This is a genomic window from Nocardia sp. XZ_19_369 (assembly GCF_015355715.1).
GTDB lineage: Bacteria > Actinomycetota > Actinomycetes > Mycobacteriales > Mycobacteriaceae > Nocardia.
The window spans coordinates 393275-450945 of sequence record NZ_JACVED010000001.1 but is presented as its reverse complement, the minus strand read 5'-3'; the positions used below and the strand labels follow the sequence as shown (position 1 = coordinate 450945).

General features: G+C 68.2%; 52 protein-coding genes (1 of these 52 cut by a window edge). 30 read left to right on the top strand and 22 right to left on the bottom strand.

Annotation, left to right across the window (positions count from 1 at the left end):
• Positions 1–645: 645 nt before the first annotated feature.
• From IBX18_RS02100 to IBX18_RS02075, 6 genes are all read right to left on the bottom strand, one after another.
• Positions 646–960 (bottom strand): DUF3349 domain-containing protein, encoded by a 315-nt coding sequence (locus tag IBX18_RS02100; RefSeq protein ID WP_194832072.1) that lies wholly within the window; start codon positions 958–960, stop codon positions 646–648.
• Positions 961–977: 17 nt separating this feature from the next.
• Entirely contained in the window at positions 978–1313 is a 336-nt protein-coding gene (locus IBX18_RS02095; protein WP_147140920.1) for a DUF3349 domain-containing protein, read from the bottom strand.
• A gap of 10 nt (positions 1314–1323) precedes the next feature.
• Positions 1324–1608: a hypothetical protein gene (locus IBX18_RS02090; protein WP_107659662.1), complete on the bottom strand. Its 285-nt coding sequence runs from the start codon at positions 1606–1608 to the stop codon at positions 1324–1326.
• 13 nt (positions 1609–1621) lie between these two features.
• Positions 1622–2911 carry an anion permease gene (locus IBX18_RS02085; RefSeq protein ID WP_306796097.1) on the bottom strand — a complete coding sequence of 430 codons (1290 nt, stop codon included), beginning with the start codon at positions 2909–2911 and terminating at the stop codon, positions 1622–1624.
• A gap of 92 nt (positions 2912–3003) precedes the next feature.
• Positions 3004–4239: a lipase family protein gene (locus tag IBX18_RS02080; RefSeq protein ID WP_194832071.1), complete on the bottom strand. Its 1236-nt coding sequence runs from the start codon at positions 4237–4239 to the stop codon at positions 3004–3006.
• 393 nt (positions 4240–4632) lie between these two features.
• Positions 4633–6144: an ATP-dependent DNA ligase gene (locus IBX18_RS02075; RefSeq protein ID WP_147140924.1), complete on the bottom strand. Its 1512-nt coding sequence runs from the start codon at positions 6142–6144 to the stop codon at positions 4633–4635.
• Positions 6145–6237: 93 nt separating this feature from the next.
• Here IBX18_RS02075 and ramB point away from each other — a divergent pair, with 93 nt between their 5' ends.
• Positions 6238–7644 (top strand): acetate metabolism transcriptional regulator RamB, encoded by a 1407-nt coding sequence (gene ramB, locus IBX18_RS02070; protein ID WP_135233721.1) that lies wholly within the window; start codon positions 6238–6240, stop codon positions 7642–7644.
• Between the two features lie 374 nt (positions 7645–8018).
• On the opposite strand, the gene IBX18_RS02065 is transcribed toward ramB, so the two are convergent.
• The 7 genes from IBX18_RS02065 to IBX18_RS02035 all read right to left on the bottom strand — a co-directional run bounded on the left by IBX18_RS02065 (position 8019) and on the right by IBX18_RS02035 (position 15246).
• Positions 8019–8906: a DUF559 domain-containing protein gene (locus IBX18_RS02065; protein ID WP_194832070.1), complete on the bottom strand. Its 888-nt coding sequence runs from the start codon at positions 8904–8906 to the stop codon at positions 8019–8021.
• Between the two features lie 138 nt (positions 8907–9044).
• Positions 9045–9245 carry a hypothetical protein gene (locus tag IBX18_RS02060; RefSeq protein ID WP_194832069.1) on the bottom strand — a complete coding sequence of 67 codons (201 nt, stop codon included), beginning with the start codon at positions 9243–9245 and terminating at the stop codon, positions 9045–9047.
• Between the two features lie 747 nt (positions 9246–9992).
• On the bottom strand, positions 9993–10820 hold the full coding sequence (locus IBX18_RS02055; RefSeq protein ID WP_194832068.1) for a class II fructose-bisphosphate aldolase: 828 nt from the start codon (positions 10818–10820) through the stop codon (positions 9993–9995).
• Positions 10821–10859: 39 nt separating this feature from the next.
• The gene (locus tag IBX18_RS02050; RefSeq protein WP_147142694.1) at positions 10860–11813 is read right to left on the bottom strand and encodes a hexose kinase; all 954 of its coding nucleotides are present in this window, start codon (positions 11811–11813) and stop codon (positions 10860–10862) included.
• A complete protein-coding gene (locus tag IBX18_RS02045; RefSeq protein WP_306796096.1) occupies positions 11810–12970 on the bottom strand; it encodes an N-acetylglucosamine-6-phosphate deacetylase in 1161 nt (386 codons plus the stop codon). The genes IBX18_RS02050 and IBX18_RS02045 overlap by 4 nt, the downstream gene beginning before the upstream one ends.
• A gap of 175 nt (positions 12971–13145) precedes the next feature.
• Entirely contained in the window at positions 13146–14228 is a 1083-nt protein-coding gene (locus IBX18_RS02040; RefSeq protein WP_194832067.1) for an ROK family protein, read from the bottom strand.
• Between the two features lie 73 nt (positions 14229–14301).
• The gene (locus IBX18_RS02035) at positions 14302–15246 is read right to left on the bottom strand and encodes an SIS domain-containing protein (RefSeq protein ID WP_194832066.1); all 945 of its coding nucleotides are present in this window, start codon (positions 15244–15246) and stop codon (positions 14302–14304) included.
• Positions 15247–15374: 128 nt separating this feature from the next.
• On the opposite strand from IBX18_RS02035, the gene IBX18_RS02030 reads away from it, so the two are divergent.
• The 11 genes from IBX18_RS02030 to IBX18_RS01980 all read left to right on the top strand — a co-directional run bounded on the left by IBX18_RS02030 (position 15375) and on the right by IBX18_RS01980 (position 28215).
• Entirely contained in the window at positions 15375–16625 is a 1251-nt protein-coding gene (locus IBX18_RS02030) for an extracellular solute-binding protein (protein WP_306796095.1), read from the top strand.
• 1 nt (position 16626) lies between these two features.
• The gene (locus tag IBX18_RS02025; RefSeq protein WP_194832065.1) at positions 16627–17508 is read left to right on the top strand and encodes a carbohydrate ABC transporter permease; all 882 of its coding nucleotides are present in this window, start codon (positions 16627–16629) and stop codon (positions 17506–17508) included.
• A gap of 61 nt (positions 17509–17569) precedes the next feature.
• The gene (locus tag IBX18_RS02020; RefSeq protein WP_194832064.1) at positions 17570–18478 is read left to right on the top strand and encodes a carbohydrate ABC transporter permease; all 909 of its coding nucleotides are present in this window, start codon (positions 17570–17572) and stop codon (positions 18476–18478) included.
• Between the two features lie 144 nt (positions 18479–18622).
• A complete protein-coding gene (locus IBX18_RS02015; protein WP_194832063.1) occupies positions 18623–20020 on the top strand; it encodes a lipase family protein in 1398 nt (465 codons plus the stop codon).
• A 70-nt stretch (positions 20021–20090) separates the two neighbouring features.
• Entirely contained in the window at positions 20091–20744 is a 654-nt protein-coding gene (locus tag IBX18_RS02010; RefSeq protein ID WP_194832062.1) for a TetR/AcrR family transcriptional regulator, read from the top strand.
• Positions 20745–20883: 139 nt separating this feature from the next.
• Positions 20884–22503, top strand: coding sequence for an AMP-binding protein (locus IBX18_RS02005; protein ID WP_228540257.1), 1620 nt, complete (start codon positions 20884–20886; stop codon positions 22501–22503).
• A 14-nt stretch (positions 22504–22517) separates the two neighbouring features.
• Entirely contained in the window at positions 22518–24635 is a 2118-nt protein-coding gene (locus tag IBX18_RS02000; protein ID WP_194832060.1) for a CocE/NonD family hydrolase, read from the top strand.
• A gap of 126 nt (positions 24636–24761) precedes the next feature.
• The gene (locus tag IBX18_RS01995; protein ID WP_194832059.1) at positions 24762–25553 is read left to right on the top strand and encodes a DeoR/GlpR family DNA-binding transcription regulator; all 792 of its coding nucleotides are present in this window, start codon (positions 24762–24764) and stop codon (positions 25551–25553) included.
• 47 nt (positions 25554–25600) lie between these two features.
• On the top strand, positions 25601–25747 hold the full coding sequence (locus IBX18_RS01990; RefSeq protein ID WP_194832058.1) for a hypothetical protein: 147 nt from the start codon (positions 25601–25603) through the stop codon (positions 25745–25747).
• 173 nt (positions 25748–25920) lie between these two features.
• The gene (locus IBX18_RS01985; protein ID WP_194832057.1) at positions 25921–27462 is read left to right on the top strand and encodes a cytochrome P450; all 1542 of its coding nucleotides are present in this window, start codon (positions 25921–25923) and stop codon (positions 27460–27462) included.
• 9 nt (positions 27463–27471) lie between these two features.
• Positions 27472–28215 (top strand): TetR/AcrR family transcriptional regulator, encoded by a 744-nt coding sequence (locus IBX18_RS01980; RefSeq protein WP_194832056.1) that lies wholly within the window; start codon positions 27472–27474, stop codon positions 28213–28215.
• Positions 28216–28236: 21 nt separating this feature from the next.
• Here the strand turns inward: IBX18_RS01980 and IBX18_RS01975 are convergent, their stop codons facing one another.
• The 3 genes from IBX18_RS01975 to pnuC all read right to left on the bottom strand — a co-directional run bounded on the left by IBX18_RS01975 (position 28237) and on the right by pnuC (position 31471).
• Positions 28237–29202: a sigma-70 family RNA polymerase sigma factor gene (locus IBX18_RS01975; RefSeq protein ID WP_194832055.1), complete on the bottom strand. Its 966-nt coding sequence runs from the start codon at positions 29200–29202 to the stop codon at positions 28237–28239.
• Positions 29203–29243: 41 nt separating this feature from the next.
• A complete protein-coding gene (locus IBX18_RS01970; protein ID WP_228540256.1) occupies positions 29244–30671 on the bottom strand; it encodes a DHA2 family efflux MFS transporter permease subunit in 1428 nt (475 codons plus the stop codon).
• A gap of 83 nt (positions 30672–30754) precedes the next feature.
• Complete coding sequence (gene pnuC, locus IBX18_RS01965) at positions 30755–31471, bottom strand: nicotinamide riboside transporter PnuC (RefSeq protein ID WP_228540255.1); 717 nt, start codon at positions 31469–31471, stop codon at positions 30755–30757.
• Between the two features lie 116 nt (positions 31472–31587).
• Between pnuC and IBX18_RS01960 the strand changes: the two genes are divergently transcribed.
• The 4 genes from IBX18_RS01960 (at position 31588) to IBX18_RS01945 (ending at position 35242) form a co-directional block, all read left to right on the top strand.
• Positions 31588–32430 carry an ABC transporter ATP-binding protein gene (locus IBX18_RS01960; protein ID WP_194832054.1) on the top strand — a complete coding sequence of 281 codons (843 nt, stop codon included), beginning with the start codon at positions 31588–31590 and terminating at the stop codon, positions 32428–32430.
• Positions 32427–33173, top strand: coding sequence for an ABC transporter permease (locus IBX18_RS01955; protein ID WP_194832053.1), 747 nt, complete (start codon positions 32427–32429; stop codon positions 33171–33173). The genes IBX18_RS01960 and IBX18_RS01955 overlap by 4 nt, the downstream gene beginning before the upstream one ends.
• Positions 33174–33273: 100 nt before the next feature.
• Entirely contained in the window at positions 33274–34071 is a 798-nt protein-coding gene (locus IBX18_RS01950) for an ABC transporter permease (RefSeq protein ID WP_194832052.1), read from the top strand.
• Between the two features lie 76 nt (positions 34072–34147).
• Positions 34148–35242: an ABC transporter substrate-binding protein gene (locus tag IBX18_RS01945; RefSeq protein ID WP_194832051.1), complete on the top strand. Its 1095-nt coding sequence runs from the start codon at positions 34148–34150 to the stop codon at positions 35240–35242.
• On the opposite strand, the gene IBX18_RS01940 is transcribed toward IBX18_RS01945, so the two are convergent.
• Positions 35239–36270: an XdhC family protein gene (locus IBX18_RS01940; protein ID WP_194832050.1), complete on the bottom strand. Its 1032-nt coding sequence runs from the start codon at positions 36268–36270 to the stop codon at positions 35239–35241. The two genes, IBX18_RS01945 and IBX18_RS01940, sit on opposite strands and share 4 nt — an antisense overlap.
• Before the next feature lie 13 nt (positions 36271–36283).
• Positions 36284–36883, bottom strand: coding sequence for an NTP transferase domain-containing protein (locus IBX18_RS01935; RefSeq protein ID WP_107659642.1), 600 nt, complete (start codon positions 36881–36883; stop codon positions 36284–36286).
• Between the two features lie 150 nt (positions 36884–37033).
• Here IBX18_RS01935 and uraD point away from each other — a divergent pair, with 150 nt between their 5' ends.
• Genes uraD through IBX18_RS01915 form a run of 4 tightly spaced genes read left to right on the top strand, consistent with a single transcriptional unit; the run spans position 37034 to position 40112 of the window.
• Complete coding sequence (gene uraD, locus IBX18_RS01930) at positions 37034–37537, top strand: 2-oxo-4-hydroxy-4-carboxy-5-ureidoimidazoline decarboxylase (RefSeq protein ID WP_194832049.1); 504 nt, start codon at positions 37034–37036, stop codon at positions 37535–37537.
• Complete coding sequence (uraH, locus tag IBX18_RS01925; protein ID WP_194832048.1) at positions 37534–37851, top strand: hydroxyisourate hydrolase; 318 nt, start codon at positions 37534–37536, stop codon at positions 37849–37851. The genes uraD and uraH overlap by 4 nt, the downstream gene beginning before the upstream one ends.
• A gap of 6 nt (positions 37852–37857) precedes the next feature.
• Positions 37858–38763 carry a factor-independent urate hydroxylase gene (pucL, locus tag IBX18_RS01920; protein WP_194832047.1) on the top strand — a complete coding sequence of 302 codons (906 nt, stop codon included), beginning with the start codon at positions 37858–37860 and terminating at the stop codon, positions 38761–38763.
• Positions 38751–40112, top strand: a complete 1362-nt coding sequence (locus tag IBX18_RS01915; RefSeq protein ID WP_194832046.1) for an 8-oxoguanine deaminase — start codon at positions 38751–38753, stop codon at positions 40110–40112. The genes pucL and IBX18_RS01915 overlap by 13 nt, the downstream gene beginning before the upstream one ends.
• Before the next feature lie 14 nt (positions 40113–40126).
• Here the strand turns inward: IBX18_RS01915 and IBX18_RS01910 are convergent, their stop codons facing one another.
• On the bottom strand, positions 40127–40513 hold the full coding sequence (locus tag IBX18_RS01910; protein WP_194832045.1) for a hypothetical protein: 387 nt from the start codon (positions 40511–40513) through the stop codon (positions 40127–40129).
• Positions 40514–40749: 236 nt separating this feature from the next.
• Between IBX18_RS01910 and IBX18_RS01905 the strand changes: the two genes are divergently transcribed.
• On the top strand, positions 40750–43635 hold the full coding sequence (locus IBX18_RS01905; protein WP_194832044.1) for a tetratricopeptide repeat protein: 2886 nt from the start codon (positions 40750–40752) through the stop codon (positions 43633–43635).
• A gap of 5 nt (positions 43636–43640) precedes the next feature.
• Here the strand turns inward: IBX18_RS01905 and IBX18_RS01900 are convergent, their stop codons facing one another.
• Complete coding sequence (locus IBX18_RS01900; RefSeq protein ID WP_194832043.1) at positions 43641–44873, bottom strand: M20 family metallopeptidase; 1233 nt, start codon at positions 44871–44873, stop codon at positions 43641–43643.
• Positions 44866–45552 (bottom strand): 2OG-Fe dioxygenase family protein, encoded by a 687-nt coding sequence (locus IBX18_RS01895; protein ID WP_194832042.1) that lies wholly within the window; start codon positions 45550–45552, stop codon positions 44866–44868. Before IBX18_RS01895 ends, IBX18_RS01900 begins: the two co-directional genes overlap by 8 nt.
• Positions 45553–46146: 594 nt before the next feature.
• Here IBX18_RS01895 and IBX18_RS01890 point away from each other — a divergent pair.
• From IBX18_RS01890 to IBX18_RS01860, 7 genes are all read left to right on the top strand, one after another.
• Positions 46147–46998: a xanthine dehydrogenase family protein subunit M gene (locus tag IBX18_RS01890; protein ID WP_194832041.1), complete on the top strand. Its 852-nt coding sequence runs from the start codon at positions 46147–46149 to the stop codon at positions 46996–46998.
• A complete protein-coding gene (locus IBX18_RS01885) occupies positions 46995–49826 on the top strand; it encodes a molybdopterin-dependent oxidoreductase (protein WP_194832040.1) in 2832 nt (943 codons plus the stop codon). The genes IBX18_RS01890 and IBX18_RS01885 overlap by 4 nt, the downstream gene beginning before the upstream one ends.
• Before the next feature lie 113 nt (positions 49827–49939).
• Positions 49940–51130: an aldolase/citrate lyase family protein gene (locus tag IBX18_RS01880; protein ID WP_194832699.1), complete on the top strand. Its 1191-nt coding sequence runs from the start codon at positions 49940–49942 to the stop codon at positions 51128–51130.
• Complete coding sequence (alc, locus tag IBX18_RS01875; RefSeq protein ID WP_228540254.1) at positions 51127–52164, top strand: allantoicase; 1038 nt, start codon at positions 51127–51129, stop codon at positions 52162–52164. Before IBX18_RS01880 ends, alc begins: the two co-directional genes overlap by 4 nt.
• Complete coding sequence (puuE, locus tag IBX18_RS01870) at positions 52161–53081, top strand: allantoinase PuuE (RefSeq protein WP_194832039.1); 921 nt, start codon at positions 52161–52163, stop codon at positions 53079–53081. Before alc ends, puuE begins: the two co-directional genes overlap by 4 nt.
• A gap of 99 nt (positions 53082–53180) precedes the next feature.
• Positions 53181–53378 (top strand): hypothetical protein, encoded by a 198-nt coding sequence (locus IBX18_RS01865; RefSeq protein ID WP_194832038.1) that lies wholly within the window; start codon positions 53181–53183, stop codon positions 53376–53378.
• A 110-nt stretch (positions 53379–53488) separates the two neighbouring features.
• Positions 53489–53680 (top strand): hypothetical protein, encoded by a 192-nt coding sequence (locus IBX18_RS01860; protein WP_107659630.1) that lies wholly within the window; start codon positions 53489–53491, stop codon positions 53678–53680.
• 49 nt (positions 53681–53729) lie between these two features.
• Here the strand turns inward: IBX18_RS01860 and IBX18_RS01855 are convergent, their stop codons facing one another.
• The gene (locus tag IBX18_RS01855; RefSeq protein ID WP_194832037.1) at positions 53730–54863 is read right to left on the bottom strand and encodes a S9 family peptidase; all 1134 of its coding nucleotides are present in this window, start codon (positions 54861–54863) and stop codon (positions 53730–53732) included.
• Between the two features lie 519 nt (positions 54864–55382).
• Between IBX18_RS01855 and aceA the strand changes: the two genes are divergently transcribed.
• Positions 55383–56672 (top strand): isocitrate lyase, encoded by a 1290-nt coding sequence (gene aceA, locus IBX18_RS01850; protein ID WP_107659628.1) that lies wholly within the window; start codon positions 55383–55385, stop codon positions 56670–56672.
• A gap of 196 nt (positions 56673–56868) precedes the next feature.
• Positions 56869–57671, top strand: partial view of a 3-hydroxybutyryl-CoA dehydrogenase gene (locus tag IBX18_RS01845; protein WP_107659627.1) — the 5' portion only. Its footprint extends 70 nt past the window's final position; the window shows 803 of its 873 coding nt (coding positions 1–803); the start codon lies at positions 56869–56871; its stop codon lies off the right edge, out of view.

Below are 57671 nucleotides of genomic sequence, written 5' to 3'. Positions count from 1 at the left end.
TGGCCCGTCCGCAGGTCTCCGCCACCATGTCCCGTTGACCATCCGGCTCTCCGCCGAGCGGGACATGAAGGCAGGCCTACCTGCTGGTTCACGCCACCATGTCCCGTTCACCGTCTGGCTCTCCGTCGAGCGGGACGTGAGGGCTGGCCCGTCCGCAGGTCTCCGCCACCATGTCCCGTTGACCATCCGGCTCTCCGCCGAGCGGGACATGAAGGCAGGCCTACCTGCTGGTTCACGCCACCATGTCCCGTACGCCATTCGGCTCTCCGCCGAGCGGGACATGGTGGCGGGCCCAACTGCAGGTCTACGCCATCACGCCCCTTTTGGTTCGGGGGTGGGCGGCCGGCGGCGCGGGCGAGGGGCGGGCGCCGCCGGCCGGGGGGTGGTGGGCCGGGCAGTGGCCCACCGGGTGAGTTGTCGGGGTAGTCAGGCGATTCCGACTAGGTCCAGCTTTCCCGGTGTACCTCAACGGTCGCCCCAGCTCTGCTGGGAGTCCGCTGGGAGCGGTGGTGAATTCGTGAGTGGCGCACCATGGAGGAGGCTTCTCGCGTTTCGCCGCAGCCATGTGCCACTGAACGTGGAGCGCCCGGACATCGGACGGTACTTGCCAATGGTTCGATGTAGCCAGGCATCGCGGATCGACGACTAGGACGCCGGGTCGGGGTCCTCGGGAGTGGTGCCGTTCTGGGGCCAGGCGTGGGCTTCCAATCGCGTCTGCACGCGCGAAACGTCTGCCTCCGAGGGCATTTCGTTGGTGACCTTGGTGATCATCACCTGGATGTCGGTTTTGTCGGCGGGGAAATCGCCGGAACCGGCTAGTTCGGCGGCGATTTGGCGGACCTCGTCGTCGGAGAGGCGGCGGCGGAGCAGGGCGAGCAGCGGGATGTAGTCGGCTTCCGGGACACCGTCCGGATAGCCGGCCCGCAGCCAGTCGATGATGGCGTTCAGGAAGGGTGGCATCGGTGAACGCTGCTTGCTCAGTCGAGGTCGGCGGGTGGGTCGGCGAGCGGCCAACCGCCCGCCGCGAGATGCGAGGCCACCCGGGCGACGTCCACCTCGTCCGGCTGTTCCTTCGCGACCCGCGCGATGGCGTCCTCGATCTCGGCGCGGGTGATCTCGCTGTTCGGGTTCTCCGCCGCCAGTTCCTCGGCGATCGCGACCACCTCGAAATCGGTGATATGCCGGTGCAGCACCGCGAACAAGGCGACATAGTCGGAGTGCGGGATGCCCTGCGGGTAGCCGGCCCGCAGCCAGCCGACGATGCGGCCGAGTACCTTCGGCCTGAGCTCTGCGGGTTTCGCTTGATCGGTCACATTGCGCCCTTCAGGACTGTCCGAACAGGTGAATGCCGAACCTCGCGGCGATGAAAGCCTTTGCCGTATAGAGGATCCCGGTGATGATCGCCGCGATGATCAGTCCGAAGCAGAGTAGCGCGACCGTCAGCGCGGGGTAGTTGCGTTGCGTCACCCGGCCGTCCGGGGTCACCGTCTCCGCCATCGACCAGAACCGGACGCCGACCGCGAAGACCATCGGCAACCCCGCGCCGAGGATCAGCCCGGCCAGCGCGACCTTCCACAGGGAGTTCAGATTGGTGATGAGCGTATGCACGTCCTACTCCTCTCTAAACCTGCGCCGACCGCGGCGACTTACCGGGTTCCGCGGTCGCGTCCCCGCCGGTCGGGGCCGAGTCGCTGGGACCGCCCGATTCGTCCTGCTCGGCGTCCTGCTCGTCGCGTGCCGCCTCGGCCTTCGCAACACTGGTCGACGCGCCCGGCGTGTCACCCGGCCATTCGTTGACGTTGGTGGTGTCGACCGGATCCTTGCGGGAGCGCAGATAGATCAGACCCGACAGCGCCAGCAGAATCGCGAATACCACCAGCACACCGGCCAACCCGCCGATGAAGTGCGCGATCGCCCAGCACACCGCACCGGCCAGCCCGGCCAGCGGCAGCGTGAACAGCCACGCGACCACCATGCGACCCATCACGCCCCAGCGCACCTCGGCGCCCTTGCCGAGTCCGGTGCCCAGGATCGAGCCGGTCGCGGTCTGCGTGGTCGACAGCGGCAGCCCGAAGTGGGCCGAGGTGAGAATGATCGCCGCCGACGCGGATTCGGCGGCCAGACCCTGCGGCGACTCGATCTCGACGAGCCCCTTGCCGAGGGTGCGGATGATCCGCCAGCCGCCGAGGTAGGTACCGGCCGCGATGGCGACGGCACAGGCGGCCATCACCCACAGCGGCATCTCATCGTTCTTGGTGAGCGAGCCGTGCGCGACCAGCGCGAGGAAGATGACGCCCATCGTCTTCTGTGCGTCATTGGTGCCGTGCGCCAGCGAGACCAGCGACGCCGAACCGATCTGGCCCCAGCGGAAACCCGTCTCCACCTTCGCCGGATCGGACTTCTTGGTGATCCGATAGACCAGCCAGGTGCCGATGGCCGACACCATCGCCGCGATGATCGGCGCGAGCACGGCGGGCAAAATGATCTTGGTGAGCACGCCGTCCGAGCCGGCCGCCCAGATCACGCCGCTGAAACCGAGCGCGGCCAGGGTGGCACCGATCAGGCCGCCGAACAGTGCGTGCGAGGAACTGGACGGCAGGCCGAACAGCCAGGTGAGCAAGTTCCAGAGAATGCCGCCGACCAGTCCGGCGAAGACGATGATCAGCAGATCATGACCCTGCACGGCATCGAGGCGCACGATGCCCTTGGCCACGGTGGCGGCGACGGCGACCGAGAGAAAGGCGCCGATCAGATTGAGCACCGCGGACAACGCGACCGCGACGCGCGGCCGGAGCGCGCCGGTGGCGATCGAGGTCGCCATGGCGTTGGCGGTGTCATGGAAGCCGTTGGTGAAATCGAATGCGAGTGCCGTGACGATGACGATCAGGAGAACCAGTAATTCGACGGTCACGTGTCCAGTGTGCGGCACAGGTCAATATGATTGCCGGGTGGTTGCGGTTAACCGCGCGTCGCCGGTGCGATAAAGTTGGATCCTGTCCTCTATCAGCCGAATCGGGTGCAGCCGGGGGTCACCGGCTTACCGGCGAAGCGGTCGTCTATCCAGGCATGGGTGCCGGGGATTCCGCTGGTACTGACGATGAAGTGTTCCCCGGGATATATCTGGAAATTCACCTGGGTACCGCCGCGGCACCAGTCGGTGTAGAGGTTCTCGGCCCCCGCCAGCGGCACCCAGAACTCGTTCAGACCGTGATACATGAACACCGGGACGGTCGGCGGCATGGCACCGAGCCGATTCTGCGCCAGGATCTCCCGAATGAACGGCAGTTCGGTCGGCGCCGCCACATCGGTGAGCGCCTGCACCGGAATGGGCGCCACGATGCCGACGAACTCCTCGGCCGCCATGCAGAAATCCTTGCCGATGCGCGCCATGCGCCAGCCGTTGTCGTTCATCAGGTCGAGCATCTCCGGGTACTCCCGCGCCAGCCCCAAGGTCGCGGCGAGAAACACGCCGGATGCGGCGTCCCGGCCGTTCATGGTGTCGAGCAGCAGGGTGAAATCGGCGGGCACGCCACCGAACGCGGCGCCCACGAGATTGATCTCCGGGGCATACGCGGGCGCCAACTGCGCCGCCCAACCCGACGCGATAGCGCCGCCGGAATAGCCGGTGACCACGGTCGGCGCGTCCGGTGCGAGGCCGAGTTCCGGCGTCTGGACCGCGGCGCGAATCGCATCGAGCACCGCGTGCCCGGCCATCAGGCCCGCCGCGTACGCCTGACGCGGACCCTGATGATCGGGCACCAGCACCGCGTACCCCTTCGACAGCGGGATCTGCGCCTGCCACAGCTTGCTCGACACCATCCGCAGCTCATAGGACGGCGCGCACCGGTGCCCGAGTGAATCGATCGCCGGGTTCAAGCTCACCAGCGGACGAGGGCCGGGGCCGGTCCACGCGGCCGTCGGCATCAGCAGGGTGGCCACCACCGGGACCGGATTGCCCGTCGCGTCGGTGGAGCGGACCAGCAGCTCTGTCGAGGTCAGCGGGACCATCGTCACCCCGGTACCGCCCGGACGCGACGTGAGTACCGTTCCGGGGTTGCGACTTTCGAAGCCGACCGGCGGCACATAGAACGGATCGCCCAGCGGCGTCGGCATGATTCCGGCGACTTCGCGGGACGGGAACAGCAATTCATCGAGCGGACTGGCATGCGAATTGACGCCGAGCACCGCGCCGAACGCCACCAGTACCGCAAGGGCAACGGCACAGAGCCGCCCCGTCATCGAACCCACTTGACCCCGCTCCCGAAGCAGAAACCTGCCGAACCCCTGCAGTCTGACGTGGACCTACACCCCTGAGGAGCCCACACTTGCAGTGGCAGAGCAATCTTCGCACCGGCCATTGCGAACCGCCCGACATCGGCCGGACTCCCGCGAGTCGGCGACGAACGGGCGTGCTGCGATCGCCCCGACGTGCCCACCGCGCGACAGCGCACGGGACGTGGCTGCGGCGAAGTTCGAGTGGGTGCTCCGCCACGTCCCGATCGACGGGCACGTTGTGCGCGCAGCGCGAGCGGACACTCCGCCATGCCCCCGCTGTGCGACCGGGTTCTGCGTGGAGGGCGCGGAACGCTCCCCTCAGCGGTGGCGCACGGTGACGTCCCGTTCGACGGCGGGCTACGGAAGAAGCGTGCGGACCGCGTCGATGGTGTCGGCTTCGGCGGGATCCTTGTCGGGGCGGTAGCGGACCACGCGGGCGAAGCGCAGGGCCACGCCGCCGGGGTAGCGCGGGCTGACCTGGACTCCGTCGAGGGCGATCTCGACGACGAGTTCGGGCCACAGGTAGACGGTCTGCTCATCGCGGGCGCGTTCGTGCCGGGGGAATTCGGCGGTCTGCCATTGCAGCAGCGCGTCGGTCAGACCCTTGAAAGTCTTGCCGACCATGACGGGCTCGCCGGTTTCCGGATCACGAGCACCGAGGTGCAGGTTCGACAGATAGCCCGTGCGGCGCCCGTAGCCCCATTCCGCACCGAGGACCAGCAGGTCGAGGGTGTGCGTCGGCTTGATCTTCTGCCAGGACCGCCCGCGCCTGCCCGCCGCATAAGGTGCCGACAGCGATTTGATCATCACGCCCTCGTGGCCCGCCGCGAGCGCACCGTCGAAGTACTCCGCGGCGGCTTCTTCGTCGGGCCGGATCAGCGCGGGAATGCTCTGTGCGGCCGCTACTTTGGTGAGCGCGGCGCGACGCTCGGACAGCGGTGCGTCGAGCAGGTCGGCACCATCCAGGTGCAGGCAGTCGAAGAAGTACGGGTGCAGCAGCAGTTCCCGGGTGGAACTCACCTCGGCGAACCGGCTCATCGTTTCTTGGAAGGGCCGCGGCCGTCCGGCGTCGGTGAGCGCGAGGGTTTCGCCGTCCAGCACAACGCTGGTGCAGTCGAGCCCGGCGACCAGCTCCACCAGTTCCGGCACGCCCGCGGTGATGTCGCGCAGCGTCCTGGTGAACACCCACACCCGCGAACCGTCGCGATGCACCTGGATCCGGGCGCCGTCCATCTTGATCTCGACGCTCACGTCGCCGTCGAATTCGGTCAACGCCTCGTCCAGCGAGGCGCCGGGCGAGGCGAGCATCGGCTGGATCGGCCGGCCCACCTCGAGCCGGAATTCGCTGAGTGCCTCGACGCCGCCGGTCAGCGCGGCGATCGCGGTCACCGGCAGCCGACCGGACAGCATGTATGCCCGGCGCACCAGTTCGACCGGCACGCCCGCGGCCACGGCGACGGCCTCACTGACGATCGCGGTGAGCGCTCCTTGGCGCAGCTCACCGGTGAGCAGACGCAGCAGGAACGCCTGCTCGTCTGCGGTCGCGGCGGTCCAGAGGGCGGAGAGCAGGGCTTTGCGCCGGGCCGCCGAGCCGGCGCCTGAGGTCTCGGCCAGATCGGACAGTGCGGCATCGACCGCCGAAACCGTCAGCGTGGCAACGAGTGCCGGAGTAGTGTCCACCGCGGTGAGGGTGCGCCAGCCGGTGCCGATCCGTCCCTGCCGTAGCTCGCCGGATGCCCACGCCACCACCGGCGCGAGTTCGTCCGGCGCGGCGGCGGTCAACAACTCGGCGAAGGTGGCGATCTTCGTCTTGCGTGACCTGGTCGCGCGGACCGTCTCCGAAGCCTGGACGACATGCGAGAACAACACGAGTCGACGGTAACGCCTCCCTGTGACATATCGCTCAGCACTGCTGCTAATTCCCCATTGGCAGGCTTGCGAAACCGCCCATAAACTGGACGCATGGCCAAGACTTACGTCGGGGCGCGGCTTCGTCAGCTGCGGACCGAACGGGGGCTGAGCCAGGTCTCACTCGCCCAGAAGCTGGAGATCTCGGCGAGCTACCTCAATCAGATCGAACACGACGTGCGTCCGCTCACCGTTCCGGTGCTGTTGCGGATCAGCGAGGTGTTCGGCGTCGACGCGACCTTCTTCTCGTCCCAGGACGACACCCGGCTCATCGCCGAGCTGCAAGAGGTCGTGATGGACCAGGAGCTGGGCATCGAGGCCGACACCCAGGAGATCGCGGACATGGTGTCCGCGCATCCGAGTATGGCCCGCGCGCTGGTCAACATGCACAACCGCTACCGCAACACCTCCGCCCAGCTGGCCGCCGCCACCGAGGACCGGTTCTCCGACGGTTCGGGCAGCGCGGCGATCAGCAAGCCGCACGAGGAGGTGCGTGACTTCTTCTATCAGCGGCAGAACTACATCCACGAATTGGACACCGCCGCAGAGGAACTCACCGCGCGCATCCGTTTCCACGGCGGCGATGTGAACAGTGAGGTGGCGCGGATCCTGCGCTCGCACGATGTGCGGATCGTGGAGCGCATCGACCTCGGCGAGGGCGTGCTGCATCGGTACGACGAGCAGACCCAGCGGCTGGAGATCGCGCCGCATCTGTCCGGTGGTCAGCGCACGTTCAAGCTCGCCGCCGAGCTCGCCTATTTCGAATGCGGCGGACTGCTCGAAAAGCTCGTCGAGGAGGGCAATTTCGCCTCCGAGGACACCCGCAAGCTGGCGATGCTCGGGCTGGCCAACTACTTCGCGGCGGCAACCGTGCTGCCCTACACGCACTTTCACGAGGTCGCCGAGGACTTCCGCTACGACATCGAACGGCTCTCCGCGTTCTTCACCCAGAGCTACGAGACCATCTGCCACCGGCTTTCGACCTTGCAGCGGCCGAAACTGCGCGGCGTCCCGTTCTCCTTCGTGCGGGTGGACCGGGCGGGCAATATGTCGAAGCGGCAGTCCGCCACCGGGTTCCACTTCTCCGCCAGCGGCGGCACCTGCCCGCTCTGGAACGTCTACGAGACCTTCGCCTACCCCGGCAAGATCATGACGCAGATCGCGCAGATGCCCGACGGCCGCAAATACCTGTGGGTCGCCCGCACGGTGGAGCGCCGGGCCACCCGCTACGGCCAGCCGAGCAAGACCTTCGCCATCGGCCTCGGCTGCGAGCTGCGCCACGCGGGCCGGGTGATCTACGCCGACGGCATCGATCTCGACGAAGTCCAGGCCACCCCCATCGGCGCGGGCTGCCGGGTCTGCGAGCGGCTCAACTGCCCGCAGCGGGCGTTCCCGCCGCTCGGCAAGGTCCTCGACATCAGCGAACACCGCAGCTCGGTGTCCCCGTACGTGCTGAAGTAGACGTCGGAACCGAGCGAGTCGTCCCGGACAACGAGCCAGGCGGCGAACGGGACGTGGTGGCGGGTAAGTGCGAGTGGGGGGTGCCGTCATGTCCCGCTCGGCGGGGAGCTGGATGGCGGTCGGGACGTGGTGGCGGGTATGTGCGAGTGGGGGGCGCCGTCATGTCCCGCTCGGCGGGGAGCTGGATGGCGGTCGGGACGTGGTGGCGGGTATGTGCGAGTGGGGGGCGCCGTCATGTCCCGCTCGGCGGGGAGCCGGGCGGCGAACGGGACGTGGTGGCGGGGAAGTGCGGGTGGGGGCGCCGTCATGTCCCGTTCGGCGGCAAGTTGGATGGTGGTTGGGGCGTGGTGGCGGAGAGGTGCGGTGGGGCGCCGTTATGTCCCGTTGGGCGAAGGCCAGATTGGGGCGCCGTTGGCGTGGAGGGCTAGGCGGGTTCGGGTGAGGAATTTGGTGGGGTCGGTGGTGAGGAGGGTGGAGTTGACTCGGATGAGGGTCCAGCCGAGGGCTTCCAGGGTGGCGGTGCGGTCGATGTCTTTGGTGCGCTGGTGGGGGTCGGTCCAGTGTTGCTCGCCGTCGTATTCGACGGCGACTTGCCAACGGCGCCAACCCAGGTCGAGGCGCGCGAGGCACCGGCCGAAGCGGTCGCAGACGCGGATTTGGGTCTCCGGTGTCGGCAGCCCGGCCCGGCATAACAGGAGGCGGGTGCGGGATTCTTGGATGGATTCGGAGCCGCCGTCGATGTAGGGCAACACCTTTCGGAGCTTGCGACATCCTCGGATACCGGGATGGCGGTCGACGAGCTGCTCGATGGCCGCCGACTCCAGACCTGTCGCCTGGCAGAGTGCGTCCAGTACTTCGACCGCCTCGGCGAACCCGAGGTGGCGCCCCAGGTCGAGGGCAGTGCGAGCCGGTGTGGTGCAACGAAATCCGTCGATCGAGCACACCTCGTCATCCGGGATGGCATCGCGATACACCCGGACACCCCGAGGCGAGCGCACATGCTCGGACAACGTGATCTCCGCAGGTTTGCTGTCGAGCCATCGAGTGCCATGCATTGCCGCCGCCGAAAACCCACTCAGAACGGCCTTCCCCTTCGCCCAATACCCGGCCGCCAGCGCACGCCCGCGCGCATCCAACGCAACCCCCTTGCGCAGGTACACATCCTGATGGATCCGCTCGTACTCGGTACGCAGTTGCCACCGCCGCACCAGCCCGGCCCGCAACGCCCAACTACCAGGAAACGGCTCATCGGTTACCCCCATGCCCCAATCCTGCTCCACCCCACCGACCCCCACCCCCGCCGATAGCCCCGCTGACCGCCACTTATCCCCAACCCCGAACCTATCCCCAGCTGTCGGCGCACCCCCCGAATAGCCCGCCGCCATGTCCCCTTCGGCGCGCTACCGGCCGGTGAGCGGGACATCGTGGCGCAGATCTTCAAGTAGCTCGGCCGTCATGTCCCGCTCGGCGCGGAGCCGGATGGCGACCGGTACGTGGTGGCGTGAAGCTGCGAGTAGGTCCGCCGCGGTGTCCCGTTCGGCGCGCTGCCGGATGGTGACCGGGACTTGATGGTGCGAGCCTGCAGGTAAACCCGAGGTCATGTCCCGTTCCATCCGAGGCCGGATGGCGGACGGGACGTGGTGGATTGAACCTGCGAGTAGCTCCGCCGTGATGTCCCGCTCGGCGCGGAGCTGGACGGCGGATGGGACCGGGTGGCAAAGCTTCGAGTAGCGCTGCCGCCACGTCCCGCTCGGTGCTCTGCCGGATGGTGAATGGGACGTGGTGGCGGGGATCTGCAGGTAGGCCAGCCGTCATGTCCCGTTCGGCGCGGATTCGGACGGTGGATGAGACGTGGTGGCGTGAAGCTTCGAGTTGTTCCGCCGCGATACCCGCTCTGCAGGGAGCCTGATGACGGACAGGACGCGGTGGCGCGGATCTTCGAGTAGGTCCGCCGTCGTGTCCCGCTCGGCGGAAAGCGCCCCGGCGGTCGGGGCGTGGTGGCGTGAAGCCGCAGTTAGGCGCCGTCATGGCTCGCTTGGCGCGGAGTGGGGCGGCTGTCGGGGACGTGGGGCGGGGAAGCGGGAGTGGCTCCGCCGCGACGTGCCGGTCGGCGTGAAGCTGGGCGGCGGTCGGGGCATAGTGGCGTGAAGCTGCCAGTAGCTGCGCCGTCTCGTCATGTCCCGCTCGGCGGAGAGCCGTACGGCGTACGGGACATGGTGGCGCAGACCTGCAGGTGGGCCCGCCAGCATGTCCCCTTCGACGGAAGGCGGGCGGCGGATGGGACGTGGAGGCGTGAAGCTTCGAGTAGCTCCGCCGCTATGTCCCGTTGGAGGGGACGGCCGACCGGTTCAGCCGGCGAGGAGGTGGAGGAAGTGGGTTACTTCGGATTGGATGGCGGTGCGGGCGGGCGTGAGGTATTTGCGGGGGTCGGAGAGGGTGGGGGTGGTGGTGAGGGTGGTGCGGATGGCTTCGGTCATCAGGACGTTGAGGCGGGTGGCGATGTTGACCTTGGTGATGCCGTGTTGGACGGCGGCGCGCAGGCCTTCGTCGGGGACGCCGGAGGAGCCGTGCAGGACGAGGGGGACGGGGACCTTGGCGGCCAGGTGGGCGATGAGGTCGTTGTCGAGGGTGGCGGTGCGGGTGTGCATGGCGTGCGAGGAGCCGACGGCTACGGCGAGGGCGTCTACGCCGGTGGCGGCGACGAATTCGACGGCTTCGTCGGGGTCGGTGCGGACGCCGGGGGCGTGTGCGCCGTCCTTGCCGCCGACTTCGCCGAGTTCGGCTTCGACGTGCACGTCGCGGTCGTGGCACCAGCGGGTGATGTCGGCGGTGGCGGCGAGGTTGGCGGCGTAGTCGAGGGTGGAGCCGTCGTACATGACCGAGCGGATGCCGAGATCTACTGCGGTGCGGATCAAGTCGGCGGAGGTGGCGTGGTCGAGGTGGACGGCGATGTCGGCGGTGCTGTCCGCGGCGATGCGCAGGCAGGCCAGGCCCAGCGGGGCCAGGCTGCCGTGGTAGTTCGCGGTGTTCTCCGAAAGTTGCAGCACGACAGGTCGTTTCGCCGACTCGGCGGCGGCGGCGATGGCTTCGGCGTGCTCGAGGGTGATCACGTTGAACGCACCGAGCCCACCGGGTGCGGCGGCGGCGATCAACGCGGAAACGGGTGTCAGCGGCATAGCGAAATCTCCTGAAAGCTCACCACACCCGGCATCGGCTCAGGGGGTGGTTTCTTGGCGGGTGGGTAGGTCCAGCTGGGTGACCCGGACGGTGGGCGCGATCCGGGTGCGCAGGCAACGGTCGATCTCCCCGGCGACGGGAATCACGACCGCAGCGGCGGAGGTGGCGACGGCATCGGTGAGGATGGCGGGCCAGGCGGGGACGGTGTCGGCGGTGAGGGCGGCGATCACCGCGGCGGTGGCGGAATCGCCTGCGCCGGTGGGGTTTCCGGCCAGTGGCTCGGGCAGGGTGGCGAACCAGGCGCCCTCGGCGGTGACGGCGACCATGCCGTCGGCGCCCCGGGTGGCGATGACGGCACGGACGCCGGCCTCGATCAGCGGGAACGCCGCGGTGACGACTTCGTCGGCGGTGGCGGACTTGATACCGGTGAGCCGGTACAGCTCGTCGCCGTTGGGCATCAGGATGACGCCGGGGATCTGGGCGGCCAGGCGCAGCGCCTCGCCGTCGACATCGCAGATGGTGGGCACGTCGGCCGCGATGGCGGTGCGGGCGATCTCCGCGGGCAAGGTGTCGGCGATGCCGCCGGGCAGCGATCCGGAGATGACCAGGCCGTCGATGTCGGGCAGCATGCCCGCGACGCGGACCGCGAGCTGTTCGGCGGCGTGCGGGTTGGACACCCGGGCGCCGGGTTCCCACAGCGCGGTCGCCGTGCCGTCCTCGGACTCGCTGATCACCACCGTGCGACGCACCCAGGGCAGGGCGTGCACGAAGTCGACGGGCATCTCCAGCTCGGCGGCGGCGGCGAACGCGTGATCGGCGAAACCCGTTGCCCTGGCGTATTTTCCGAGCTGATTCAACACCCGGGTGACGTTGATACCTTTGCCGCCGATGCGTTGTTCGACCGAGCGGACCCGATGCGCCTGCCCGCGCTCGAAGTGCTCGACACGGTAGGTCATGTCGTAGGCCGGGTTCATTGTCACGGTGAGGATCACGACAACCACTGTCCTCGCCTGAGCACCCGGCGCAACCGGAGCGTCTCATCTACTACCAACATGTCGGCAAAATAGCCCGTACGGAGGTCGCCGACATCGGGTAGCCGGAGGGCGGCCGCCGGGGTCGAGGTGGCCGCGAGCACCGCGTCGGCCAGTGACACGCCGGAGTCGCGCACCGCGCGCGCCACGCAGTCGAGCAGCGTGCTGATGCCGCCCGCGATCGAACCGTTCGCGATCCGGGCGACCCCTTGGCGCACCGTCACGGACTGCGGACCGAGTTGATACTCACCGTCGGACAACCCGGCCGCCTGCATGGCATCGGTGATCAGCGCGACCCGTCCCGGCGCGGTGGCGAAAACCAGCGCGGCGAAACCGGGGTCGACGTGCACACCGTCCCCGATCAACTCGACTGTCGCATGCCCGGCAGCGGCGGCGACCATCGATGCGCCGACCGGACCGGGATCGCGGTGGTGCAGCGGCGGCATGCCGTTCGCCAAATGAGTGGCCACGGTGCCGAACCCGGTGGGCCGCAAGGCTTTCAGGAACGAGGTGTAGTCGGCATTGCTGTGCCCCAGCGCAACGACCACGTCATGATCGGTAAGCCGTTGTGCGACAGCGTCATAGCCGGAACGCTCCGGCGCCAGCGTCATCATCCGAAGCTGCCCACCGCCTGCGGCGAGCAGCTGATCGGTCAGCTCGAGATCCGGATCGCGCAGGAACCGGGGATCCTGCGCCCCGCAGCGCGCCTCCGAGAGGAACGGGCCCTCGGCATGAATTCCACCGAGCAACCCGTCTTCCGCCAGTTCCCGCAGCACAGCGGTCTGCGCGATCATGTCGGCGGCGGCCGCCGTGACCACGCTGGCCACCACGGTCGTCGACCCGCTCGCATGATGGAACTCCGCCGCCGCCCGCGCTTCCGCCGCATTCACGGTGTCGAACCGATGCCCGAATCCGCCGTGGTTGTGCATGTCCACCAGTCCGGGCAATACCGTGCCGGAGAAGGCGGGCGCAGCCGAATCCGGATGCGCCGCAACCCATTCCGTGAACGGCAACACGCCACTGATCCGGTCGTCGACCACAGTGACCACGCCGTCGTCTAGCTGAGCGCTCGCGGAAACGACGCGTCCACGGATGGTCGACTCGGCACCGCTCAGCACGCAACCACCTCAATACTTTCGGGATCCTCGTGGCGCGCCTCGGCCGCCGAAAGCACTGGCCAATGCAGGGGCACCTCAGCCCTGGAACGTGAGGGCATGGCCTCGGGGCGGAGTAGCGCGGCCCCGAGACACAAATACCTGGCCCGGAGAGCTGAAAGCCCAGCTGAACACCCGATCATTCGAGCGCCCCCTGCCTGGCGAACAGCGCAGCACCCATCAACCCGGCCCGAGCCCCGAACTCCCCGAGCACAACATGCGGAGCGGGAACCAGCCGAAGCCGATCGTCGATGGCCTGATGCAGCGGATCGGTCAGCGCGGCCCCCGCCCCCGCCAGTCCGCCACCGAGGATGATCAGTTCGGGGCAGGCGGCGTGCACGATCCCGATCAGACCGTCGGCGAGCGCGTCGACGGCGTCCCCGAGCACCGCCTTGGCATCGGTGTCGGTATCGACCAGCGCGAATACCTCTGCGGCACCGCTGATCTCACGACCGGTGCGGCGGGTGTAAGCGCGGGCGATCGCCGCTCCCGAAGCCACGGTCTCGACGCAACCGGTGTTGCCGCACAAGCATGGCAGGCCGTCGGCGCGCACCGGGATATGCCCGTATTCGCCGACCTGCCCGTACGAACTGCGCAGCAGGTGCCCGCCGACGGACAGCGTGCCGGAGATGCCGGTACCGAGGATGACCACGCACACGTTGTCGTAACCGCGCCCGGCCCCGAAGCGCCATTCGGCCCAACCCGCAACGGCCACATCGTGTTCGATGAGCACCGGAATGCCCCAGCGGGTGACGAACCGGTCACCGACCTGCACGTCTCGCCACCCGACATTGCTGCTGAACACGGCGATCGACCGAACGGTGTCCACGATGCCGGGCAGCACGACGGCGGCCCGGCCGACCCGATCGCGAAGTTCGGGGGCCAGCTCGGCGAGCAACTGATCGCCGAGCGCCCCCATCGCGTCGAAGGCCGCTTCGCCCTGCGGGGTCGCGACGGTGCCGACGGCAAGCACCTGGCCCCCGGCATCGGTGATCTCACCCTTGATAGTGGTGCCGCCGACATCGAGCCCGAGCACCAGCGCGTCCTCGGCCAACGCGCCCGGCTGCGGGGTCGCCGCAACCGGACGCGTCACTGTGCCGCCGCGGTGCGCCGCCGCGGTCGACCCGGCAGTCCCGGCCGCGGCACCGGCGGCACTGGTCGAGGACGCCGTGCTCTCGGCGACGGCCGCTCGCCCTGCTCCCGGGTCCCGCGCGACTCCCATGCTTGGCACAGTAGTTCCCGGTTCGTGCTGCGGCGTGTGGCCGGCTGGTTCGAGTTTCACCGGGTCGGTCCGATCACTGGTCGAGGACGACCGAGCGATTGAGCCCACGCGGGTGGTCGGGGTCGAGGCCGAGGTCGGCCGCGCGCAGCACGCAGAGCTGATGGACGCGCAGCAGATCGGCCATCGGGTCGATGTCGCGGTGCTCGAAGTGCGCACCGGTACTGGCGATATCCGTCGCGAAGTTCGGCACCAGCGGGCCGAAGGCCCAGACCGCGCGGCCCGGCGCGGAGATGGCGATCGGGCCGTGCCGGTACTCGGTGGCCAGGTAGGACTCGGTCCAGGACTGGCAGGATTCGCGCAGCTTCAGCCCGGACTCCTCGGCGATGGCGGCGGCGAAGCCCATGCCGACGAAGCTGATCTCCTCGGCGTGCCGGACGTCGGCGAGCGAGACGGCCGGGTCCTCGGCGAGCACCGCGCGGGCCTGCTCGATCACCGGGGCGAGGTCTTCGCCGAGGTGCCAGCGCAGGATCGCCAGTGCGGTGGTGGCGAAGCGGGTCTGCACCACCGATTCCTCGTCGACCTCGTCGATCAGGATCGGATCGCCCAGCTCGAGCACCGGGGTGCCTGGGCTGGAGCAGATGACGGTGCGGGGAATGTGTGCTGGGATGTCCCGCATGGCGTTGACCACCTCGGTGGTCGTGCCGGAGCGGCAGATCACCAGGTAGCGGTCGTAGTCGCGGCCGTAGCGGACCTCGCTGGCGGGCCAGGCGTCGGTCAGACCGTGGCCTGCGCCCTCGCGCAGCGCCGCGATCGCTTTGGACATGAACAGGGAAGTGCCGCAACCGATCACGGCGACTCGCTCGCCCTTGTGGGGGAGGATGTCGCGATGGTCGGCAGCGATCGTTTCGGCGCGCGCCCAGTCGTCAGGCTGGGTGGCGACCTCGTTGGCCAGGTGGGTCACGGGCGTGGTTTCGGCGGAGATCGGCACAACAACAGAATCCGCCCGGTGATCGTTCATGTCAAATTTACGAGCGAATCGGTCACATATGATCAAGCTTGGGTCTATGTTGATAGTCGGTCGATCAGTTCGATCCCATCATCGGCTGTCCAGTGGCGCCCGGTGTGCAAATTTGAAAGGTTCTACTCGTGAAAAGACCACTCCACGGCGTGCTTGCGGGGGTCGCGATGGTCACCGGCCTCGCGCTGGCGATCTCGTCCTGTGGGTTCGGCTCGAAAGATAACGCCGACTCCGACACCACGATCAACTTCTTAGCCCCGGCCTACAGTGACGGGGCCACCGGTACGAAGGCGCTGTGGGACGGCATCATCGCGGATTTCCAGCAGAAGAACCCTGATATCAAGGTGAACCTGCAGATGGAGTCCTGGAACTCGATCAACGATGTGGTGCGCACCAAGCTCCAGTCGACGTCTACCACCCCGGACATCCTCAACATCGACGCCTACGCGAGCTTCGCCAGCGACGGGATGCTGTATTCCGCCAACGAAGTCGTCTCGCCGTCGGTGCTCTCCGACATCCAGCCCGGCTTCGCGAAGAACGCCTCGCTCAACGGCACCCAGTACGCGCTGCCGCTGTTCGCCTCCACCCGCACCCTGTTCTACAACACCGAACTGTTCGAGAAGGCAGGCATCACCTCGCCGCCGAAGACCTGGAGCGAGCTCACCGACGCGGCCAAGAAGATCCAGGCGCTCGGCGGCGGCGTCTCCGGCTACGGCCTGCCGCTCGGCAGCGAGGAAGCCCAGGGCGAGACCTCGATCTGGACCTTCGGCGCGGGCGGCCAGTGGGCCGATGGTGACAAGATCACCGTCGACACCCCGCAGAACCTGGAGGGCGTGCGCGCCATGCGCGAGCTCGCCGATGCCGGTGTCACCCAGCCGAACCCGGGCGCGACCGACCGCAAGGACGTCATCAACGCGTTCATCCAGGGCAAGATCGGCATGATCGAGGGCCTGCCCCCGACCATCGGTCAGATCGCCGCGAAGAACCCCGCGCTGAAGTACTCGACCGCGCCGACGCCGACCAAGTCCGGCACCCCGGTGACGCTCGGCGTCGCCGATCACCTGATGGCGTTCAAGAAGGACGGCAAGAAGACCGAGACGATCAAGAAGTTCCTCGACTTCTTCTACAGCGCCGACGTCTACGCGAACTTCGTGTCCAAAGAGGGCTTCATCCCGATCACCAACAGCGCGGCAGGCAAGCTGGCCGCGGACCCGGTGACCAAGGCGTTCGGTTCGACCCTCGCGGTGGCCCAGTTCTACCCGAGCAACAACCCGAAATGGGCTGCGGCGCAAGGCGCTATCCGGCAGCAGATGGGCACCATCGCGCAGGGCACCGACCCGGCCCAGGTGTTGGCTCGTGTTCAGGAAGCCGCGAAATAGCGTGCGACGGAAGGGAACTCTGGCGGCGATACCGTGGATCGGGCCCGCACTGGTCTTGATCGCGGCTATCGTCGCCTTTCCGGCCGGCTACATGGTGTGGACCAGTACCCGGGATTTGAGCCAATACGGCCAGGACCGCGGTCCGGCCGGGCTGGCGAACTTTCGCGATCTCTTCGCGATCTCGGAGCTGGGCTCGGTACTGGCGCACACGGTGATCTGGGTGGTCGCCGTCGTGCTGATCACCCTGGTGCTCTCGGCGGGGCTTGCCCAGTTCCTGGCCAAGGATTTCCCCGGCCGCACGGCGGTGCGGATGGCGGTTCTTGTGCCGTGGGCGGCCTCGGTCGTGATGACGACGACGATCTTCTACTACATGCTCGATCCCGACGTCGGCATCGCCAACCGCTTCCTGGTCGATATCGGCCTGCTGGACCGGGGTTTCGGCTTCACCAAGCAACCGACGCCCGCGTTCCTGGTTGCGATCGGGGTCGCGGTGTTCGTCTCGATCCCGTTCACCACTTACACGATTCTGGCCGGGCTGCAGTCGATTCCGGCCGAGATCGGCGAGGCGGGCCGGGTCGACGGCGCGAGTGCGTGGCAGCGCTACCGCTTTCTCACGCTGCCGCAGCTGCGCCCGGCCATCGCGGTGGCGACGATCATCAACATCATCAACTCGTTCAACTCGTTGCCGATTCTGCAGGTGATCACCGGCAGTATCGCGGGTTTCGAGGCCGACACCACCACCACGTTGATGTTCAAGCTGATTCGGCAGAACCAGGCGATCGACACGGCCGCGGCGATGAGCGTGCTGAACTTCGTGCTGATCATCGCCATCATCGCGATCTACGTGAAGGTGATCCGGCCGACGCAGGAGGTCGACGGGTGACGAGACCGCAGCCGCACCCGCCGATCGACCGGGTGTCCCGCACGGCACAGGAGGTCGACCGATGACCACGGCGGACGTGGCGCACCTCGAAAAGGTAACGGGTGCGGTAGAAGTGGCCGAATCGGCCGAGCGTCGCGGGGCGAAACCGAAACGGCGCCGCTGGGAACTGACCGCGGTCGGGGTCGTTCTCGCCGCGGTCTTCCTGGTGCCGTTCATCGTGATGGTGCTCGGCTCGCTGAAGAGCAGGCCCGAAATCCTGCGCATCCCACCGACTTACTTCCCCGAGTCGTGGCATCCGGACAACTACGCCACCATGTGGGACACGCCGGAGACGCCGCTGGCCTTCAATATGGCCAGCACCGTGATCATTTCGGTGGTCGCCACGGTGCTCGTATTGCTCGTCGCCATTCCGGCCGCGTATTACACCGCGCGGCACAAGTTTCCGGGTCGCGCGGTGTTCCTCGGCCTGGTGCTCGTCACTCAGATGTTGCAGCCGACGGTGCTGGTGACCGGTCTCATCCGGGAGTTCTTCGCGATCGGCATCAACGACACCTGGCTGGCGATGATCCTGGTGAACGCGGCGTTCAACCTGTCGTTCGCGGTGTGGATCCTGCACAGCTTCTTCGCCTCCATCCCGGTGGAGATCGAGGAGGCCGCGATGCTGGATGGGCTGAGCCGCTGGCAGACCCTGGTCCGGGTGAGCCTGCCGCTGGTCTGGCCCGGCATCGTCACCGCCACGATCTTCGTGGTGGTCTCCTGCTGGAACGAGTTCGCCGCCAGCCTGGTGGTGCTGACCACCGCGGAGAACCAGCCGCTGTCGGTGGCGCTGACGAAGTTCATCGGTCAGTACGACACGTCGTGGCAATACGTCTTCGCTATCTCCACGGTCGGTATCATCCCGGTCGTGATTCTGTTCGCGTTCATCGAGAAGCGCCTCGTCGCAGGTCTGACGGCGGGCAGCGTCAAGTAGTCGGGTACGGCGGGTGGTGTGCTACACCACCCGCCGTTTTCCTGTTCATGAACCACGTCACTGTCTGAGTCTGGACTTCTGGCCCGTTATCTGAAAATATCTCTTACCAATATCGGTAACGAGCGGTTACGGGAAGGCACTTCGATGAGCGTGCGCAATGGTGGGCGCGTCGTCGTCCTCGGCGTCATCGCGCTGATGGCGGCGTGGACGGCCCTCGGTTCGGGACAGGCGGAGCCGGGCGAGCAGAGCAGTGTCCGGGTCGAGCCCGCACCCGCGCTGACCCTGCCACCCGAACTCGACGACTTCTACCGGCCCGCCGCGGGCGCGGTCGCCGCGGCGCAACCGGGTGAGATTCTGCGCGCGCGGGCGATCTACCCGGCGTTCATGGGCATCGTGCAGCTGAATGTCGATGCGTGGCAGTTGCTGTATCGCACCACCAACAGTCATGGCGAGCCGATCTCGACGGTCACCACGATCCTGAAGCCGCGCGGGCCCGCGCCCGCCGGCGGATCGAAGCTGCTGTCCTATCAGATCGCCGAGGACAGCGTCGCGCAGTACTGTGCCCCGTCCTATGTCGCCCAATCCGGTGCCATCCCGGTCGATTACGTGAACGCGGCGGAGACGCTCATCCCGATCGCCGCGGGTCTCGGACAGGGCTGGACCGTCGCGATGCCCGACTACCAAGGTCCGAATTCGGCGTACGGCGCCTCGCGCATGAACGCGCAAGCAACGCTCGACGGTATTCGGGCCGCCGAGAATTTCGCCCCGGCGCAGTTGAACGGGCCGCAGACACCGACGGCGCTGTGGGGTTACTCCGGCGGCACGATTCCGTCGGCCTTCGTGCCGGAGATCAAGCAGAGTTACGCGCCCGAACTCAATATTGTCGGTGTCGCGGCAGGCGGTGTCGCGGCGGGCGACTATGCCGAGGTGGTGCGGCACAACAACGGTGGCGTCTATGCGGGCCTCATCTCGGCCGCCATCGTGGGTATTGCCACCGAATATCCGGAGATGCAGCGGGTAATGCGCGAAAAGGTCGATCTGCTCGGGCAATTCGTCATGGCCTCGAAGAAGGTGCTGTGCCATCCGCAAGGCGCGACCCTGTTTCCCGGATTCAATTACTTCGGCAGTTTTCAGGGCGGTGATCCATTGAACCTGCCGGAGATCCGGGAGGCGATCGCGGACAACTCACTCGGACAGCAGCAGCCGACCGTGCCGATCTACTTCTATCACGCACAGCACGACGAGCTCATTCCGATCGCGGGCACCGACGCCATCGTCGATAAATACTGCGCCGGGGGTGCGCCGAGCGTGACATACGTCCGGGAATTCCTCGCCGAACATATCTCCGGCGTTCCCGCGCATCTGCCCGGCGCGTTCTTCTGGCTGAAGGACCGGCTCAACGGTGTCGCCGCACCGGCGGGCTGCTCGATCACCAGTCCGGTGAGCGCCTTCACGGAACCGCAATTCGGGCAGGCACTGTCGGAGATACTGCCGCCGCTGGCCCAAGCCCTCGTCGGATACGCGATCGGCCAGCAGAAGTAGCCGCGGTGCCCCCGGCGCGGACAGATGTCCGTGCCGGGGTGGTGCCGGGGGTGCGGGGTAGCATCGAACGGTGGCACGGCGGGAAGCGGAAGCAAAGGACGGTCGCAGCTACGGCGGGCTGTCTCGGGAGCAGCGGGTCGCCCAGCGGCAGACGCGATTGATCGACGCCGCGCTCGAATTGTTCGGAACCCAGGGTTACGCAGCCACTTCCATCGAGCGTCTGTGCGCGGAAGCCAATGTGTCCACGCGCAGTTTCTATGAAGATATGGGCAGCCGTGAGGCTTTGCTCATCGCGTTGGTCAATCGGATCACCTCGCACGCGGTCGAGCGGGCGCTGGAGGCGCTGGCCGAAACCGTCGGCGAGCCGCTGTCGACCAGGGTGGTGCAGGGTTTCGGCGCTTATCTCGCGGTGACCTGTCAGGATCATCGCTCCGCGCGGGTCTGTTATGTCGAAGTGGTCGGCGTGAGTGCGGCCGTGGAGGAATGGCGCAGGGAGCAGCGGCGCCTGCTTTCCGCGCTCATTATCAGCGAGGCCGAGCGGGCGGTCGAGCGCGGCGAGACCAAACCGAGGCGCTTCGACCTATTCGCGCTCGCGGTGATCGGCGCGGTGAACTCGCTCGCTCAGGAATTGGTCCAGAGCACTCTGCCGGGCGCGGTGATCGGTCTCGACGAAATATGCGAGGAGATCGCGTATTTCGTGAACTCCGGACTCGCTCTCACCTGATCTGAAATCAAGCGGAATCGTCGGGCGATCACACTGGGTGATCATCTGAAAAGATATCTTGCCCAATTGCGGATAATCTCCTACAGTCGAGTCGACCCCCTTACTCGAGGCGGTCGACGATTCTCTGGACGGAGTGTTCATGTCCTCCATCGGAAGTGCCGTTCGGGCGCTGATGGTCAATCTGCATTCGGTGGGCGTGCTGCAACGCGCCGGTGTGCTCGACCTGCTCGCGCCCGCCGACCTGGTGCGCGCCTCCCGCGCCGTCCGGCAGTTCGGCGGCATCGCCGGGCCGGTGCGGATGTCGGCCCGGCGGGAACCCGACCGGGTGGCGGTGATCGACGAACTCGGCTCGCTCACCTACCGGGAATTGGAGGCCCGCGGCAACGCACTGGCCCGCGGCTTCATCTCGCTCGGCCTCGGGCCGGGTGACACCGTCGCCGCGCTCGTCCGGGACCGGCGCGAGTTGGTGGACACCATGCTCGGCGCCGCCAAGATCGGCGCGCGACTGGTATTGCTCAATACCGGATTCGCCGGGCCGCAACTGGCCGATGTCGCGGCACGCGAGAGTGTCGATATCGTGGTGTACGACCAGGAATTCAGTGAGCTGTTGCAGGTGTTGCCGCCGCGGGTCCGGCGAGTGCTCGCGATGCACGACGGCGTCGACGCGGGCGGCGTTGCCACGGTCGACCAATTGATCGCAGGCAACGACCCCGCCGAGCTGGCTCCGCCGCCGCGACAGGGCGGGTTCGTGCTGCTGACCGGCGGGACGACCGGAACACCGAAGGGTGTGCCGCGCGAGATCAAGTCGCCGCTGGCGGCTGCCGCACTACTGGAGCGGATTCCGTTGCGGCGCAACCAAACTCTGGTGCTGGCCGCGCCACTGTTCCACGGCACGGCGCTGAACCAGTTCATCTTGGCACTGTCGCTGGCCTCGACGGTGGTGCTGCGCAGCCGATTCGACGCCGAGGCGACGCTGGCCGCCGTGGCGGATCATCGGGCGCAGGTGCTCGTCCTCGTGCCGACCATGCTGCGCCGGATACTCGACCTAGGCCCGGAAGCCTTGGCCAAGTACCAGACCGACAGTCTGCGTATCGTTTTCAGCGCCGGATCGGCTTTGCCCGCCGCGCTGGGTGACGCCGCCACCCAGGCGTTCGGTGATGTGCTCTACAACTTCTACGGCTCCACCGAGGTCGGCGTCGCCGCCATTGCCACGCCCGAGGATTGGCGTGCGGCGTCCGGGACAGTGGGCCGGCCACCCACGGTGTGCACCGTCCGGCTCTACGACAACGGCGAGCTGGTCACCGAATCGGGCAGGCGCGGCACCATTTACGTGCGCAGCCTGCTGTCGTTCGCGGGGTACTCCGGCGGTGGCAACAAGGACAGCATCGACGGGCTGCTGTCCACCGGCGATGTGGGGCACTGGGATTCGGGCGGGCGGCTGTTCATCGACGGACGCGACGACGACATGATCGTCTCCGGCGGCGAGAATGTTTTTCCCGGCGAGGTCGAGGAGTTGCTGTACGCCCACCCGGCCATTGCGGAGGCGGCCATCGTCGCGGTGCCCGACGAGGAGTTCGGGCAGCGGCTCGCGGCCTTCGTGGTGCGGCAGGCCGGTCACGAGTTGGACGCCGAGGGTGTTCGGGCGCATGTGAAGGCGAATCTGGCCCGGTTCAAGGTGCCGCGGGATGTCACCTTCCTCGATGAACTGCCGCGCACCAGCACTGGAAAACTGCTGCGCCGCGACCTTACGGTCCACTGAGCGATGGGTGATCAATGACGATGACCGTTTATCCGCTGAATCGCGGCGGCACGCGTCGCGGCCGATTCGCCAGGGCCACCTCGATGACGGCCCGGACACTGGTCGTCATCGGTGTACTCACCGTTTCCTCGGTGCTGCCGTTCGCCGGCGCGGAACCGGTGGGCTGGGATGCCCTGCCGACGGCCGACTCCCGTACCGGATTGCCCGAGGGGTGGAATCCGGGTCCGGAGCTGTACGGCGTCGGCGAACAGAAGAACGTCGAGCTGCCGATGGCGGACGGCGTGGTGCTGCGCGCGGACATTCGGTATCCGACGGACGCGTCCGGCGCACCGGCGGTAGGCCCGTTCCCGATCGTGCTGACCCAGACCTCGTACGGCAAGGACAGCGGCGGCTTCCTGCGCCTACTGTCCTACGACGGTCTCGGGCCGCTCCTGCAAAACGCATTGCCGACCGTCATCGACGTGGCCGAACAGGTCAGCGATGCGGCGGGTTACGGCGACTACTTCGTCAAGCGCGGCTATATCAGCGTGATCGTGGACATCCGCGGCACCGGCTCTTCCGGCGGGCAGTGGAGCATCTTGCAGCCACAGGAACGCGAGGACGCCAAGCGGGTGATCCGCTGGGCTGCCGAGTTGCCCAACTCGACCGGTGAGATCGGGCTGTGGGGCCTGTCCTATCTCGGGATGACCGAACTCTTCACCGCCGGTGTGCTGGAACCGGATTCGCCGGTGCGCGCGCTGTTCCCGCTGATGCCGGGCAACCACGCATTCCAGGATCTGCTGAACCACGACGGCTTCTACAACCTCGCCTTCCTGGCCTCCATGCTGCAATTCCCGATCACCGTGCTGCCGCAGCTCGCGCCGATCCTCGGGCTGTATCGGGAGCCGGACAAGCTGACCAGCGTCTTCGTGGATCATCTGCTCGCACACTTCCGGGCGGACGGCACCTGGCATTCGGTGTTCAACGCGCTGCTCGACGGCGACAAGGCTTACAACAGTCCGTACTGGGAGTCGCGCGCGATCGACAATGTGGTGGCGCAGATCGCCGCGAACGACATTCCGACGTACCTGGTCAGCGGCCAGTACGACCTGCTGCAGGACGGTACGCCGCGTACTTTCGCCGGATTGCAGAACGCCTACGCCGGACGCTCGCACCACGGGCCGATGCCCGCGGCCGCACCATCCAGCGGCCGCTTCCAAATGCTCACCGGCCCTTGGTTTCACGTGCAGCCCGGCGTGCAGCGCAATACCGATCTCGATATGCACGCCATCCAACTGGCATGGTTCGACCGGTGGCTGAAGAACGATCGCAACGGCATCGACGAGACGAAGACGCCGCTGCACGCGATCGACGTCAACGGCAAGGTAATCGAGAGCGCAACGTATCCGATGCGTGAAACGCCAACGCAGAACCTCTATTTGGCGGAAGGCGGCCGACTGACGCCGGAACGTCCTGCGGCTGCGGCGGGTTCGGACCGGGTGACGTTCACTCCGGCCAACGGCGGCACCCTCTGCAACTCCTCGTTCTCCCGCAACTTCTCCGGCGTCTACCAGCTGCTCGCCACCATGGCCGGCGTCGACGACCCCTGCGGACAATTCCCGGCGCATCCGGATGTTCCTGGGCTGCTGGACAATCCGCACTACAGCACCGAGCCGTTCGCCGAGCCGACCGTGCTCGGCGGGCCGATCGGCGCCACCCTCTTCGCCAGTTCGAGCACCCCGGCCTCGGCCTTCAGCGTGACCGTGCAGGACATCGCGCCGGACGGCACCGCCATCGCCCTGACCGACGGGCAACTCGCCGGGAACTTCCGCGCGCTGGACGAGGATCGGACGTGGCGGGCGGTGGACGGGAGCGTGCTCGGCGCGTTCCATCCCGGCACCCGCGAATCCATGCTGCCGGTGGTCCCGGGACAGGTGACCGAGTATCACGTGAAGATCCGCCCGGCCTTCCACGTCTTCCAGGCCGGGCACCGGTTGCAGGTGACGATCGGCTCCGGTGACGCGCCGACCCATATCCTCAACCCGAAGGACTATCCGGCGCTGCTGGGTGGCGTATACGACATCCAGCGCACCGAAGGATCGGCCTCGTTCCTCACGATTCCGCTGGCCACGGCCGCCGCCGGGCACCGCTGAGACGGCACCCGGCTTGGCATTGCGGTACCGGAATCTCTACGTTCGGCGGCGTGCCTGTGATCAGATTGTTCGCGTGCCACGAAAAACAGCAGGTCGGTGTGTTCGAATGCCGCAGGGCGGTATGAGATGACCGGACCGACCGACCGACCACAGCGCTGGAACCGGCTGCTCGAACTGCTCGCCGACTCCGGCAGGCTCTCGGTGGAGGAAGCCGCCGAACGCCTCGGCGTCTCCTCGGCGACCGTGCGGCGCGACTTCACCGCGCTCGCCGAACAGCAGCTGGCGACCAGAACGCACGGCGGTGTCGTCGCGACCTCGGTCGCCTACGACCTGCCCGCCCGCTACCGCCAGACCGGCGGCGAGGCCAAGCAGCGGATCGCGGAACACGCTGCGTCACTGGTGGATCCGCGCGCGGTCATCGCGATGAACGGCGGCACCACGACCACCGCGGTGGCCAGGGCCCTGGCCGGGCGCACCGACCTGGGCATGACCGGCGACGAGCAACTGACCCTGGTCACCAATGCGCTGAATATCGCGGGTGAGATGGTGCTGCGCCCGCACATGCGCACCGTCGTGCTCGGCGGCGTGGCCCGGCGCGAGTCCTACGAACTGCACGGCCCGCTGGCCGAACGTGCCCTCGCCGAGCTGCGCTTGGACGAGCTGATCCTCGGCGTGAACGCCATCTCCGCCGAGGGCGGCGCACAGTGCAGGCACATCGATGAGGCCGGTGTCACTACCGAGATGGTGCGCCGCTCCCGACACGTCATGGTGGTGGCCACCGCCGACAAGCTGGAGCGCACCGCCCTGGCCCGTATCTGCAGCATCGAGCAGGTGCACGCGCTGGTCACCGACACCGACGCGGACCCGTCGGCGGTAGCGGCGATCCGCGCGACCGGGGTGCGGGTCGACGTGGTGTAGCCGCGCCGCCGTGTTTGAACGCGGTGGCGCCGGGCATGCACGAGGCCATGACCACTGAACCCGGTACCAACCGTCCCGACGACACCGAGGTGGACCGCGACGACGTCGACCAGCCGGATGCGACCGACGACGCCGCCGCTACCAGGGAAGACCAGGCCGCGAACATGGACTACGAGGGTGACACGCCCAACTAGTAGTTGCTGACTTCCAGGTCGAACAGCCCGGCAAGCCATGGATGGCTTGCCGGGCTGTGCTGCTTTCAACCAGGTTCAGCAACCACGTCCACCCATTGACTGGGTCATGGCGTCTCATTAACCTGAGTGGGACAGCACGTCCCATATGAACGTTCAGGCAAGGTGAGCCCGCTATGGCCGATGTCGATTCCACTGCTGCCGAAGTCGATTCCACGTTGCACCCGCCCCGCTGGGCGCCGACCTTCATTCGATGGCACAGCACGCCGGTGAGCTGGTGGGAGTCGGTGCGGTTGTCGCTGGGGATCCTGCCCCGGGTGCGCGATCACACGGTGCTGGACTATGTGACCAATTTCCCCGGGCAGGACGACGTGATCGTGGCCAGGGTGCCGTTCGCGAAGTTCGTCATCGTGCGCAGTCCCGAGTTGGCGCGGCATGTGCTGGTGACCAATCAGAACAACTACACCAAGAGCCCCGACTACGACATGCTCGCGGTCGCGTTCGGGCGCGGACTGGTGACCGATCTGAACGACGAACTGTGGCAGCGCAATCGGCGGCTGGTGCAGCCGATCTTCGCCAAGCGCAACGTCGATGGGTTCGCCCCGATCATGGTCGAGGCGGCCAGGGACGCGGTGGCGCGGATCCGACAGCTGTCCGCGAGCGACGGTGTGATCGACGTCAACGCCGAAATGAACCGGCTCACTTTGGATGTCACGTCGCGCACGATGTTCGGCACCGACATCACCGGCCCGATGTCGGAGGTGGTGCTCTATCGGCTGCTGCGGTTCTTCGGCCGTGGCTTCATGACGAATCTGAGTCATCCCCTGCACCACGTCGCGACCTGGCTGCACCGGCATTCCCGCCATCGGGACGACGCCGGGAACTCGCGGCTGCCGATGCGGATCATGCGGGCGGCGGGCTGGGTGGTCGAGCCGCGCACCATGCGCGACCTGCGCCACGCCGAGCGCGTGGTGGACGGCTTGATCGCCGACCATCGCGCAGGCCGGATCACCCGCAAGGACAACCTGCTCGCCGCGCTGATCGACGCCTCGGATCCGGAGACCGGGTACCAGTACACCGATCAGGAGATCCACGACGAGCTGATGACCTTCGTCGGCGCGGGCATGGAAACCACCGCGACCGCGCTGACCTGGGTGTGGCAGCTGCTGTCCGAGCACCCCGAGGCCCGTGAGCGACTACGCGAGGAGGTGCGTTCGGTGCTCGGCTCGCGCCCGGCCACTGCCGCCGACCTCGATCGGCTGCCGTGGACGCAGGCCGTGGTCGCCGAGACCATGCGGGTGTTGCCGCCGGTGGTCGGGCTGGCCAGAACGGCGAAAGAGCCGGACGCACTGGGTGGTTACCTGATCGAACCGGGCACCACGGTGATCACCTTGATCCACGGGTCGCACCACAATCAGCGCGTGTGGGAGCGTCCGGAGGAGTTCGATCCGAGCCGGTATCTGCCGGAAAACGTAGCGCGCGAACACAAACGGGCCACCATGCCGTTCGGTGCGGGCAAAAGAATGTGTGTCGCTTCGGGATTCGCGAACATGGAGGCCGCGCTGGTCGTCGCCACCTTCGCTCAGCAGCTGCAGTTCGACGCGGTGTCGGATCAGCGCGTGCGGCGGCAGATCTCGTTCACCGGTGGTCCGGACGGACCGCTGCTGATGCGGCCCCGGTTCCTGCCGGAACTGGAGCGCGCGGACACCGCCGTATAGTCGATAACCGTGAAACCCGCCCACATGCGTAGCCATCGCAGGCGCTCGGGCGGACAGCGCTGGGACGAACACAACTCGACCAGGCAGGCGCAGATCCTGGCGGCGGCCGTCGCGTTGATCGAGGAGCACGGCCCCACCGCCGAGGTATCCATCCAGCAGATCGCCGAGCGGGCCGGACTGGCGCGCTCGGTGGTCTACCGGCAGTTCGACAATCGGGAAGACCTGGACGCCCGGGTGCGCGAATACATCCTGGACCACTACGTGGCCGAGGTGGAGGCGCTGTTCGTGCTCGACCCGACCAAGACCGCGGAGGAGCTGTTCCACGAGATCATGCGCCGGGTGGTGAGCTGGGCGGCCGAACATCCCAATCTGTATCAGTTCGGCCAGAACGGTCCGGTGCACGGGCATGCGGCGGGGGAGACCAGCCTGACCATCGGCAGGCACCGGGTGGCCGAGTCACTGTGGCAACAGTTCTCGTCGTGGACGACCATGCTCGCCATCGACGTGGCGCCGTACCGCCCGCTCGTCTACGGGCTGGTCGGCCTGGTGGAGGGCATCGTCACGCAGTACATCGGCACCCCGCCCGGCGCCGAGCGCCCCGACCAGGAAACCATCGCCCGCATGCTCACCTCCTCCGCCTGGCACCTCTTCGCGGGCCACGCCGCCGACCGCGGCTACCACTTCGACCGGTCCGCCAATATCGCGGAAACCCTCGCCGAGCTCTTCGCCGACGCTGCGACACAAAAAGACTGAAGTCACCCGGCGCTCAGGAGCTCACTGGGTAAGCGGTAATCCGAAGAGCGGGAACAGGTCCCGGTTGAGGAAGACGGTGATGCGCTCGATCGACGAGTCTTTCGTGCCCAGCACGTGAATGGAATGTGCTTGGTAGACGCCGGTTTCGTCGATCAGGTAGTAGGCGACGGCCGGCTGGGTATTGGCGGCCGTGGGAATCGCCCGCCAAGCCTGCTTGCCCCGGCCCACCTTGTCCGCGAAGAACTCCAGCACCTGGGCCCGTCCCGCGAACCACACCAGGGCGGGCGGCATTTCGAAGACGACGTCGTCGAGCAGCAGCTTACTGAGCCCCGCCATATCGCTGTCGCCGAACGCGGCGACATAGCGGTCGATCACCGCTCGTTCGGCGGGGCTGAGGGATTCGGACATCTGATCGATCATCGGCGCGACCTTGTCGAGCTGGGTGCGCGCGCGTTGCAGCGCGCTGTTGACGGCGGCAGGGGAGGTGTCGAGCAGATCGGCGACCTCGGCGGCGGACCAGGCCAGCACATCGCGCAGGATCAGCACGGCCCGCTGCCTTGCGGGCAGATATTGCAGTGCGGCGACGAAAGCCAGCCGGATACCGCTGCGGGCCGCGACCACCGTGGCCGGGTCATCGGCCGAATTGCCGAGCAGCCCATCGGGAATCGGCTCCAGCCAGGGCAGTTCCGGGTGTCGTTCCGGGCGCATCCGCACGGTCTCAGCGGGACCACCGAGATCGACCGGTAAGGCTCGTCGGCCGCGCTGCTCCAGCGCGGTCAGACAGGCGTTGGTCGCGATGCGATACAGCCAGGTGCGCAGCGAGGCGCGCTCGGGGTCGAACCGGTCGGCCGCGCGCCAGGCCCGCAGCATCGTCTCCTGCACCAGATCCTCGGCGTCGTGGATCGAGCCGAGCATGCGGTAGCAGTGCGCGAGCAGCTCGGGGCGGTGCACCATCGCTCTGGCGGTGAAATCCGCGCTGACCGTCATGGGTGGACAACCTACTGCGCCGGAGCGGGTTCGGCTGCTGGTCATGCGCTGGTTCCCGACATGTCCGCGGACCTCGGCGCGGATCCGGTCACCTCCGTAGTGACCGGGGTACCTGCGGGAATGAGCGCACCGACCGCCGCCCCCACGAGTGCCAGCAGGGCCGCCGTCCCCATGGCGGCGGCGAATCCCGCACTGAACGCCCCGGCCGAGTCGAGTCCGCCGACCGCCGCGAACACCGCGGTGGGCAGCGCGACGCCGAACGCGAAACCGAGTTGGCGCATCGTATTGAAGGTGCCCGACGCGGCACCGACCGCCGCCATCGGCACCGCACGCAGCACCGCGCTCTGTGCGGCGGGAATCGTCATCGAGACGCCGATCCCCGACAGCACGAACGGCGCGACCAGGGCGGCATAGGGCAGCGCGGGATCGGCGATCAGCGTGATCCAGCAGTAGCCTGCCGCCTGCATCGACAGCCCGAGCACGATCAGCGGCCGCTCACCGAATCGGTTGACCTGGCGTCCGGCGATCGGCGCCACCACGAACAGCGTCACCGTCCACGGCGCCAAGCGCAGACCGGCGCCGAGCGGATCGGCGCGCAGCACGATCTGCAGGAACTGCGCGAAGAAGAACGCGCCGGTCGCGATCGAGGCGGAAAGCAGGAATCCCACCACGTTTCCGGCGGCGAAGGCCCGCGACGCGAAGAAGCGCATCGGCATCATCGGGGCGTCGGTGCGCAGCTCCCACCGGACGAAGCCGACGGTCGCCAGCGCGCCCACACCGAACGCCAGCACCATTTCGGCACTCGCCCAACCGGTTTCGTTGCCGCGCAGCAGTCCCCACACCAAGCCGAACGCGCCGGCGCTGACGAGCAGAATGCCCAGCAGGTCCACTTTTCGCGCCTGGCCGAAGCTCTCCTCGAGCCTGGTGCACAGCAACGGAATCAGCACGACGGCGATCGGAATGTTGAGCCAGAAGATCCACTGCCACGCCAATCCCTGCACCACCGCGCCACCCACGAGCGGGCCGCCCGCGGTCGCCAATCCCGTGACGGCAGCGAACAATCCGAGCGCCTTGCTCCGCTGCTCCGGCGGGAAGGCGGCCGACAGCAGCGCGGTCGCCGTCGGCATGACCGCCGCGGCGCCGACACCCTGCACCGCCCGCGCGGCGATCAACCACTCCAGACTCGGCGCCAGCGCACACGCCGCCGACGCCAGCCCGAACAGGCCTAGTCCGATGGCGAGCACCCGTCTGCGGCCGTATCGGTCACCGAGCGCCGCGCCCGCCATCAGCAGCACCGCGAAACTCAGCATGTACGCGTTGATCGTCCATTCCAGCTCGGCGATCGACGCGTGCAGCTCCCGCTGGAGGGCGGGCAGGGCGGTGGTGACCACCAGCGCGTCCAGCACCGTCATCAGCGCGGCCACCGAGGTCACCGCGAGCACCCAGCGCTGTCGAACAGTCATCGTCATGGCGAAAAGTCCTCCTCCGAAGGTTTCGCCAGTACCTACCGGTGCGGGGCCGCCGATTCATCGGAGGAAGTCGAACTTTTTTTCTAGGGGGTCGTGGCCAGCGGCACCGCGGCGGGCGGGAGCACCGGGCGGATGCTGCGCATCCAGACGACGAAACCCCAGGCCACGAAGCCCGCATAGACGAAATAGAGGGTGGCCGAGGGGTAATACCCCGCCTTCACCAGCAGGGGGATGCCGACGATGTCGACGGCGATCCAGATGAGCCAGAACTCGGCCAGCCCGCGGGCCATGCCGTAGGTGGCCAGCACCGAGCCGGTGAAGATCCAGGCCTCGGCCCACGGACCGTATGAGCCGATGACGGCGAAGAGCTGAGCGAACGCGGCGGTGCCGAGCAGCATGGCGGCGACCAGGACGAGACGTTCGCGGTTGCTCGCCCAGCGCGGCTCGACGCCGCGGTGTTCGAGACCGGTCTCGTTGGCGTGCCGGTGCCAGCTCCACCAGCCGTAGACGCTGACCGCGATGAACATCAGCTGCCGCCCGGCCTGGCCCGCCATGTTCAACTGCTGCGGAGTGTTGAAGACGCCGCCGACGAAAACGGTGAACAACAGCGCGTTCCCGCCGATACCGATCGGCCAGGCCCAGACGCGACGGCGCATGCCACCGATGGCGGAGGCGAGGCCGAAACCGTTACCGATCACCTCGCGCCAAAGGATCTCCGAGCCTGCGATGTGCAGCTTGGCGTCGAGCAGCGTGATGATCGGGTTCACCTGTGGTGCAACCAGCGCACGGACCGATGTCATCCATCGGCGCGATATCGGCTCGCGGCGATCGAAAACGCGTCGGCGCGTAACGACGGCGAAATCTGGGGTGCCGATTCGCAATATCGGCGCAATGGCTCGCTTCTAGGGTGACGGTCATGCGTGGCGAGAGCAGTACCGGGGGGACCGGAATCCAGATCAGCGGCTTGACCAAAACCTTCCGGGTAGGCAGGAAAACGGTGCCTGCGCTGGACTCCGTCGACCTGCACACCGCGCAGGGCACGTTCCTGTCGCTGCTCGGCCCGTCCGGCTGCGGCAAGTCGACCGTGCTGCGCATCCTGGCCGGACTGGAAACACCGACCGCCGGCACGTCCCTCATCGACGGTCAGACCCCCGCCGAGCTGGTGCGCCGCCACGAACTCGGCATCGCCTTCCAGGATTCGGCGCTACTCCCGTGGCGCTCGGTGGAGTCGAATATCAAGTTGCCCCTGCAGGTGGCGGGCCGGACGGCGGACCCGGCACTGATCGCGGACCTGATTCGGCTGGTCGGGTTGGAGGGTTTCGAGAAGGCCAAGCCCGCCCAGCTGTCGGGCGGCATGCGGCAGCGCGTCTCGATCGCCAGGGCGCTGGTGGTGCAGCCCACCGTGCTGCTGCTCGACGAACCGTTCGGCGCGCTGGACGACATGACCAGACAGCGCCTCAACCTGGAGTTGCTGCGGATCTGGACGGAGCAGCCCGCGACCACGCTGATGGTCACCCACGGCATCGCCGAGGCGGTGTTCCTCTCCGATGTGGTCGCGGTGATGAGCCCGCGTCCGGGCCGGGTGCTGGAACTGGTGCAGATCGATCTGCCACGCCCGCGCACCCCGGAGATGATGCGGACACCCGAATTCCACCGCCTGCACGACTACCTGTCGGAACTGCTGTTCGGGAAGTCCGGCACCGGCGGTGCGCTGGGCACCGCCGCCGGGAAGTCGAGTACCGGCGCGGTGCCGGCATGAAGCGGATCGGCGGAGTAATCGGCGTCGCCGGGCTGGTCGGGGTGTGGTGGCTGCTCGCCGCGCTCGGTGTCGCGGGTGGCACCGTGCCGAGCCCGTGGACGGTGTTGCACACCATGTACACCGACGGATGGGGTTTGTACGGCCCGAATTTCCGGATCACCGCGCTCGGCGCGCTCCAGGGATTCCTGTGGGGCAACGGGCTGGCGATCGCGCTGGCGATGCTCATCATGGTGATCCCGCAGATCGAGTCGCTGGCCACGCAGCTGGCGATTCTGAGTTACTGCACGCCGCTGCTCGCGCTCGGTCCGATCATCCTGGTGGTGTTCGGCGGCCGCACCCCGACGGTGTTTCTGGCCGCGATGTACTGCTTCTTCACCACCATGGTCGGCACGGTGACCGGACTGCGCTCGGCCGATCGGACCAGCCTGGACCTGGTGCGGGCCTACGGCGGCGGGCGCTGGCAGCAGCTGTACCGGGTGCGGTTGATCTCGGCGTTGCCGAATACGTTCGCGGCGTTGAAGATCGCGGCACCCTCGGCCGTGCTCGGCGCGATCATCGGCGAGTACCTCGGCGGTGTCGACAGCGGTATCGGTGTCGCGCTCACCGCCGCGCAGACGGCCTACAACGTGCCACGCACCTGGGGTATGGCGCTGGCCGCAGCCGTGCTGGCCGGGCTCGGTTACGCGGTCATCGCGCTGGCCGCCCGCGTCGTCGCACCGTGGACCACCCAGGCGGCGCGATGAGCACCGTCGAACTGTGGCATCCACGAATTCTGTTGGCGCGCATCGAATTGCCGGCGAGCACGGCGGGACATGATGTGCGCGTCAGCGCGGAGGAGGGGCGATGAAAGTGGTCGGGCGAATCGGGAAGTTCTTGTTCCCACTGTTCACCTCGCTGTTGTTGATGCTGGTGATCTGGTACGTCTTCCTGAAGGCGTTTCCGCAGGTCGGCCCGCGAGTGGGCAAGTCGCCGGAGGACATCTGGCGCTACCTGGTGACCTCCCCCGGCGCGGGTGCCGCGCGTGCGGTGCTCCTCGACGACTTGCAGATCACGTTGCGGGACGCGGCAATCGGGTTCGGCTGCGGCATGCTCGCCGCGCTGGTGGTGGCCGCGCTGTTCGTATCGTTCGCCGCGGTCGAGCAGACCTTCCTGCCGGTGGCGATGCTGCTGCGCTCGGTGCCGCTGGTGGTGCTCGCCCCGATCATCGTGCTGGTGTTCGGCCGCGGGGTCGGCGGGGTCGCCGTGCTGGCCGCGATCGTGGTGTTCTTCCCGGCGCTGGTGATGATCATGGCCGGGTTGCGCAACGCGCCGCAGCAGGCGATGGATCTGATCGCCGCCTACGGCGGGTCCAGGTGGACGGGTTTGCGGATGGTCGCGGTGCCCGCCGCGCTGCCCTCGGTCTTCGCCGCGGCGCGAATCTCGGTGCCCGGCGCGCTGATCGGTGCGCTGCTCGGCGAATGGCTCGGCAGCGGAACGGGATTGGGCGCCAGCCTGATCCGGGCCATCCCGACCTTCCAATACAACCAGCTGTGGTCGTCGATCGTCCTGATCACGATCGTGTCGGTGCTGCTCTACGCGATCGTCGGCGTGCTGGAGAACCTGGTGCTGGCCCGGTTCGGCGCCGACGCGAACAGCTCCTAGCGGTGAAATTCGAGTAAATCGTCGCTCGGAACGTCGAAGTAAAGAAAATGAAACGCAATCCACCTAGATTCTGGCCATGACACCCGTACATCGCTTTTCGTCCGGGCCGACACTGAACCGACGGTCTCTTCTTCGTTACTCCGCGCTGGCAGGCGCCGCGCTCGGCGGCACCGGTCTGCTCGCCGCGTGCGGCGGCGACGCCACCGACTCGTCGGGCGGTTCCACCCCGGACGGCTCCAAGTACGGAACCGTCGCGATCCAGCTGTCCTGGCTGAAGAACATCGAATTCGCCGGTGAGTATTTCGCCGACAGCAGGGGCTATTTCAAGGAGGCGGGCTTCGGCTCGGTCGACCTGATCGCCGGCGGCGCGGCGAGCACCTCGGTGGAGGCCGGGCTGGACACCGGAAAGATCTGGCTCGGCCTGTCCGCGCCGCAGACCACGGCCCGAGCGGTGCTGGAGGGCCTGCCCGCCAAGATCGTTGCCACCACCTATCAGAAGAATCCCTTCGCGATCGTCAGCTCGGCCGCGAAGCCGATCAAGACGCCCGAGGACATGAAGGGCCGCAAGATCGGGGTGCAGGACACCAATCAGCTGATCTTCCACGCCCTGCTCGCCGCCAACGGCATGAAGCCGGGCGATGTCACCATCGTGCCCGCGCAGTTCGATCCGTCCCCGCTGGCCAACGGCGAGGTCGACGGCTGGGTCAGTTACGTGACCAACGAGCCGATCACCCTGACGGCCAAGGGATTCGCGAACACGCACTTCCTGTTCGCCGACTACAACTTGCCGCTGGTGGCCGAGACACTCACCGTGAAACAGGCCACCATCGACAAGGAGCGGGAGATGCTGAAGGCCTTCCTCGTCGCCGAGATCAAGGGGTGGAAGGACGCGGTGGCCGACCCGGCGGAATCCGCGCGACTCGCGGTCGAGGTGTACGGCAAGGATCAGAAGCTCGACCTGGCCGAGCAGACGAAAGAGGCGGTGGCGCAGAACGATCTGGTCATCTCACCGGATACCGCCGCCAACGGCCTGCTGACGATGACCGACAGTCTGATCGAGCAGAACATCACCGCATTGCGGTCGGCCGAGCTGGCGATCACGGCCGATCAGCTGTTCGACCTGTCCGTGCTGCGCGAGGTCTATGCGGAAAATCCGGGCCTGAAGGCTTAGCTACTCAGTCCGACAACAGTTTTCAGCGGTTGCGGGTTGGTGCTGGGTTGTGCGTGCCGTCCGGCCTGCTCGGTCCTGGCGGCGATCAGCTCGGCGGCGATCGCGACGGCCATCTCGGCGGCGGTGCGCGCGCCCACGTCCAGCCCCGCGGGGGAATGCAACCGAGACAGCGTCGCCTCGGAGAAGCCGCCGGCCCGCAGGTCTTCCATGCGCTGGGTGTGCACGGTGCGCGCACCCATGGCGCCGAGGTAGCCGAGCTCGGGTAGTCGGAGCGCGACGGTGAGCAGCGGAATCTCGAACTTCGGGTCGTGCGAGGTGACGACGATGCCGGTGCTGCTGTCGATTTCGCCGGCCGAGGACAGCGTGTTCAGGTACCGGTGCGGCCAGTCGACGACCACCTCGGCGCCGGGGAACTTCTCGGGTTTGGCGAAGTTCTCCCGCGAGTCGCAGATGGTGACCCGGTAGCCGAGCAGCTTGGCCTGCACGGTCAGCGCGGCGGCAAAAGAGTTGGCGCCGAAGATGATCAGCCGCGGCGGCGGGGCGAACGACGCGACGAACACATCGGAATCCGGTAGCGCGAGCAGCTCGGTGCCGTGGCGTTTGTCGGTGATCAGGTGCTGGCCGATCAGGTCCGCATCGGAGTTCCACACCACGGTGAACACGGTGATCCGGCGGTGCGCCGCGATCTCCGCGGCGACGAGGGGAAACTCGGGAAAGTGCCTGCGCGAGAACGGTTCGACGAACACATCCATCATGCCGTCGCGGTCCGCGCTGCCCTCCATGCCGGTAGCCACGCCGTAGCGGTGCATCGTGCGCTGACCGGTTCGCGCGGCATGCAGCACGGCCTCGTAGGCGATCTCCTCGAGCCCGCCGTCGGTGACCGCGCCGTAGACGCCACCGTCCGGATCGACGAGCATGGCCGAGCCGACCGGTAAGGGTGCCGAGCCCATCGTGCGCACTATGGTGGCCAGCCCGCCGGTGCGCCCGGAATGCCATACCCGCAATAGGTCGTCGACGATGTCCCGCATCTGCCCGCTCCGATCACCGTGCGGACGAGGCCGGGTAGTCACGATCGACGCCCGTCGCCAAATCGTCGCACGTGACGCACACCATATCGTTCTTGCGCGACAAATAGGTGCGCGCACCCGAATCTCCTACGGCCTCCTGACATATCGAGGTCCAGTGCTTGTGGGCGAGCACAACGGGGTGCCCCGGTGTGTTGTGGAACACGGCACGGGCCAGGCCGCTCGGCGCGGTGAACGCGGCCGCGGTGACCCGGGCGACCACATCGGCGCCGACGTCCGGGGTGTCCACCGGCATGATCGCGGCGAAGCGGGCGGGGGTGCGCGCGGCGGCGATCAGCCCGGCCCGGACCGACGCACCGAGCCCGGTAGCCCAGTCCGCGGCCCAGACGGACTGAACGTCGGCGGGCAGGTCGAGCGGCGTCGGATCGGGACCGGTGGCACCGAGCACCACGATCACCGGATCGCACCCGCCGTCGCGCAGCGCGGCCACCGCGCCGCGCAGCCAGGCGCCGCCCTCGGCCAGCGCTTTCGGCCGGCCGTAGCGCGTTCCGGCGCCCGCGGCGAGCAGGATGCCCGCACAGTTCGGCGGGGTGGCCGGGCGATCGGGTACAGCCATGGGTACGACGGTAGTCCGGAACGGCCGGCCGCGCGTGCCGGAAGAGTGCTGCTCGGGGCCCTGCCCGGCCATTTTCTTTGCGGCGACACGCCGGGCGTGATCTATCTCTTTCGGGTGGCGGCCGGGCGGGTCGTATTCGATGCTGGTCCGATGACAGACGACGGAGCGGATCTGGCCGGGTTCCACGCGTTGCCTGCGAACGCGGCGACGGAGGCATTGCTCACGTGTTGCTCGTCGCCTGAGTGGGCCCGCGCGCTCGTCGCAGCGCGACCGTATCCGAGCGTCGACGCGTTGCTCGACACCGCCGATGCCGGGCTGGCCGGGCTGCCCGAGTCCGAGATTGATCGGGCGCTCGCCGGGCACCCCAGGATCGGCGAGCGGCCCGACACGGCGGCCTCGGCGCGAGAGCAAGCCGGGGTGGCCACCGCGGCCGACGCGGTACGGTCGGCGCTCGCGGCCGGAAACCGGGCCTACGAGGCGCGGTTCGGCCACCTCTATCTGGTATGCGCGAGCGGTAGATCGGGCAGTGAGCTGCTCGCGACCCTCGAGGACCGACTGGGCAACGATGCCGAGACCGAAAGGCGGGTCATGCGAACAGAACTGGCGAAGATCAATCGAATCCGACTGCGCGCGCTGCTGGCGGCGAACCGATGAGCACGCTGAGCACCCACGTGCTCGACGCGGTACGCGGCGCGCCCGCCCAGCACGTCGCCGTAACGCTGTATCGCGGTGCGGAGCAACTGGATTCGGGAACGACGGACGCGGACGGCCGGATCGGCGCGCTGGCCGAGACCCTCGCGCCGGGCACCTACCGGCTGGTGTTCGACACCGGCGCCTACTTCGCCGGACAACACGTCGACACCTTCTACCCCGAAGTGTCGGTGACGTTCGCCGTCACCGCGGAGCGGCACTATCACGTCCCGTTGTTGCTGTCGCCGTTCGCCTTTTCCACCTATCGAGGGAGCTGACCGAGCATGGAGTTGACCGGGCCGATCGAGCTGACCGACCACCGATACGGCAAGGCCGAGAATCGGATCGTCCGGATCTGGCGGCAGACCGCGCGCCACGAGATCCGCGACGTGAACGTGTCGACCGTGCTGCGCGGGGACTTCGCCGACGCCTACGTCGCGGGTGATCAGCGCAAGGTGCTACCCACCGATACCCAGAAGCAGACCGCCTACGCCTACGCGAAACAGCCTGGGCTACAGGCGATCGAGGACTACGCGCTCGCCTTGGCCGGCCATTTCGTCGACGATGTCGAGCCGGTGACCAGCGCGCGCGTCGAGGTCGACGAGTATGCCTGGCAGCGGGTCTCGGTCGACGGACGCGAACACGAGCACACCTGGGTCCGGCAGGGCTCCGAGGTGCGCACCGCCGCGGTCACGGTGGCGGGTACCGGCGCCGAGCGGCAGGCCTGGGTGATCGGCGGGATGAAGGACCTGACCATCCTGAAGTCGACCGGTTCGGAGTTCGCCGACTTCCTGAGCGACGAATTCACCGTGCTCGCCCCGACGCACGATCGAATGCTGGCCACCTCGCTGGCGGTGCAATGGCGCTTCGCGGGCACCACCGATATCGCCTGGGAGGAGGTGTACACCGGCGTCCGGGCGCGGCTGGTCGAGACGTTCGCGACGCACCACTCGAAGGCGTTGCAGCAGACGCTGTTCGAGATGGGCAAGGCCGCGCTGACCGCCTATCCCGTGCTCGCCGAGATCCGGCTGGCCGCGCCGAACAAGCACCACTTCGACTACGACCTGGACCGCTTCGGTATCGAGAACCACGGCGAGGTGTACTACGCCGCCGACCGCCCGTACGGCCTGATCCACGCGACCGTGCAGCGCGCCGACGCACCCGAGGCGGGACCCGCATGGCTGCCGTGACGGTCATCGAGGGCGGTGCCGTCGCGACCGTCGACGCGCACGGCACCGAATACCGCGACGGCTATGTCGTGCTGCGCGGCAACCGGATCGAGGCCGTCGGCGCGGGCGCGGCACCGGTGCTCGACGGCCAGGTGCGGCGCATCGACGGCCGCGGCTGCCTGCTGACCCCGGGCCTGGTGAACACCCACCACCACCTCTATCAGTGGATCACCCGGGGCCTGGCCGCGGACAACACGCTGTTCGAGTGGCTCACCACGCTCTACCCCATCTGGGCGGGCATCGACGAGGAAGCGGTGCGGATCGCGGCGACCGGTGGGCTCGCCGCGCTGGCCCGCACCGGCTGCACCACCACGACCGACCATCACTACGTGTTCCCGCGCGAAGGCGGCGACCTGCTCGGCGCCGAGATCGCCGCGGCCGCCGAGGTGGGACTGCGCTTCCATCCGTGCCGGGGCTCGATGGATCTGGGCGCGAGCGCGGGCGGCCTGCCGCCCGATCACGTGGTGCAGTCGCTGGACGAGATCCTGGCCGACAGCGCGGCGGCCATTGCCCGCCACCACGATCCGTCGTTCGACTCGATGCTGCGCATCGCGCTCGCCCCGTGCTCGCCCTTCTCGGTGACGCCGGAGCTGCTGCGGGAATCGGCCGCGCTGGCCCGTGAGTCGGGGGTGCGGCTGCACACCCACGTCGCCGAGACGATCGACGAACAGGACTATTGCGCAGCGACATTCGGCTGCACGCCCGCGCAGTACATGGAGAAGCTCGGCTGGGTCGGTGCCGATGTCTGGTGGGCCCACGCCATCCACCTGGACGACGCCGCGATCGAGACCATGGCGAAAACCGGTACCGGAGTGGCGCATTGCCCCACCTCGAACGCGCGCATCGGCGCGGGCATCGCGCGCACCGCCGATCTGGTGCGCGCGGGCGTCCCGGTGGGGCTCGGCGTGGACGGCGCGGCGAGCAACGAGTCGAGCTCGATGATCGAGGAGCCGCGCAATGCCCTGTTCTTCGCGCGCAACACCGGCGGCCCGCGCGCGATGACGGTCCGAACAGCGTTGGCGCTGGCCACCATCGGCGGCGCCCGGGTACTCGGCCGCGACGCCGAGATCGGCTCGATCGAACCGGGCAAGCTCGCCGACCTGGCGCTGTGGCGCCTGGACACCCCGGCGCACGCGGGCATCGACGATCCGGTGACCGCGCTCGTGCTCGGTTCGGCGCCACCCCTCGCGGCGCTGATCGTCAACGGCCGCGAGGTGGTTCGCGACGGCAGGCTGCACACCGTCGACGAGGACATCGTCGGAGCGCGGGTGGCCGGAGCGCAGGCGGCGTTGGTCGCCAAGGCGCGGTAGCGCCCGGTTCGAGCTCAGGCCGCGAACGAGGTCACGCCATGGGCCAGTGCGGCAGCGGATCTCAGCCGATCATCGGTCGGGTCGACCGGCGGTTCCGGCTCGGTCGATCCGGCAGGCGCCCGCAACGCCAGCAGGCTCATGACGTCGTGCAGCGTGCAGTCGAGCTCCGTCGCGTGCAGCTGCGCGACCTCGTGGTCGAGCCCAGCCGGGTGCGGCTGCTCGAGCACGATCATCTCGGCGAGCACCATGCCCGCCATCGCCTGATTTCTGCTGAGCCGCCGGTTGGTCGGCAGGTAGGACAGCACCCACTTGCCCCGGTCCTGTTCGGGAAGATCTATCCGGAACGCGGCCTCGTGCACCACGTCACTGGTGATCAGCCAGCCTGTCGCCGTAATCGCCATCGTGCGACCTCTTTTCATCCGCCCCGCGTTGTCACGTTGTCTGGTGACACCTTCCAGGATGGCAGTTCGGGCGGGTGCGGGGCGATCCCAGCGGGTGCGGCGTTTTATCGGGTTGACACATTTACTTGACCTGGGAAAACGCTACTGATACCAAGGAATTAATCACAATCAGCGTCTCGATTCTCCGGCGCAGGCCGCGCCCTTGCCGGATGTATCGCGCGCGGGAGGGTGGCGGGATGGATCGATCCGGCCGAACCGACCGCTGGCGTCCCGGCGGCACCCTCACCGCCGAGCAGCGGCGGCGCCTGCGTGATCGACTGGCCGACTTGGGTTTGACCGAGCTACAGCTGCTCGAACCGCTGGCGGGGGAACTGCGCCAGCGCGGCTACCGGCCCCGCGCGGCCTGGCGCTACGCCAACGGATTGACCCAGGCCGCGGTCGCCGAGCGGTACAACGAGCTGACCGACAGCGCGCGGGCGGCGATGAAGGCCAGCCGGATCTCCGAGTACGAGGCGTGGCCTTTCGCGAGGGACGGCACGGACCCCGAGGACGAGGACCACCGGCCGACCGGTGCCCGGCCCACCATTCGCGTGCTGAAAAACCTTGCCACCATTTACGGTACGACCTGGGACCAGCTGATCGATCTGGCCGATCTGTCCTACATGCCGCACGCCGAGCGGCTGGAGTATCACGAGGTGGTGGCCAGGCGATCCGTCGGCCGCCAGCCGGTGCGCGCGGGTCGCGACCTGCCCGCGGAGGTGCCGCACTTCACCGGTAGGGAAGGTCCGAAAACGCAACTGCGCGAACGGGTTGCCGCGCACCTGCGCAGCGGGACGGTCGCCGCGCACGTCATCGTCGGGCTCACCGGCATCGGCAAGACGGCGCTGGCCAGGTACGCGGTCGCGGTCTTCGGTAAGCACTACCCGGACGGCACCATCTGGGTCGACCTGCACGGCTACACCCTCGGCCGGGAGCCGCGCGAACCGGTCGACGTGCTCGAGCAACTGCTGCTGCAGATCGGGGTGCCGCGCGAGACCATCGACGCGGATCTGGCCGGGCGGGCCCACCGCTGGCGCGGCGCGACCCGGCAGCGGCGCATGCTGATCGTGTTCGACAACGCGCTCGACAGCGCCCAGGTGAAACAGCTACTGCCGCAGGCGCCGGGCTGTTTCGTGCTGATCACCAGCCGGAGCAAGCTCACCGGGCTGGCCGAGGCGGCACCGCTGCGGCTGGACGTGATGGAGTGGGACGAGGCGGAGGAGTTACTGGTCAAGCTGGGTAACCTGCGGTCGGGCTACGATCGGGGCGCGGTACGCCAGATCCTGCAGACCGCGGGTCGGCTGCCCCTGGCCATCCGGCTGATCGGCGGCCAGATCGCGCACCACGGCGAGGCCATGCTGGCCGACAGCGCGGCCGACATCGCGCAGCTGACCGAGCGGATCAAGCGCGCCCCCGCGGATCACACGAATGGTTCGGCGACCGAACATCTCCTGGATCGGTTCACGGCCGAGGACGAATCGCTGCGGGCCGCGTTCGAGCTGTCGTATCAGCGGCTGGGGGATGCCGGGCTGCAACGCGCCGTCCGGCTGCTCGGCTGGTTCCCCGGGCCGGAGATCACCGCGGAGGCGATGGCGACCATGGCCGCGGTGCCGCTGCGGGACGGGAAGACGTTGGTGCGCAGGCTTTTCGAGGCGGGCTTCCTGGACCCGTCGCCCGGCGGTCCCGGCGGCCCGCGCTACCGGATGCACGACCTGACCCGGCTGTGCGCGCGCCTGCACGCCGAACGCGAGGACGCACCGGTGGAGTACGCGAAGGTGGTCGACCGCCTGGTCGGGGCCGGCCTCGCGGTGGCCCGCCGGGCCAGTACGCATCAGCTCTTCGATCCGTCCGGCAGCGAACATCTCTCGAACCCGTCCGCCGACACGGCGCGGGCCAGGGCCTGGCTCACCAGAGAACGCGAGATGCTGGTCAGCTGCCTGCGGGGCGCCGAACCCTCCTCGGCTGCAGCGGAATTGGCCACCCGCCTGGCCTCGCACCTGTCCGGCACCGGTCACTGGTCGCTCGCCTTGCGCCTCTACGCACGGGCCTTGGATATCGCCGTCGAGATCGCCGATCGGCGCGCGCAAGCCTGGGCGCTGGTGGGCAAGGGCCGCATCGACCGGCTGATCGGGCAGCATCAGCAGGCCTGCGCCGGGTTCCGGCTGGCCAGCGAGATCGCGGTGGACCTGACCGATCGGCAGTGCCACGCGGCCGTGCTGTGTGAACTCGGGCAGACGGCACGGGTCACCGGCGACCACAAGGCGGCGCGACGCTATTTCAGCGAAGCGCTTGCCATTGCCCGGGATATCGACGCTCGGCCCACCGAATGCGACGCCCTGGACGGCCTCGCGCACGTCGAGCGGGCCTCGTCGGAGTACCGCGCCGCGTGGAACTGCTCGGCGCAGGCGCTGGCCATCGCGGAGGCCATCGACGATCCGGTGCGTATCGCCACCGCGCAGTGGGGGTTCGCGGAGGTGATCCGGCGCCTCGGCGATCCCGAGGGCGCCGAACGCCGCTACGCCGAGGCGCTGGACATCGCCAGGAGCCTGAATCATCAGAAGCTGGAGGGCGATGCGCTGCGCGGGCTCGGCCACATCGAACGGCTGGTCGGTGACCACGAGACGGCGCGGCGCTATTTCGACGACGCGCTGGAGATCGCGCGCCGCATCCACGACCGCTACGGCGAGGGCTGGACCCTGTGGGGCCTAGGCAATCTCGCGCGTAAGTCGGGATCGCCCGCCCAAGCCCGCGACATGTTCCAGGGCGCCTACGAGATCGCCGTCGAGATCAATGACCCGCTCGGGCAGGTCGACGCGCTGCGCGGGCTCGGGCATATCGAGCGGCACTTCGGCCGATTCGACTCCGCCCGAAGGTATTACACCGAATCGATGGGTGTCGCGTACCGGATCTGCGACCCGTTGGGTCGCGCCGACGCGCTGCGCAGCCTGGCGGGGGTCGCGACGGCGACCGGTGCCCGGGGCGAGGCCGAAGCGCTGCTCGCGCAGGCGGTCGTACTGTACGACAGCATCGGCGTGCAGCTCGCGGCGCAGATGCGCACGGAGTTACGCACCCGAGGCCGGTGAGTGCGTTATCCGCAGCGCCGCTCGGCCAAGAGCGCGAGAGTGTCTGCGCAGGCACGCATTTCGCTGATCAGCACGTGGTGTTCGGTGTCGGGTGTGCCGCCGCGCGGCCCGAACAGGCAGCATTCGATGCCCGCCCGGCTCAGGTGCGTGGTGTCGTTGCCGCAGTAGGAGTAGGGCAGCGCCAATCCGGTCTCCTCGACCCGGAAGTCGGAGACTCGCGGCAGCAGTTCGGCGATGTCGCGCACCACCGCGCAGTCGGCGGGCATGTCCATCGGCGGCATATCGGTGCCGCCGACCCGGTACTGCGGATCGACCGGGTGCTCCACGACGATCTGGGCCTCGGGGAAGGCATCGCGCACGCGGTCCAGCACCACGTCGATCGCCTTGCTGACGTTGTGCGGCTCGTGCGGTGGCGGATAGCGCAGATCGACGAGGGCGGTGGCCTTGTCCGAGCAGTAGCTCACCCCGGACAGATCGTGTCCCTCGCCGCGGCCCGCGATCAGGCTGGCCACCTGAAGCCTTGGCAGCGGCGGGAATTCGCTGTTGCGCAGGCCGAGGTCCGCGGTGTCGAGCAGGTCGAGCACGCGGCGCAACACCGCGACCGCGTCCACACCTTCGTGGTGCCTGCTGGTGTGCGCGGTGGTGCCGCGCACCACGATGGCGAACTTGTGCACCCCGGCGGTCCGGGTGATCACCCGGCGCACCGAGTACGGCTCGGGGACCACAGCGGCGTCGGCGGTGAGCCCGCTGCGCAGGGCGTGCCTGGTGCCGACCCCGCCTTGCAGTTCGCCGACGACGAACTCGAGCAGCAGGGGCCGCCGCAGTGCCATTCCGCTGCGGCGCACCGCTATCGCCGCACCGAGGATCGCCGCGAGACCGCTCTTCATGTTGTGCAGGCCCGCGCCGTAGAGCCGGTCGCCCTCGCGCCGGGCGGTGAACGGCTTGCCCGGCTGGTCGCGGCCGAGCGGGTCCATGTCCAGGTGGCCGTTGAGCAGCAGCGCGGGGGTGCCGTTCTCCGGGCCGAGCCGCGCGATCGTCTGTAGGCGGCCGGGCTGTACTTCTTGGTGGTAGGCATGGATGTCGTTGCGGGCGAGGGTATTCCGGACATGGAACGCCAGCGGCGTCTCCTGTCCGGTGAAGGAGGGGACCGCGGTGAGCCCGGCAGCCAGCTGCACGAGCTCGTCGTCGGGCAGCAGCCGGGGCAGCTGGTCGACGAAGGTCGTTGTCGAACTATTCACGCTTTCTGAATCCGATCAGCAGGACATCGCGTAACCCGGCGCCCGCGTCGGGATCGGTCACCGTGATTGTCGTCGCGTAGTGCAGTACCCGTTCGTCGTCGAAGACGTAGGAGTCGAGCGGGTTTTCCAGGACGAAGCCGCACAGCTCCCGGTCCGGGTCGTAGCGATCGTAGAGGGCCGAGACGCCGCCGGTGACATTGGTCCGCTGGATCAGGTGTGCGGAGCCCGCGATGAGGCCGTCGCGGTGCTTGCCCTCCGGCGCGGGATGGCCGGGCGCGATCAGGCGCATGTAGTGGGCGTCGACGAGGCAGTGCGGCGTGCTGTGCGCCGACAGCACGCCGTTGGCCGCGAGCAACCGGGCGACGGCAGTGGCGATCTGCCTGGTCGGCTCGGTCGCCGGGTGCTCGGGCGGGATCAGCTTGAAGGTGCGCTCGATATCGCCGGCCACCGGGTTGATCTGCTTGGACTGCACGTACGGCGGCGGCTGGTCGATCGCGGTGAGGGCACCGGGCCCGTCCTCGGCCAACCGAGCTGTGGCCAGGTCGAAGCACTGGTATGCCCGGCGGCGGTACTGTTCGCCGCCCGGTAGCCAGTGGTCGAGCTCGGTGTAATCCCGAAACGTGCGACGCAGGACATGGAGGTCGCGCTCGGTCAGGGGGAAATCGTCCGCTGTCATCATCCAGGAGGACGGTGCGTCCGCGGAGCGGGGCGCTGGCAACTCGTGGTCGGCAGTCGCCGCCCGCTGGTTGGCGTTGATCGGTGGCCCTTCCGCGTCGGGACATGGGCTGCCGACAGCAGGGGCCGCCGGTGGCACACATCAGTAAGGGAAGGCCCGACGATGCGTGGGAAATGTCACACAGAGCGGGCCGCGATGGAGATTAATCCGGCGGCTGCCCGGTTGTCGAGTGTGGAACGTGTTCGATCGCGCGTGTCGACAGCGCGCCGTGGACCGGGGGCGCGGCGTGTCGCACCGGGGTGGTGCCGCCGCGCGCTTCACGCGGCCGGTGCGGGGGATAGTCATAAATAGACCGGCAGGTATTGAATGAGCATTCGGCCTGTTCAGGGCAGGTGCGGGATACTGGAACGGTGTCGCCTCTGAAAGACGGGAGGCGGATGGAACGGACGTCGAGTGCCGCGGGGGTGTGCGGGCGATCCCAGGGAGCGGAGTGGGCGGTCAGGTAACGGCCGCGCAATCTGGAGCGGGAGTTGTGCAACATTGCGGCAACTCCCCGCTCCTACTGTGGGCCGTAGCGGCAATGGAGTGAGGTGAGACGTGGACCTGGACACGATCCGGGAGGTGTCGGTGGCGCGGGAGCGCGCCGACCTCGGTGCCGTCGGTGGTTCGTGCGCGGTGCTCGCCGGCGGGACCTACTTGTTCTCCGAGCCGCACAACCAGCTGGACCGGCTGATCGACATCACCGCGCTCGGCTGGCCCGCGTACACCGTCGTGCCGGACGGGCTGGAGATCGCGGCGACCTGCACGCTGGCCGAGTTCGCCGGTGCGGTGCCCGGTCGCGAGCTCGGTGCGCCGGTGCTGCGCGAAGAGTGGCCGGGGACAAGGCTGTTCGCGCAGGGATGCCGGGCCTTGCTCGCGTCACACAAGATCTGGCGCACTGCCACGGTAGGTGGCAACGTGTGTTTGTCGTTGCCCGCCGGTGGTGTGCTCGCGGCGCTGACCGCACTGGACGGCGTTGCGCTGGTGTGGGGTCGGGACGGCGTGGACCGCCGGATTCCGTTGCGGGAGTTCGTACTCGGTCCGGAGAAGAATGTGTTGCGGCCCGGCGAGGTGCTGCGTTCGATCACCGTGCCGACGGCGAGCCTGCTGGCGCACACCAGTTTCCGGAAGGTGGCGCTCGCGCCGCTCGGCCGGTCCGGGTCCGTAGTGATGGGACGCCGTGAGCCGAGTGGTCGAAGCGTCGTCACCATCACCGCCGCCACCGATCGGCCCGTCGTGCTGGATTTCGCTGAGCCGCCGGGCGAGGCCGAGATCGATGCCATGGTCGCCGAGATAGTTCCGTCGCTGTGGTTCGACGATCCGCACGGTGCGCCCGACTGGCGTCGCCATGTCACCCACATACTCGCTCGCGAAGTCGCTGACGAGCTACGAGATGGGGGACGGCCATGAGATTCGAAGTCGACGGCCGGTCCGTCGAGGCCGAGCCACGCCCGGGGCAATGCCTGCGCACCCTGCTGCGCGAGCAAGGCACTTCGTCCGTGAAAAAGGGTTGTGACACAGGCGATTGCGGTGCCTGCTCGGTGCAACTCGACGGAGCGACCGTGCACTCCTGTCTGATCCCGGCTCACCGCGTCGCCGGTCGTGCGGTCACCACGGCCGCCGGGCTCGGCACCACCGCCGACCCGCACCCCGTGCAGCGCCGCTTCGTCGAGAACGCCGCCTTCCAGTGCGGATTCTGTACCGCGGGAATGGTGGTCACTGCTGCCGGTCTCGGCTGCGGTACCGAAGATGGCCCAGCCGACGCCGAGCTGGCCGAGCTGATGAAGGGAAACCTGTGCCGTTGCACGGGTTATCGATCGATCGCCGAGGCGCTGACCGCCCGAGCGCCCGCCGACGCGACGCAAGCGGATGGCACCGGAGTATGCGCGGGACACGAGCACTCGGTCGCCGGGCGCGCCGGCAGTGGAGTCGGCGCTCCCGCCGGGGCGCGGATCGTGCGTGGCGCAGAGCCTTTCACCTTCGACATCGACCCCGACGCCATGCCATCGGCGGCGAACGTGGGCACCGAGGACGCGAATTCCCCTGGCACACCGGAGGTCTCGCCACCCACCGCACCACTGCACATCGCAGTCCTGCCCAGCCCTCATGCGCACGCCCGCATCGTGTCCATCGACACGGCAGCGGCCGAGGCCGTGCCGGGCGTGCACGCCGTGCTGACCTACGCGGACGCGCCGGACGTGGCGTTCTCCACCGCCCGGCACGAGTTGCGGGCCGACGACCCCGATGACACCTATGTGCTCGATCGGACGATGCGCTTCGTCGGGCAACGGGTCGCGGCGGTGGTCGCGGAGAGTTCGGCGGCCGCCCGCGCCGGTTGCCGGGCCTTGCAGGTCGAGTACGAGGTGCTGCCCGCGGTGTTCGATCCGGCCGAGGCCTTGGCTCCGGACGCCCCGAAACTCCATGCGGAGAAACCGGATTCGGCGCGGATCGCAGATCCGGCGCGCAATTTGATTGCCGAGATCCACGGCGAGGTCGGCGAGGTGTCGGCGGGGCTCGCGTCGGCCGCGAAACTCGTGCGCGGCGTGTGGCATTCGCCGCGCGGACAACACGTGCATCTGGAAACCCACGGCGGGATCGGCTGGTTGGACGCCGACGGCAGGCTGGTCATCCGGTGCAGCACCCAAGTGCCGTTCCTGGTGCGCAATGAACTGTGCGAGGTGTTCGGGCTGCGGCGCGACCGGGTTCGAGTGTTCGCCACCAGGGTCGGCGGCGGGTTCGGCGCCAAGCAGGAGATGCTGGCCGAGGACCTGATCGCCCTCGCGGTACTGCGGACCGGGCGGCCGGTGCAGTACGAATTCACCAGGGCCGACGAGTTCACCTCGGCGACTTGCCGTCATCCGATGCGGGTCGAGGTGACCGCGGGCGCCGACGCCGACGGTGTGCTGACCGCACTGGCGGTCGACGTACTCGCCGACGCGGGCGCGTACGGCAACCACAGCGCCGGGGTGATGTTCCACGGCGTCGGCGAGTCGATCGAGGTGTACCGCTGCGCCAATAAGCGGGTGGACGCACAGGCGGTGTACACGAACAACATTCCCTCCGGCGCCTTCCGCGGCTACGGACTCGGGCAGGTGATCTTCGGGATCGAGTCCGCGCTGGACGAGCTGGCGCGCGAACTCGGCATCGATCCGTTCGAGTTCCGGCGGCGCAATGTGGTGGTGCCCGGTGACGAGTTCGTCGGCGCCGAGGTGGACGACAGCGACCTGAGCTTCGGCAGTTACGGCCTGGACCAGTGCCTCGACCTGGCGGAACGAGCACTGGTGCGGGGCAACGGAACAGCGGCACCCGGCCCGCGATGGCGGACCGGCACCGGCATGGCGGTGGCGATGATCGCGACCATCCCGCCGCGCGGGCATTCGGCGGATGCGACGATCACCCTGCTGCCCGACGGCCGGTACGAACTCCGGGTCGGCACCGCGGAATTCGGCAACGGCACCACCACCGTGCACGCGCAGCTCGCGGCCACGGCGCTGGAGACCGACGCGGCACGCATCGTGGTCCGGCAATCCGACACCGATCTGATCGGGCACGACACCGGCGCGTTCGGCTCCACCGGAATCGTGGTGGCGGGCAAGGCAAGCTACGCGGCGGCACTCGAATTGCGCAGGCTGCTGCTGGCCCGAGCGGCGAAGCTGGCCGGGCTGCCGGAGCGCGACTGTGTGCTGGTCGCCGGCGGAGTCCGGTGCGGCGACCAGGTTTTCGGCGTCACCGAGTTGCTGGCCGACGGCGAACTGACCGCGCACGGCGAGCACGCGGGCACCCCGCGCTCGGTGAGCTTCAACGTGCACGCCTTCCGGGTGGCCGTGCACCCGGACACCGGCGCGGTGCGCATCTTGCAGTCGATCCAGGCCGCCGACGCCGGGACCGTGCTCAACCCGGTGCAGTGCCGCGGGCAGGTGGAGGGCGGCGTCGCCCAGGCCATCGGCACGGCGCTGTACGAGGACATGCGCAGCGAGCGCGGCGTGGTCACCACGCACTCCCTGCGGCACTATCACATTCCGCAGTTCGCCGACGTGCCGCGCACCGAGGTGTACTTCGCCGACACCGCCGACGCGTTCGGCCCGCTGGGCGCCAAGTCGATGAGCGAGTCCCCGTACAACCCGGTCGCCCCGGCGCTGGCGAACGCGATACGCGATGCTGTCGGGGTGCGGCCTGATCGGTTGCCGATGACGGCTGATCGGATCTGGCGCGCCATGCAGGAAGGAGACCGAAGGTGACCCAGCGTCGCGAGCGTCAGGACGGAGGCGGCAGCTTGCGTAACCACGGAGGACAAGCGAACGACGCCGATCGAACACGGTTGCCGGAGAATGTCCGGGCCAGGATCGATGCCATGCTCGATACCGTCGACACGGAGTTGCGTACGCGCTACCCGGGGACGGACGGGCAGGCGCAGCCGATCCACACTGCCTATGTTCCCGCCGACCGGATCATGGAGGACACCCCGAGCACCTGGGGCGCGGCGGCCGTCGAGTTGCTCGACCGCCACCACGACCTGCTCGCCGAGCTGGATTCGACGGGCTCGCTGCCCGACGTGCGCAAGCGGCTGGCGCAGGATCCGATTCAGGATCTGCGCATCGACTTCGAAGACGGTTACGGCTTCCGCACGGACGCGGAGGAGGACGAGGCGGCCAGTGCCGCGGGTGCGGTGCTCGCCACCTGGGCCTACACGCCGTATCGCCCGCAGAGCTACGGCATCCGGACGAAGGGCCTGGCCGTCGGCGAACGCAACCGCACCGTGCGCACCCTCGAACTCGTGCTGGCAGCCATGGTCGACGTGCCCGCGGGTTTCGTCTTCACCGTCCCCAAAATCCGAGCCGCCGAGCAGGTCCCGGCGCTGGTTGCGCTGTGTGAGGGGCTGGAGAGCGGCTACCGACTGCGCGCGGGCACGCTGCGCTTCGAGCTGCAGATCGAGAGCCCGCAGGCGATCATCGCCGCCGACGGCACCGCGCCGATCGCCCGCATGATCGGCCTGGCCGAGGGGCGATGCAGCGCATTGCATTTCGGCACGTACGACTACACCGCCGCCTGCGGTGTCGCCGCGCCGGACCAGGCGCTCGACCACCCCGCCGCGGACTACGCGAAGTCGGTCATGCAGGTGGCCGCCGCGCAGACCGGCGTGTGGGTGTGCGACGGCTCCACCCAGATCGTGCCGGACACCGAACCGGAAGCGGCGCTGCGCAATCACCACCGCCTGGTCGGCCGGTCGCTGCGCCGCGGCTACTACCAGGGCTGGGATATGCACCCCGGCCACCTGGTCACCCGCTGGCTGGCGACCTACGACTTCTTCCGGCAGGCGATCGACGTGGCCGTGCCGCGCTTGCAGGCTTACTTGGACCGCCGCTCGGGCGGGGTCATGGACGAACCGGCCACCGCGGAAGCTTTAGCTGCCACCGTCTTACGCGGCGTGGAATGCGGCGCCCGGACCGCCGAAGACCTCGCCGCCCGAGCGCCCGAATTGTCACCGGCGGTGTTGCGTGCCCTGGTCACGCGAGCGCCTATTCCGCAGGAGGTACGGTCATGACCGCCGAAATCGTCACCGGCGGCGGGAAATCCGCGCCGCACGTGCGCGCCCATCCCGCGGGCAGCGCTGCGCCCGCCGCGGACTTCACCCTGCTGCCCGACCTGGCCGTTCGCCCGCTCGGCGGCTCGGTGATCTGGGCGAACGACGAATTCTTCGCGGAGAAGGAGAATTTGATCAACCCGGGTCCGGCCGAGTACCAGCCCGCGACCTTCGGGCACAAGGGCCAGGTCTACGACGGCTGGGAAACCCGCAGGCACCGCGGCCGGCCCGGCGACGACTTCGCCATCGTGCGGCTCGGCGTGCCCGGCGTGATCCGCGGCGTCGTGGTCGACACCGCCTGGTTCAAGGGCAACTATCCGCCCGCGGTCTCGGTGGCCGCGCTGGAGGTCGCCGATTATCCGTCCGCGGAAAGCATTGCCGCCCGCGACGATTGGGAAACGCTGATCGAGCACGCGCCGGTGGCCGGGGACAGCCGCAATCCGTTCGCCGTCGCGAGCGAAAGACGGTGGACCCACGTGAAACTCACCATGCATCCTGATGGCGGGGTGGCGCGGCTGCGGGTGCACGGCGAGGGCAGTCCCGACCCCAGGCTGCTCGGGCTCGGCCCACTCGACCTGGCGGCGCTGGAAAACGGTGCGCTGGTGCTCGATTGCTCCAACCGCTTCTACAGTTCGCCGAATCAGCTGCTGTATCCCGGGCTGGCCCGGCGGATGGGCGACGGCTGGGAGACCGCCCGCCGCCGCGACGACGGCAACGACTGGGTGCGAATCCGGCTCGCCGGGCCCGGCCTGATCCGGCTCGCCGAGATCGACACCTCGTACTTCCTCGGCAACAGCCCCGGCGCGGCGCGCCTGACCGGGCGCACCAACGACGGCACCGAGCTCGAATTGCTGCCGCGCACCGACCTTTTGCCCGACACCAGGCACCAGTTCGCCATCGCGCCGATGGCGGCGTCGGTGGAGGAGGTGCGGTTGGACATCTACCCCGACGGTGGTCTCGCCCGGCTGCGGCTGTTCGGCGAGCTCGGCGGATGAGCGAGCCGGTCGCGCCGAGCCGCGACTTCATCGGTTACGGTCCGACACCGCCCGACCCGCGGTGGCCCGACGATGCGCGGATCGCCGTCCAGTTCGTGCTGAACTACGAGGAGGGCGGCGAGCTCAACGTGCTCGACGGCGACGAGCACTCGGAGACCTTTCTCTCGGAAATGACTCCGGCGCAGGCTTTTCCGAACCGGCACATGAGCATGGAGTCGCTCTACGAGTACGGCTCCCGGGCCGGGCTGTGGCGCGTGCTGCGCGTCTTCGAGCGCCGCGGCCTGCCGCTGACCATTTTCGCCGTCGCGCACGCGCTGCGGCGAAACCCGGAGGCGGTAGCCGCTTTTCGCGAACTCGGCCACGAGATCGCCTGTCACGGCCTGCGCTGGAAGGCCTACCAGCTGACCGACCGTGACACCGAGCGTGCGGACATGGCCGAGGCGGTCCGCATCCTCACCGAACTCACCGGCGCCGCACCACTGGGCTGGTACACCGGGCGCGACTCCCCGAACACCCGGGAGCTGGTGGTCGAGCACGGCGGCTTCGTCTACGACGCGGACTCCTACGCCGACGACTTGCCCTACTGGGTCACCGTGCACGGCCGAGACCACCTGGTGGTGCCGTACACGCTGGACACCAACGACATGCGGTTCGCCTCGGCCGCGGGCTTTCCCACCGGCGAGCAGTTCTTCGCGCACCTGCGCGACGCCTTCGACGTGCTGTATCGCGAAGGCGCGCAAGGCAGTCCGAAGATGCTGTCGATCGGCCTGCACTGCCGCATCGTCGGCCGCCCGGCCAGGACCGCCGCGCTGGAACGCTTCCTGGACCATGTGCAGTCGCACGACAAGGTGTGGATCACCCGCCGCATCGATATCGCCGAGCATTGGCGCCGGGTCCATCCGGCGCGGGCCGACTGAGTTCCGCGCCGCGACGTACGAGGCAACATAATTCGGGTCATGCGTAGCGAGGGTCTCGCCGATTAAGGTTCGGCCGTACCCGATGCACGAGGAGTTCGAATGTTCGCAATACGTGGATTCGCCGCCGCCGCCATCATCGGTGCCGCCACCCTGATCGGCGCCGGTGCGGCCGCTGCGGCGCCGTTGCCGCTCGAGCCGCATGCGCCTGTACAGGTCGAGAACGTCCAGGGCACCTGCGGCGGCGTCACGCACCCGTTCGCCCTGCTGGTCTGCACGATCAGCAGCCTGTCCGGCTAGCGGGCAGCTGACCGCTGCGCCGACTCGGTTATGCGGCAACACAATTCGAGTCATGCAATGCTTGTGCTCGCCGACAGGTTCGGCGTCCAGCTGATGCATGAGGAGTTCGAATGTTCGCAGTACGTGGAATTGTCGCCGCCGCCCTGGTCGGCGCGGCAACCCTGATCGGCAGCGGAGCGGCCACGGCGGCCCCGCTGCCGCTGGGCGAGTACACCCCGGTCGAGTCGGTTGCCAAGAGCTGCGAGGGCGTCATCCACCCGCTCGCCGTGATGATGTGCACCCTCACCAGCCTGTCCGGCTAGCCGGACTGCGCGGCCGGCAGGGGACCGGCCGCGCAGTTCCGCGGGGGGTTCAGCCGAACAAGCCACGCACGAACGGCACCGAATCACGCAGCGACGCGTTCACCGCGCCGCTGTGGTCCTCCGGGTAGGTGTGCAACCGCACCGGCTGCCCGTTCGCCTGCAACACGGCGGCGAACCGCAGCGTCTCCGGCGTGATCACGTCGGTGTCGCGCAGCCCCTGGCCCAGGAATACCGGCTTGTCGTAGCCGGATTCGGGCAGCCCGAGATATCGGGTGAGCAGCCCGTGCAGGTCGGGGATCTGGTTGAGCGGCTTACTGAACAGGTTTCCGAGCACCACGTCCTCGGCCGCGAGCTCGTCGCCGAGCGGCACGAGGCAGTCCTCACGCGCCTTTGCCAGCCACGACCGGCCCGCGTCGGTGAGGAACGACTCGATGTTCAGCTCCGGGTAGGTGGTGCGCAGCCCGTTGAGGATGTAGAGCGTGTAGCCCGTGCTGTGCGGGCTCAGCTTCACCGGCGGTATGCCCGGGCCGAGCGGAGTCAGGATGTCCTCGATATACGCGGGTACGCCGGTACCGACGGCGCCGCGGTAGTCGAGCTCCGGACCGCCGAATTCAGTGGCGTAGCGCGCGGTGTAGACGGCCGCACCGCCACCCTGGGACTGGCCGACCACCACCCACTTCTTGGCGAGCGACGGATACTGCGTGGTTGCCGCCCGGACCGCGTCGACGACATTGTGCGCCTCCACGATCCCGTTGAGATACGGATGCTCACCCGGTGTGCCGAGCCCGGCGTAATCGGCGGCGACGATCGCGTAGCCCTGCTGTAGCCACGTCCCGAGATAGGCCCAGTCGCGTTCGACCGCACCGGGCCCCGCGACGCTGTACGCGCAGTTGTCGCCGAGGCCGACGGTGCCGTGTGCCCAGGCGATCACCGGCCAGCCGCCCGCCGGTGGCTCGCCCGGCGGGAAGTAGACGGCCGCGCTCGCCGTGGCGGGCACGTTGTTCGCGGTGGTCGAGCTGTACAGCAGGCGGGCCGAGTTCGCCGAGCCCGGCAGGGTCGCGGCGGGGGACAGCGGGGCGACCGACTCGACCGTGCCCGCGGGCGCCGCGGTCGCGACCGGCAGATTCAGCAGGCCTGCGGTGCAGGCGAGGGTGAACGCGGCGGCGAGGACCGATTTCCGCATGGGGACTCCTGTTCGGGTGCGCAGTGCTGCCGGGTGCCCGGGCAGTGCTGCCGTTCGCGGACGCCCGTGGGCGCCGGACGCATGTCCAAGTTCGGATTCGCCTCAGTCTGCCCGACGCCGCGCGCCCGGCCCAGGCGAGGGTGGCGTGGCCCACACGGGCGGCACCCGCCCGGACTTGTGAACGTCCTCACAACCCGGAATGCCGCGCCCGGTCGATGACCGATGTCCCGCCGATCTCTAACAGTACGAGCGTTACGCTAAAACCGCACGTCAGGGCTACCAGCCGGTAGGTTCGCCGTTTGCAATTAGCCCGCTAATTTCGCAAAGTTAGCAAACCGGGATCGAAACCTAGCTTAGATTCGCATTAGCAACAGGTAGACGGCCATTTCGCATTGTGCAATCGTGTGGAAGTACACCCCATGGGCCTAGCAAGCCTGCAAATTGCCGCTCCAGCAGTTCGAGCTGTTTCACCGCTCGGTCGTGGGGCAATCGACTTAAAACGAGGAAGTGGAGTCAGAGATGTCGAACGCCGGCACCCCGAAGACCGCTGCGGAAATCCAGCAGGACTGGGACACCAACCCCCGCTGGAAGGGCGTCACCCGTAACTACACCGCCGAGCAGGTGTCGAAGCTCCAGGGCACCGTCGTCGAAGAGGCCACCCTCGCTCGCCGCGGTTCGGAGATCCTCTGGGATCTCGTGAACAACGAGGACTACATCAACTCGCTGGGCGCCCTCACCGGTAACCAGGCGGTTCAGCAGGTCCGCGCCGGCCTGAAGGCCATCTACCTGTCCGGTTGGCAGGTCGCCGGTGACGCGAACCTGTCCGGCCACACCTACCCGGACCAGTCGCTGTACCCCGCGAACTCGGTGCCGTCGGTGGTGCGCCGCATCAACAACGCGCTGCTGCGCGCCGACGAGATCGCCAAGGTCGAGGGTGACACCTCGGTCAGCAACTGGCTGGCCCCGATCGTCGCCGACGCCGAGGCCGGCTTCGGTGGCGCGCTGAACGCCTACGAGCTGCAGAAGGCCATGATCGCCGCCGGTGCCGCCGGTGTGCACTGGGAAGACCAGCTGGCCTCGGAGAAGAAGTGCGGCCACCTCGGTGGCAAGGTGCTCATCCCCACCCAGCAGCACATCCGCACCCTGACCTCCGCGCGCCTGGCCGCCGACGTCGCCGACGTGCCGTCGGTGATCATCGCCCGCACCGACGCCGAGGCCGCCACCCTGATCACCTCCGACGTGGACGAGCGCGACCGGGAGTTCCTGGACGGCACCCGCACCGCCGAGGGCTTCTTCGGTGTGAAGAACGGCATCGAGCCCTGCATCGCGCGGGCCAAGGCCTACGCCCCCTACGCCGACCTCATCTGGATGGAGACCGGCGTGCCGGACCTCGAGGTCGCGCGCAAGTTCGCCGAGTCGGTGCGCAGCGAGTTCCCGGACCAGCTGCTGGCCTACAACTGCTCGCCCTCCTTCAACTGGAAGGCGCACCTGGACGACGCGACCATCGCGAAGTTCCAGCGTGAGCTCGGCGCGATGGGCTTCAAGTTCCAGTTCATCACCCTGGCCGGCTTCCACTCGCTCAACTACGGCATGTTCGACCTGGCCTACGGCTACGCCCGCGAGGGCATGACCGCCTTCGTCGACCTGCAGGAGCGCGAGTTCAAGGCCGCCACCGAGCGTGGCTTCACCGCCATCAAGCACCAGCGTGAGGTCGGTGCCGGCTACTTCGACACCATCGCCACCACCGTGGACCCGAACACCTCCACCGCGGCGCTGAAGGGTTCGACCGAAGAAGGCCAGTTCCACTGAGCCACTCGTGATTCGCTCAGGGAATGAGGTTCCCGACGTGAATACCGATAACCCCCTGTAGGGGTGTACCGCCCTCCCCGCCTGAACAGCCCCGGCGGGGAGGGCATCCCTATACCTTGGACCATCGAAGGGCCGCTCACACCAGAGCACACCCCTTCCAGCCACCGACTAGCCAGACCAACAGCAGGAGCGGGACGTGAGCAGCGAGAAGATTCAACGCGTCGGTGTCATCGGCGCCGGACAAATGGGTGCCGGAATCGCGGAGGTGTGTGCCAGGGCGCATGTCGACGTGCTCGTCTTCGAACAGACCAGGGAATTGGCCGCCGCGGGTCGGGCCCGCATCCTTCGTTCGCTCGACCGCGGCGTCAGCAGCGGCAAGATCACCGAGCGCGAGCGCGAGCAGGCCGCCTGGCGACTGCGGTTCACCTCCGACCTCAACGACTTCGCCGACCGCCAGCTGGTGGTCGAGGCGGTGCTCGAGGACGAGAAGGTGAAGACAGCCATCTTCGCCGAGCTGGACAAGGTCGTCACCGACCCGTCCGCGGTGCTCGCCTCCAACACCTCCTCCATCCCGATCATGAAGATCGCCGTCGCCACCACCCAGCCCGAGCGCGTGGTCGGCATGCACTTCTTCAACCCGGTGCCGGTGCTGCCGCTGGTCGAGCTGGTCACCACGCTGAAGACCAGCGAGGCCGTGTCCAAGCGGGCCGAGGCGTTCGCCGGTGACGTGCTGGACAAGCAGGTCGTGCGCTCCGCCGACCGCTCCGGCTTCGTGGTGAACGCGCTGCTGGTGCCGTACCTGCTCTCGGCCATCCGGATGGTCGAGTCCGGCTTCGCCACCAAGGACGACGTCGACAAGGCGATGGTGCTCGGCTGCGCGCACCCGATGGGCCCGCTGGCGCTGACCGACCTGGTCGGCCTGGACACGGTCAAGTCGATCGCCGACTCGATGTACCAGGAATTCAAGGAGCCGCTGTACTCGGCTCCGCCGCTGCTCAT

Excerpts from the sequence above, each read along its gene's own strand:
- IBX18_RS02100 (WP_194832072.1), bottom strand. The coding sequence starts at position 960 with ATGCCACCCTTCCTGAACGCCATCATCGACTGGCTGCGGGCCGGCTAT.
- IBX18_RS02080 (WP_194832071.1), bottom strand. The coding sequence starts at position 4,239 with ATGACGGGGCGGCTCTGTGCCGTTGCCCTTGCGGTACTGGTGGCGTTC.
- ramB (WP_135233721.1), top strand. The coding sequence starts at position 6,238 with ATGGCCAAGACTTACGTCGGGGCGCGGCTTCGTCAGCTGCGGACCGAA.
- IBX18_RS02065 (WP_194832070.1), bottom strand. The coding sequence starts at position 8,906 with ATGGGGGTAACCGATGAGCCGTTTCCTGGTAGTTGGGCGTTGCGGGCC.
- IBX18_RS02060 (WP_194832069.1), bottom strand. The coding sequence starts at position 9,245 with ATGACCTCGGGTTTACCTGCAGGCTCGCACCATCAAGTCCCGGTCACC.
- IBX18_RS02055 (WP_194832068.1), bottom strand. The coding sequence starts at position 10,820 with ATGCCGCTGACACCCGTTTCCGCGTTGATCGCCGCCGCCGCACCCGGT.
- IBX18_RS02040 (WP_194832067.1), bottom strand. The coding sequence starts at position 14,228 with ATGGGAGTCGCGCGGGACCCGGGAGCAGGGCGAGCGGCCGTCGCCGAG.
- IBX18_RS02035 (WP_194832066.1), bottom strand. The coding sequence starts at position 15,246 with ATGAACGATCACCGGGCGGATTCTGTTGTTGTGCCGATCTCCGCCGAA.
- IBX18_RS02020 (WP_194832064.1), top strand. The coding sequence starts at position 17,570 with ATGACCACGGCGGACGTGGCGCACCTCGAAAAGGTAACGGGTGCGGTA.
- IBX18_RS02015 (WP_194832063.1), top strand. The coding sequence starts at position 18,623 with ATGAGCGTGCGCAATGGTGGGCGCGTCGTCGTCCTCGGCGTCATCGCG.
- IBX18_RS02005 (WP_228540257.1), top strand. The coding sequence starts at position 20,884 with ATGTCCTCCATCGGAAGTGCCGTTCGGGCGCTGATGGTCAATCTGCAT.
- IBX18_RS02000 (WP_194832060.1), top strand. The coding sequence starts at position 22,518 with ATGACGATGACCGTTTATCCGCTGAATCGCGGCGGCACGCGTCGCGGC.
- IBX18_RS01995 (WP_194832059.1), top strand. The coding sequence starts at position 24,762 with ATGACCGGACCGACCGACCGACCACAGCGCTGGAACCGGCTGCTCGAA.
- IBX18_RS01990 (WP_194832058.1), top strand. The coding sequence starts at position 25,601 with ATGACCACTGAACCCGGTACCAACCGTCCCGACGACACCGAGGTGGAC.
- IBX18_RS01985 (WP_194832057.1), top strand. The coding sequence starts at position 25,921 with ATGGCCGATGTCGATTCCACTGCTGCCGAAGTCGATTCCACGTTGCAC.
- IBX18_RS01975 (WP_194832055.1), bottom strand. The coding sequence starts at position 29,202 with ATGACGGTCAGCGCGGATTTCACCGCCAGAGCGATGGTGCACCGCCCC.
- IBX18_RS01970 (WP_228540256.1), bottom strand. The coding sequence starts at position 30,671 with ATGACGATGACTGTTCGACAGCGCTGGGTGCTCGCGGTGACCTCGGTG.
- pnuC (WP_228540255.1), bottom strand. The coding sequence starts at position 31,471 with ATGACATCGGTCCGTGCGCTGGTTGCACCACAGGTGAACCCGATCATC.
- IBX18_RS01960 (WP_194832054.1), top strand. The coding sequence starts at position 31,588 with ATGCGTGGCGAGAGCAGTACCGGGGGGACCGGAATCCAGATCAGCGGC.
- IBX18_RS01955 (WP_194832053.1), top strand. The coding sequence starts at position 32,427 with ATGAAGCGGATCGGCGGAGTAATCGGCGTCGCCGGGCTGGTCGGGGTG.
- IBX18_RS01950 (WP_194832052.1), top strand. The coding sequence starts at position 33,274 with ATGAAAGTGGTCGGGCGAATCGGGAAGTTCTTGTTCCCACTGTTCACC.
- IBX18_RS01945 (WP_194832051.1), top strand. The coding sequence starts at position 34,148 with ATGACACCCGTACATCGCTTTTCGTCCGGGCCGACACTGAACCGACGG.
- IBX18_RS01940 (WP_194832050.1), bottom strand. The coding sequence starts at position 36,270 with ATGCGGGACATCGTCGACGACCTATTGCGGGTATGGCATTCCGGGCGC.
- IBX18_RS01935 (WP_107659642.1), bottom strand. The coding sequence starts at position 36,883 with ATGGCTGTACCCGATCGCCCGGCCACCCCGCCGAACTGTGCGGGCATC.
- uraD (WP_194832049.1), top strand. The coding sequence starts at position 37,034 with ATGACAGACGACGGAGCGGATCTGGCCGGGTTCCACGCGTTGCCTGCG.
- uraH (WP_194832048.1), top strand. The coding sequence starts at position 37,534 with ATGAGCACGCTGAGCACCCACGTGCTCGACGCGGTACGCGGCGCGCCC.
- pucL (WP_194832047.1), top strand. The coding sequence starts at position 37,858 with ATGGAGTTGACCGGGCCGATCGAGCTGACCGACCACCGATACGGCAAG.
- IBX18_RS01915 (WP_194832046.1), top strand. The coding sequence starts at position 38,751 with ATGGCTGCCGTGACGGTCATCGAGGGCGGTGCCGTCGCGACCGTCGAC.
- IBX18_RS01910 (WP_194832045.1), bottom strand. The coding sequence starts at position 40,513 with ATGGCGATTACGGCGACAGGCTGGCTGATCACCAGTGACGTGGTGCAC.
- IBX18_RS01905 (WP_194832044.1), top strand. The coding sequence starts at position 40,750 with ATGGATCGATCCGGCCGAACCGACCGCTGGCGTCCCGGCGGCACCCTC.
- IBX18_RS01895 (WP_194832042.1), bottom strand. The coding sequence starts at position 45,552 with ATGATGACAGCGGACGATTTCCCCCTGACCGAGCGCGACCTCCATGTC.
- IBX18_RS01885 (WP_194832040.1), top strand. The coding sequence starts at position 46,995 with ATGAGATTCGAAGTCGACGGCCGGTCCGTCGAGGCCGAGCCACGCCCG.
- IBX18_RS01880 (WP_194832699.1), top strand. The coding sequence starts at position 49,940 with ATGCTCGATACCGTCGACACGGAGTTGCGTACGCGCTACCCGGGGACG.
- alc (WP_228540254.1), top strand. The coding sequence starts at position 51,127 with ATGACCGCCGAAATCGTCACCGGCGGCGGGAAATCCGCGCCGCACGTG.
- puuE (WP_194832039.1), top strand. The coding sequence starts at position 52,161 with ATGAGCGAGCCGGTCGCGCCGAGCCGCGACTTCATCGGTTACGGTCCG.
- IBX18_RS01865 (WP_194832038.1), top strand. The coding sequence starts at position 53,181 with ATGTTCGCAATACGTGGATTCGCCGCCGCCGCCATCATCGGTGCCGCC.
- IBX18_RS01860 (WP_107659630.1), top strand. The coding sequence starts at position 53,489 with ATGTTCGCAGTACGTGGAATTGTCGCCGCCGCCCTGGTCGGCGCGGCA.
- IBX18_RS01855 (WP_194832037.1), bottom strand. The coding sequence starts at position 54,863 with ATGCGGAAATCGGTCCTCGCCGCCGCGTTCACCCTCGCCTGCACCGCA.
- aceA (WP_107659628.1), top strand. The coding sequence starts at position 55,383 with ATGTCGAACGCCGGCACCCCGAAGACCGCTGCGGAAATCCAGCAGGAC.